Consider the following 54,678-nt stretch of genomic DNA (forward strand, 5'->3'; position numbering starts at 1 on the left):
GCCAGCCGACACTGGGATCGGCGACCTCGACGGTGAGGCCGGCCGTCTCCGCACTGCGGGCCTGACCGGCCAGTTTCTTGCCCCAGTCCAGCTGGAGGGTGCTCAGCAGGGTGGCGGCCGCCTCGGCGCCGCGCACCGCCGGGGTGTCCGGCACGACGCACTCGACGGCACCGGTGGCCCGGCCGGTCAGTGCGGCGGCCAGCACCTTCGACTCGTCGGCCCACTTCTCGTACGCCTCCGGGTAGGCCGACCGCTGCACCTTCTGGGCGGCGTCGGTGACCCGCATCGCCTCCCAGTCCTTGACCTTCTTGAGAGCCGCGTAGAACCGGCCGGCCGCATAGCGCGGGTCCTTGATCTGCTCGACCGTGCCCCACCCCTGGCTCGGCCGCTGCTGGAAGAGGCCGACCGAGTCGCGGTCGCCACTGTCCAGATTCTCCAGTTTCGACTCCTGGAAGGCGGTGGCGAGCGCGACGACGATCGCCTGCTCGGGCATGTTGCGCCGGACCCCGACCGCGGCGATGGTCGCCGCGTTGGCCATCTGGGCGGTGTCCAGGGTCACCTGACCGTCGGCGCGGACCGTGCACTCGGGACCGAGTTGTGGCAGCCTGAGGGTGCCGGCCAGGCTGTTGATCAGCACGACCACGCCGGCCACCGCGGCGACGGACAGCAGGGCGATCACGCCCACGATCGGCTTCGCGCGCACTCACACCTCCTCTGACGCCGGACGCCAAGCCTAGACAACGAGCGCTTGCGGCCCGGCGTCACTGTGGGCCCGGGCACCCGACCGGGGCGATCAGCGGATCCAGCTCGGATCCCGTTTCTCGCGTGCGGCGGCCACCCCCTCGCGACCCTCGGCCGACTTGAAGTAACCGGCCGAGCGGTGCGCGAGATCGGCCAGGTCGGCACGGATCGAGTCGGCTCGCGTACGCCGCAGGAGTTGTTTGGTGCCGGCGAGCGCGAGCGGACCGCCCCGGACGAGCGACGCGCAGTAACGCTGCACCGCGCTGTCCAGTTCATCCTCCGCGACGGCCGCGGTGACCAGGCCGATCTCGGCCGCGCGGGCGCCGTCGAAGACGTCGCCGGTCAGGTAGAGGTCGGCGGCGGCCCGGGGCGACAGCCGCGGCAGCACGGTGGAGCTGATCACCGCGGGGATCACGCCGAGCCGCACCTCGGTGAAGGCGAAGGTGGCCGCGTGGACGCAGACCGCGATGTCGGCGGCGCCGATCAGGCCGAGGCCACCGGCGCGGGCCGGCCCGGCGATCCGCGCGATCACGGGTTGGGGGAACTCCCAGAGCACGGCCAGCACGTCGGCGAGCATCTCGGCGGGCAGCCGGTCGCCGGGACCGGCCGCGGCGGTCTCCTTCAGGTCGACGCCGGAGGAGAAGACCGGGCCCTCATGAGTGAGAACCACCACACGGCTGTCCGGGTCGGCGGCCGACGCGGCGAGCGCGTCCAGCAGCTGCCCGAGCAGCGCGGTGGAGAGCGCGTTGCGGTTGGCGGGGTTGTCGATTGTCATCGTGGTCACGCCGGCGGCGGTGACGGTACGGACCAGATCCATCCCGGAACTCTAAGACGTGCACACTTGACGGATGGCCGGCGCACTCCCCGATGGCGAACCCGTACCCACCGACGGGTCCCTTCCCGACGAAGCCACCCGTGAGGTCGGCAAGAACGGGTTCGCCGTCTACGTGCACGTCCCGTTCTGCGCCAGCCGCTGCGGGTACTGCGACTTCAACACCTACACGGCGAGCGAGCTGGGTGGCGGGGCGAGCCGCGACGAGTACGCGGAGACCGTCCTGGCCGAGCTGGCCCTCGCGGCCCGGGTGATCGAGCCCGGCCCGGTGGACACCGTGTTCGTCGGCGGCGGCACACCCACCCTGCTCAGCGCCGGCGACCTCGGCCGGATCCTGGAGGGCATCGACCGCACGTGGGGGCTGGCCCCCGGCGCCGAGGTGACCACCGAGGCCAACCCGGAGTCGGTCGACCCGTCCTACCTTCGGCAGCTCCGGAGCGCCGGTTTCACCCGGATCTCGCTCGGCATGCAGTCGGCGGCCACGAACGTGCTGCGGGTCCTCGACCGCAAGCACACCGCCGGGCGTGCCCCGCAGGCCGCGATCGAGGCACGCGAGGCCGGTTTCGAGCACGTCAACCTGGATCTGATCTACGGGACACCGGGGGAGGGCCCGGACGACTTCGAGCGGTCCCTCCGGGCCGTCGTCGAGGCCGGTGTGGATCATGTGAGTGCCTACGCGCTGATCGTCGAGGACGGCACCCGGATGGCCGGGCGGATGCGGCGCGGCGAGCTGCCCTACCCGTCGGACGACGTGGCCGCCGACCGCTACCTCGCCGCCGAGGCGGCGCTGAGCGGGGCCGGGTTCCAGTGGTACGAGGTGTCCAACTGGGCCAGGCCGGGCGGGGAGTGCCGGCACAACCTGCTCTACTGGACCGGCGCCGACTGGTGGGGTCTCGGGCCGGGCGCGCACAGCCACGTCGGCGGGGTGCGCTGGTGGAACGTCAAACACCCGTCGGCGTACGCGAAACGCCTGGCCGAAGGGACGTCGCCGGGACAGGCGCGGGAGTTGCTGACCGACGCCGACCGGCACATGGAGGACGTGATGCTCCGGGTGCGGCTGCGCGACGGCATCCCGCTGGACCGGGTGGACGCCACCGGCGCCGCTCAGGCGCTGGCCGGCGGGCTGCTCGATCCGGGGGCCTACGCGGAGGGACGGCTCGTGCTCACCCTGCGGGGCCGGCTGCTGGCCGACGCCGTGGTCCGGGACGTGCTGTAAAGGCCGGTATGACGTGTCCGGCCCCGATATCCGAGCCCGGGACGTACTTTCGATCATCGCGTTGTGACCGCCCGCGACGTAGACTGGCACTCTGTTAACGGGAGTGCCAGCAGGGGGAGGGGTCACAGTGAGTCTGGATGACCGCAAGCTCGAGGTGCTCCGGGCGATCGTCGAGGACTACGTCGAGACCCAGGAGCCGGTGGGCAGCAAGGCCCTGGTCGACCGGCACAGGCTCGGCGTCTCTCCGGCCACCGTCCGCAACGACATGGCGGTGCTGGAGGAGGAGGGCTACATCCGGCAGCCGCACACCAGTGCCGGCCGGGTGCCCACCGACGCCGGTTACCGGCTCTTCGTCGACCGGCTCACCAAGATCAAGCCGCTGAGCCCGGCCGAGCGCCGCGCCATCGAGCGCTTCATGGTGGGCGCGGTCGACCTCGACGATGTGGTGCACCGCACCGTCCGCCTCCTCGCGCAGCTCACCCGCCAGGTCGCCGTCGTGCAGTATCCGAGCCTGTCCCGCTCCGCCGTCCGCCACCTGGAGCTGGTGCCGATCTCCACCACCCGGCTGATGCTGGTGATGATCACCGACACCGGCCGGGTCGAGCAGCGTCTCGTGGAGATGCCCGGCCCGCTGGCCGACGGTGAGGTGTGGGAGCTGCGGCTGCGCGTCAACGAGAAACTGGCCGGTCAGCGCCTCGCCGACACCCCGCCCCTGGTGCAGAAACTCGTCGAGGACTGTGCCGCCGAGCGGCGCGCGGCGATGACGTGCCTGGCGTCGGTTCTGCTGGAGACTCTGGTCGAGCGCAGTGAGGAGCGCCTCGCACTGGCCGGTACGGCCAACTTGACACGTGGGGGTGTGCTGGACTTCCAGGGCACGCTGCGGCCCGTCCTCGAGGCTCTCGAGGAGGAGGTCATCCTTCTGAAGCTCATCGGCGATCTGGAGCCCCGGACCACCCGGGTCCTGATCGGCGACGAGAACCAGATCGACAACCTGCGGTCGGCGTCCGTGGTGAGCAGCGGTTACGGACCGGGTACCACGATCGTTGGGGGGCTCGGTGTGCTAGGGCCCACCCGGATGGACTACCCCGGCACTATCGCTACCGTTCGTGCAGTGGCACGCTACGTTGGCGACCTGTTGGCACAGAATTGACGGATTCGCGCAGACATTGAGGACTCCAAACCCCGTGGCCAAGGACTATTACGGAATTCTCGGTGTGAGCCGGGAGGCAACCGACGACGAGATCAAGCGCGCCTACCGCAAACTGGCACGGCAGTACCACCCGGACGTCAATCCGGACCCGGAGGCGCACGAGAAGTTCAAAGAGATCAACGCGGCGTACGAGGTCCTCTCCGACGACCAGAAGCGGCAGATCGTCGACCTCGGTGGCGACCCGCTCGCGCCGGGTGGCGGCATGCCCGGTGGAGCCGGTGGCGCCGGCCCGTTCGTCGGCTTCCAGGACATCATGGACGCGTTCTTCGGCACGGCGGCCGGCGGCGGCTCCCGTGGCCCGCGCCCGCGCACGCGCCCCGGCGCCGACGCGATCCTGCGGCTCGAGCTCGATCTGGTCGAGACCGCCTTCGGCGTGGAAGCACCGATCACCGTCGACACCGCGGTCCTCTGCACCCAGTGCTCCGGTGCCGGCACCGCGCCCGGCACCCACCTGTCGACCTGTGAGGTCTGCTCCGGTCGCGGCGAGGTCCAGTCGGTGCAGCGCACCTTCCTCGGCCAGGTCGTCTCGTCCCGGCCCTGCCAGAACTGTCAGGGTCACGGCACGGTCATCCCGAACCCGTGCCCGACCTGCGCCGGTGACGGCCGGATAAGGACACGCCGCTCGCTCACCGTCAAGATCCCGGCGGGCGTCGAGGACGGCATGCGGATCCGCCTGGCCCAGCAGGGCGAGGTCGGCCCCGGTGGTGGCACCGCCGGCGACCTGTATGTGGAGATCCACGAGCGGCCGCACGACGTCTACTCCCGCAAGGGCGACGACCTGCACTGCCGGGTCACCCTGCCGATGACGGCGGCGGCCCTCGGCACCCGGATGACCATCAAGACCCTCGACGGCGAAGAGAACATCGAGGTCAAACCGGGCACCCAGCCGGCCAGTACGCTGCGCATCCGGGGCAAGGGCGTCCCGCACCTGCGCGGTCAGGGCCGCGGTGAGCTCTTCGTGCATCTCGACGTCAAGACGCCGACCAAGCTCACCGCCGACCAGGAGCGGATGCTCCGCGACTTCGCGAAGACCCGCGGCGAGGACGTCGCCGAGCTGAGCAAGCAGGGCGGCTTCTTCAGCCGGATGCGAGACGCCTTCAACGGCCACTAGGGGTACGTGTGAAGCCGCCCCCTCGCCCGTCCAGGCAGGGGGCGGCTCCGCGTCCCGGCCCAGCGGCTCGTCTGCAGCGGGGCCGGTGAGCCGGCGGGTGGCGTTCGGTAGCGTTCCGGGCATGTCCGCGCCGCTGTTCCTGGTCGAGAGCCTGCCCACCGGATCGTCGTTCACGCTCGACGGGCCGGAGGGACATCATGCCGCCACCGTGCAGCGGCTGCGTGCCGGTGAGTCGCTGATCCTCGCCGACGGGCGTGGCGGCACCGCCCGCGCCGAGGTGACCGCGGTCGGGCGGGGCAGCGTCGACCTGACGATCCTCAGCGTCGCGGAGGAGCCGGCCGCCGATCCCCGTCTCGTCGTGGTGCAGGGCATCGCCAAGGGCGACCGGGGCGAGTTGGCCGTGCAGGCGATGACCGAGGTCGGCGTGGACGAGATCGTGCCGTGGGCGGCGTCGCGGTCGGTGGCCCAGTGGCGTGGTGACCGTGGGTTCAAGGCCCGCGACAAGTGGTCGGCGACCGCACGGGAGGCCGCCAAGCAGGCCCGGCGGTCGTGGCTGCCGGTCGTCGGCGGCGACCCGGACTGCTCGACCAGGCAGGTCGCGGACCGGCTGGCGGCTGCCGCGGCGGCGTTCGTGCTGCACGAGGAGGCCACCGAGCGGCTGACCGCGGCCGAGTTGCCGGCGTCCGGGGACGTGGTGCTGGTGGTCGGGCCGGAGGGCGGCATCAGCGATGCCGAATCGGAGGTGTTCCGTGGGGCCGGCGCGATCCCGGTGCGCCTCGGGCACGCGGTGCTGCGCACCTCGACCGCCGGCGTCGCGGCCCTCGCCGTCCTCGCCGCCCGTCTCGGCCGCTGGTGAGTTTCGGCTGGCTCTCACCGCTGCCTCCGGCGCGCTGAGACAGCGGTGGGAGCCAGCCGGGGGTTGGGCCCCGGCCAATAGGCCGGGGCTCGGCTTGAGGAGCGCGGCTGGGGCTCGGTTTGGGGAGTGCGGGCGGAGTTCGGCTTGAGGAGTGCGGGCGGGGTCCGGCTTGGGGAGTGCGGGCGGGGCCGGGTTGAGGAGTGCGGCGGGGTCAGGTGGGGCGGCGGGCCAGGGCGACGAAGGTGTGGACGGCGAAGTCGATCGTGCTGCCGTGAGCTTCGATGGCGGCGATGGTGTCGTCGATCACGGTCTCCCGGCGGGTGTCGTCGAGCATTCGGTACAGGGAGATCGAGTGCAGGTGGGCGCGGTACTCGGCGGGGCTGTAGGAGCGGAACCCGCGGTAGCGCAGCGTGCGCAGGTCGGTGAACAGCTCCTCGATACCGGCCAGGTCCGGCCACTCCTCGGCGAACGGGCGCGGGCGGTCGGGCACGTCGTCGACGTGCAGGGAGTGTGGTGACTGCTCACCGGTCAGGCCGTGCCGGGCGTCCACCGCGGCCAGGGCGGTGTACAGGTCACGGTCGGGGAGCAGGAAGACGTTCCAGAACGGGGCGAGCAGGCCCCCCGGGGTGAGAGCGGCGAGGGCCAGCGCGTTGCGGCGGGTGCGGTCGACCCAGTGCCAGGCCTGGCCACTGATCAGCAGGCGGTAGCCACGGTCGGGCGCCCACGCCTCGAACGTGGACTCGATCACCGGGACGCCCGGGACCGAACGGCGCAGCACGGCCGCCATCCGTGGGTCCGGCTCCAGGCACGTCAGGTCGACGTCGTGGGCGGCGAACAGCGCCGTCGCCTTGCCGGTGCCGGCGCCCACCTCCAGGACCGGCCCGGCTCCGGACAGCTCCAGCAGGTCGGTGACCAGCTCGGCCGGGTAGCCGGGACGGACCCGGTGGTACTGCTCGGCCAGCTCCCCGAAGACCTGCCCACGTTCGCGAGTCGTCATGGATGCCAACCTAGACGGGGCGGGACTCTCCGGTCCCGCCCCGAACGGCGGTCAGATCGTGATCTCGACGGAGCGGCGCGGGTCGTCGAGGGCGTGCGCGGCGATCACCGTGTAGGTGCCGGGGATCGTCTGCCAGCCGTCGTTCCACACCTGGAAGGCACGCTCGGGAATCGGGATGGTCACGGTGACGGACTCCCCGGGTTCGGCGTCCACCGTCCCGAAGCCGGCCAGCCAGCGTTCCGGCCGCTCCACCGGCGCCACCGGCGGTACGGCGCCCGGAGCCGGTGACCCGAGGTCCGACGGCAGGTGGTCGGCGCCGGGTGACAGGTAGACCTGCACGACCTCACGTCCCGCGCGCCAGCCGGTGTTCGTGACGGTCACCCGGACCTCGGATCCGGAGTGGGCCAGATGGTCGTACGACCAGTCGGTGTATCCGAGACCGTGACCGAAAGCGAACAGTGGCTCGGCCGCCTGCCGCAACCACCCGCGGTAGCCGATGAAGATGTCCTCGTCGTAACCGAGCGTGCCGTCCGAGGGACGGACCTCGAGAACCGGGCAGTCCTTCTCACTGCGCGGCCAGGTGGTCGGCAGCCGGCCACCCGGCTCCGCGACGCCGAGCAGCACATCGGCCAGCGCGGCGCCCGCCTCCTGGCCCGGGAACCAGGTGAGCAGCACCGCCGCCACCTCGTCCGACCAGGGCAGCAGCACCGGCGACCCGGCGTTGACCACGACGATCGTCCGCGGGTTCGCCGCCGCGACCCGGGCCACCAGCTCGTCCTGCCGGCCGGGCAGGGCCAGCGACGTACGGTCGAAGCCCTCGGACTCGACCTGCTCGGTGGTGCCCACCACGACCACCGCCACATCCGACCGGGCGGCCAGCTCGACCGCCTCGGCGATCAGCCCGTCGTCGTCCGGACCGGGGGCGCGGTGACCCAGCGTGGTGGAGACCGAGTGTGCCGCGCCCGCCTCGAAGGTCTGCCGGAGCAGCACCGGGACCGGCACACCGGCTTCCAGCGTGACCGGGAAGCGCTGCTCCCGCGGGTGCAGCAGCAGGTCGGCGCGGCCGGTGCCGGGCGGGTGCAGCGAGCCCTCGTAGAGCTTCTCTCCACCGACGATCAGCTCGAACGCACCGAACCCGGAGACCGCGAGGACGTGCTCGCCACCGGTCTCGGGGGTGATTTCGGTGCGCAGCTCCAGGGTGGTGATCCCGGCCACGTCGAGCCCGGCGGGCGGGTCGCCGATCCAGCGGATCGTCGCCGTCTCGACCGGGACCTCGTGATCCAGGACGACGAACCGGAACGGGGCCCAGTCCGGACCCTGCGCGGCCGGCAGGAACGGGCGCGGGTCGGCGCCGACCGCGTACGCCACGTCGACGCCGGGCAGGTCGTGGCGCAGGCCGTCGAGCGGCGAGATCACGTGCCGGGGGGTGACCTGGGCACTGCCGCCGCCGAGCACCCGGGCGTCGGTGGCCAGCGCGCCGATCACCGCGACCCGGGTCAGGTCGGCCGGGTCCAGCGGGAGGGCGGAGTCGACGTTGCGGGCCAGGACGAACGAGCCCACGGCCACGTCGTGCGCCACGTCGTCGCCGTCCTCGTCGAGGGGTACCGCCGGCAGGCCGTCCTCCTCCAGAGCGCCGGTCCGGGCGGCGAGGAGCAGCACCCGGCGTACCTTGTCGTCGATGACGTCCTCCGGGACCGCGCCGGACCGGACCGCCTCGACCAGCGCCGGGCCCCACGGGTTGTCCATCGCCGGCATGGCGATGTCGAGGCCGCCGAGCGCGGACGCCACCGTGTCGCGGGCCGCCCGCCAGTCGGAGACGACCACCCCGTCGAAGCCCCACTCACGCTTGAGGATCTCGTCCTGGATACGCCCGTTCGCGGCCATCGGCGCCCCGTTGACCCCGTTGTACGCGCTCATCACGCCCCACCCGCCGGCCGCGGCGACCCGCTCGAACGGGGCCAGGTACAGCTCGCGCAGCGCCCGTTCCGGGATCCGTACGTCCACGGTCATCCGCTCGGTCTCGAAGTCGTTGCCGACCAGGTGTTTCACCGTGGTGCCGACGTGGTGCTCCTGGACCCCCTCGACGAAGCCGACGGCGATCTCACCGGTCAGCAGCGGGTCCTCGGAATAGCACTCGAAGTGCCGGCCGCCCAGCGGGGTGCGGTGCAGGTTGACGGTCGGGCCGAGCAGCAGGTGCACGCCCTTGCGCCGGGACTCCTGGCCGAGCAGCCGGCCGGCCCGGCGGGCCAGGGCCACGTCCCAGGTCGCGGCGAGCGCGGTGGGGCTGGGCAGCGCGACCGACGGGTCGTCGGGGGTGTACCCGGTGCCGCGGACGCCGACCGGGCCGTCCGACATGACCAGCGAGCGCAGGCCGATCCGGGGGATCGCCGGCAGCGACCAGAAGTCCTGTCCGGTCAGCAGGGAGACCTTCTCCTCCAGGGTGAGTTGGCGGAGTAGGCCGTCGAGGTCGGGCATGAGAGCGCTCCCAGTGGTGTGTCGGAGGGTCCGACGACCATCTAAGCCCACCCCGGGACCATAAGATCCGTCAGGTGGAAAACTCCTGCCTGTTCTGCCGGATCGTGGCCGGCGAGATCCCCGCGACCATCGTGCACCGCACCGCGTCCACGGTCGCCTTCCGGGACATCGACCCCAAAGCGCCCACCCACGTCCTGGTGATCCCGGTCACCCACCACGCGAACGTGATCGAACTCGCCGCCGATCCGGCCGCGGCCGCCGACGTGCTGGCCGCCGCCGCGAAGGTCGCCGAGCTCGAGGGCCTGGACGAGGGCTTCCGGGTCATCTTCAACACCGGCGCGCACGGCGGCCAGGAGGTCTTCCACGTCCACGCGCACGTCGTCGGCGGCGCGCCGCTCGGCCCGATGCTGGCCCGGCAGTGAGCACACCCACCGCACGGTACGAACGGGCCGCCCGCCGGGCGCAGGCCGACGGCCGGATCCCGGCGCTCTCGGTCGCGCTGCACCGTGCCGACCGGGAGCCGTGGGTCTTCACCGTCGGCGACTCCGGCAACCCGGAGCACCCGCTCGGGCCGGACACCCGGTTCCGGATCGGCTCGGTCACCAAGACCCTCACCGCGGTGCTGGTCATGCAGGCCCGCGACGACGGTCTGCTCGACCTCGACCGGCCGGTCGCCGACCACCTCGACATACCGGCGCACGGGGACGCCACGATCCGGCGGCTGCTGTCGCACACCGCCGGTTTCCAGCGTGAGCCGTACGGCGACGTCTGGGACAGCCTGCTCGCCCCGGACGCCGGACGGATGCTCGCCGAACTGGACCGCGCCGAGCGGGTGCTGCCCAACGCCCGCCGCTTCCACTACTCCAACCTCGGCCTCGCCGTCCTCGGTCAGCTCGTCGCGAAACTGCGTGGCGGCACCTGGGCGGAGATCGTCGAGGAGCGGATCCTCGCCCCGCTCGGCCTGGCCGCCACCACGGTCGCCCGGCCCGACCGGGCCGCAATCGGATACCTGGTCGACGCGTACTCCGACGCCGCCCGGCCGGAACCCCCGGTCGACGTGGCCGGCCTCGCGCCCGCGGCCCAGATCTGGAGTACCGCCGGTGACATGGCGCGGTGGGCGGCGTTCCTGGCCGGCCCGGAGATCGTCGACCCGGCCGGGCGGGTGCTCGCCGCCACCACGCTCGACGAGATGCGCTGGCCGCTGACCACCACCGACGAGAACCTGTGGGCGCTCGGTTTCGGTCTCGGGCTGATGTTGGCCCCGGAGGGCAGACGGGTCATGCACGTCGGCCACGACGGGGCGATGCCGGGCTTCCTGGCCGGCGTGTACGGGCGTCGCGGCGGCGACGGCAACCCCGGTGCGCTCGGCTGCGCGGTGCTCGGCTCGTCCGGGACCGCCGGGCAGGTCAACGACCTGGTGCACGAACTGTTGCGCCTCACGGTCGAGTGGGACCCGGCGGAGATCCGGCCGTGGCGCCCGGCCCCGCCCGCGCCGGCCGCCTACCGCCCGGTGCTGGGGCGCTGGTGGAGCGAGGGGATGGAGTTCGTCTTCTCCTGGCACGACGGGCAGTTGCAGGCGCGCCTGGCCGAGGCGCCGGCGAGCCGCCCGCCGGCGATCTTCGAGCCGCTGCCGGACGAGGTGGACGTGCTGCGGACGGTCTCCGGGCGGGAGGCCGGCGAACTGTTGCGGCTGACCCGCGACGACCGCGGCGGGTTGGTTCGGATGCACTGGGCGACATACCGGTTCACCAGGGCGCAGGAGGCCTTCGACGGGGGCCGGGCGTCGGACGGGCCCGAGTAGCTCTTGCCCGGGCCGTCTCGGACGGCCGGCAATTCCGGATTGCGGGCCGTCTCGGACAGCGGGCCGTCTCGGAGGGCGGGCCGTCTTGGGCGGCGGGGCGCCTCGAACAGCGGACCGGCGATAATGGCATCGGCGTGCGGGCGGGCGAGCGGATAGGATGGCACGATCCTTGAGCGAGCCGCCCGACCCGGACGGCGATGAAGAAGAGAGCAGGTGGCGGAGGCCCTTCGGGCCACCCTATGACCGGTACGCCGAACGAATCCAGCACTGGCTCGACCAGCCCGGTGCGGGCGCAGACCAAGATCTCGGTGAATGATCCGAAGATCATGGTGAACCTGCTCGGCGCCAAGGACGAGATCCTCCGGCTCATCGAGCGCACCCTCGACAGTGACGTGCACGTCCGCGGCAACGAGATCACCATCACCGGCGATCCGGCCGAGAACGCGACCGCGGAGCGTCTCTTCTCCGAGCTGATCGAGCTCATCGAGAAGGGCGAGACGCTCAGCGTCGACGCCGTCCGCCGCACCCTCCGGATGCTTCAGGAGAACACCTCCGAGCGGCCGGCCGAGGTGCTCACCCTCAACATCCTGTCCCGGCGCGGGCGCACCATCCGGCCCAAGACGCTGGGGCAGAAACACTACGTCGACGCCATCGACAAGAACACGATCGTCTTCGGCATCGGCCCCGCCGGTACCGGTAAGACGTATCTGGCGATGGCCAAGGCCGTGCAGGCGCTTCAGGCCAAGCAGATCAACCGGATCATCCTGACCCGGCCGGCCGTCGAGGCGGGGGAGCGACTCGGCTTCCTGCCCGGCACGCTGACCGAGAAGATCGACCCGTATCTGCGGCCGCTCTACGACGCGCTGCACGACATGCTCGACCCGGAGACCATCCCGCGCCTCATGGCGGCCGGGACGATCGAGGTCGCGCCGCTGGCGTACATGCGTGGCCGTACTCTCAACGACGCCTTCATCATCCTGGACGAGGCACAGAACACCACGCCCGAGCAGATGAAGATGTTCCTGACCCGTCTCGGGTTCGGGGCGAAGATCGTGGTCACCGGCGACGTCACCCAGGTCGACCTGCCCGGCGGTACCACCAGCGGCCTCCGGATCGTGCGGGACATCCTGCGCGACGTCGAGGACGTCCACTTCGCGGAGCTGTCCAGCTCCGACGTGGTGCGGCACCGCCTGGTCGCCGAGATCGTCGACGCGTACGCCCGGTTCGACGCCGTGCAGGAGCAACAGGCAGCACAATCCGTCCACGCCGTGCCGGGCCGGGCCGCCAGCAGTGGCCGGGCCCCGGGCCGCCGGCGCTGATACGCAAGGGGTAATCGCACCACTATGTCCATCGAGATCGCCAACGAGTCGGGAGTCGAGGTCGACACCGACGCGATTCTCGCGGTTGCCCGGCACGCCCTCGACGAGATGGGGGTCAACCCGCTCGCCGAGTTGTCGATCCTGCTCGTCGACATCGATTACATGGCCGAGCTGAACCATCGGTGGATGGGCAGTGACGGCCCGACCGATGTGCTCGCGTTCCCGATGGACGAGGGCAGCGTCGACCACGGCCCGGGCGAGTCCGGGGCCGGTGAGCCGGCGCTGCTCGGCGACATCGTGCTGTCGCCGGAGGTGGCCGCCAAGCAGGCGACCGTCGCCGGTCACGCCGCCGCCGACGAGCTGCACCTGCTCACCGTGCACGGCGCGCTGCACCTGCTCGGCTACGACCATGCCGAGCCGGAGGAGGAGCGGGAGATGTTCGCTCTACAGAACAAGCTTCTGCACAGCTGGCGTGCCGGACGCAAAGCCGGCTGATCATGGACCCCGCCTCGGTCGGCCTCCCGGATCTGCAACTGATCATCCTCGCGGTCCTGCTGGTGCTGCTCGCCGGCCTGGCCTCGATGACGGATGCCGCGCTGGCGACCGTCTCCCACGCCCGGGCCACCGAACTGGACCGGGAGGGGAAACGGGGTGCCGCCGCGCTGGCCGCGGTCGCCTCCGACGTGGTGCGCTACGTCAACCTGCTGCTCCTGCTGCGGCTGCTCTGCGAGCTGACCGCCACCACGCTGGTGGCGCTGGTGGCGGTCGACACGTGGGGCGTCGGATGGCAGGCCGCCCTGGTGTCGGCGGGCGCGATGACGCTGGTCAGCTTCGTCGTGGTGGGGGTGGCCCCGCGGACCCTGGGGCGCCAGCACGCGTACGCGGTGGGCCGCGCGACCGCCCCGCTGGTGCGCTGGCTGGGCAAGGTCCTCAACCCGCTGGCCAAGCTGCTGATCCTGATCGGTAACGCGGTCACCCCGGGCAAGGGGTTCCCGGAGGGCCCGTTCGGTAGCCAGGTGGAACTGCGTGAGCTGGTCGACCTGGCCGAGCAGCGGGGCGTGGTGGAGCACGGCGAACGCGAGATGATCCACTCGGTGTTCACTCTCGGTGACACGATCGCCCGCGAGGTGATGGTGCCGCGCACCGAGATGGTGTGGATCGAGGCGCCGAAGACCCTGCAGCAGGCGCTCTACCTCTTCCTGCGGTCCGGGTTCTCCCGGATCCCGGTGATCGGCGAGAGCGTCGACGACGTGCTGGGGGTGCTCTACCTCAAGGACGTGATCCGGCGCACGCAGAACGGCGACCCGGCCGCCACCGGGCAGGCCGTGGCCGACGCGATGCGCCCGGCGAACTTCGTGCCCGAGTCGAAACCGGTCGACGACCTGCTCTCCGAGATGCAGGCCGCCCGCAATCACCTGGTCATCGTGGTCGACGAGTACGGTGGCACCGCCGGCCTGGTCACCATCGAGGACATCCTCGAGGAGATCGTCGGCGAGATCACCGACGAGTACGACGTCGAACGCCCGCCCATCGAGCACCTCGACGACGGGGCCGTCCGGGTCGCCGCGCGCCTCCCGATCGAGGACCTCGGCGACGTGTTCGGTGTCGAGCTGCCCGCCGAAGAGGTCGAGACGGTCAGTGGCCTGCTCGCGCAGACCCTGGGCCGAGTGCCGATCCCCGGTGCGAAAGCCGAGGTCAGGGGCCTGCACCTGACCGCCGAGGGCACCACCGGCCGACGGAACCGGATCGACTCGGTGCTGGTGCGCCGGATCGGCCCGGAGCCGGGGGCCGAGCAGGACGATGAGAACGTTGCCGAGAACGAGGAAAGACAACCTGCCGATGCCTGATCAGATCGTTGCCGACGATGCGCTGAGCGCCGAGGACACCAAACTGGTGACCCTTGCGCGCCATTCCCGTACCCGGGTGGGTGCGGCCGAGGGCGCGGCGGTGCGCGACCAGGACGGCCGCACCTACGCGGCCGCTTCGGTGAATCTCACCAGCCTCACGCTGACTGCGCTGCAACTCGCCGTGGCGCAGGCGGTGTCCGCCGGGGCCACGAAGCTGGAGGCCGCCGCGGTCGTCACCGAGGCCGCCGAGCTGGAGAGCGCCGGCCTCGCGGCGGTCCGTGACCTCGCGGCCGACGCGCCGGTGCACCTGGCCGGCCCGGACGGCTCGCTGTCCGGCACGGTCGTCCTGTGATGGCCGGGGAGAAGCGGGAGCGGCGTCCGGCTGCGGGTTCGCAGCGTCCGGCTTCGGGTTCGCAGCGGTCGGCGGCGAGCTCGCAGCATTCGGGTGCGGGTTCGCCGCGGCCGGCTGCGGGGGAGACGCGGCCCGCCCAGGGTGAGCGGCGTCTCACCGCCGGGGAGCGCAATGAGCTGCGGCGGCAGGAGCGGCGGGCGGCCCGGCGGGCCGAGGAGCAGGGCGGCGAGCAGCGTGGGCGCAAACCCGGCGGGTCCGCCGGGGGCAGCGCTCCGGGCCTCTCCGGTACGCGTAAAGCCGGCTCTGCCGACGGTCCGGGTGCGAAGGCGCCCCGTGCGGGCGGTGCTGCGGCCGGCCGTGGTGGCGGTGCCGGTCAGGGTTCGAAGTCGTTCCGTGGGGGCGGTGCCGTGGCCGGCCGGAGCGCTGGTGCCGCGGCTGGTCAGAGCACGAAGGCGCCCCGTGGAGACGGTGCTCCGGCCGGGCCTACGGGTAAGGCCGGGATCGCCGCCGGCTCCCGGGGACCGGCTGCTGTTCCTGGTGACGGCGACGTGCGTACCGGCAAAGGGTTCGCAAGGAAGAAGCACCGGCACAAGGCCGCGAGTGCCGTCGCACCGCAAGACGACGTCTACCGTGCGGGTTTCGCCTGTTTCGTCGGTCGGCCGAATGCCGGCAAGTCGACCCTGACCAACGCCATCGTCGGGCAGAAGATCGCGATCACCTCGAACAAGCCGCAGACCACCCGGCACGTGATCCGCGGCATCCTGCACCGGCCGGACGCGCAGCTCGTGCTGGTCGACACGCCGGGTCTGCACCGCCCCCGGACCCTGCTCGGCGAGCGTCTGAACGACCTGGTCCGTGAGGTGTGGAGCGAGGTCGACGTGATCGGCGTGTGCTTCCCGGCGGACGAGCCGATCGGGCGCGGCGACCGGTTCATCTCGTCGGAGGTCAGTGCGCTCAAGGCCAAGGTCATCGCCGTGGTGACCAAGGTGGACCTGGTCGACCCGCAGACTCTGGCGCAGCGGCTGCTCGCCGTCGCCGAGCTGTACGACTTCGCGGAGATCATCCCGGTCAGCGCGGTCTCCGGGCACCAGGTGGAGAACCTGACCGATGCGATGATCCGGCACATGCCGGAGTCGCCGCAGCTCTACCCGGACGATGTGCTCACCGACGAGCCCGAGCAGGTGCTGATCGGCGAGCTGATCCGGGAGGCGGCGCTGGAGGGCGTCCGTGACGAGCTGCCGCACTCGATCGCCGTGCTCGTCGAGGAGATGCTGGTGGAGGGCAACCTCACCCGGATCTTCGCGGACATCTACGTCGAGCGCGACAGTCAGAAGTCGATCGTGATCGGATCCCGCGGCACCCGGCTCAAAGAGGTCGGCACGAAGGCCCGCGCGGAGATCGAACAGCTGCTCGGCCGGCGGATCTACCTGGACCTCCACGTTCGAGTGGCGAAGGAATGGCAGCGGGATCCCAAACAGCTGCGTAAGCTCGGTTTCTGATCGAAACGTGGACATTTGCTGACTATGGTGAACTTCACCATAGTTTGCACAGGTTACCGGGGCACGGGTAACACCTTGGGCCATGCGAAACCGGTACCTGGACCTGCTGCGTGCCGTGGCCACCGTCCGGGTTGTGATCTATCACGTCACGGGGTGGGCCGCGTTCACCGTGGTTCTCCCCGCGATGTCGGTCATGTTCGCACTGGCGGGGTCGCTCATGGCGGCCTCGCTGGACCGGTTCGGGGTGTGGGCGGTCGAGCGCCGGATCCGCCGCCTGCTGCCGTCGCTGTGGGTGCTCGCCGCGATCGCGGTCGCCGCGATGCTGGCCACCGGCACCTCCACCTGGAACACGATGCTCCTGCTCTGGGGCTTCCCGATCGACACGCCGGAGGCGACCGGCTGGTGGGTCCAGGGCCTCAGCCACACCTGGTATCTGCGTGACTTCCTCTGGATGGTGCTGCTCTCCCCGCTGGTGCTGCCGGTCTACCGCCGGTTCCCGCTGGCGACGATCGTCACGCCGTACCTCGTCCTGATCGTGATCACGGTGGCCGGGCTGACCGTGCCGCCGGTGGCGCAGAGCCTCGCCCTCTACGGCGGGGCGTGGCTGCTCGGTTTCGCCCACCACGACGGCCACCTGGAACGGCTCGGCCGCCGGCGGCTGCTCGGTATCGCCGCGGCCGTCGCCGTCGCGGCCGTCGCCTGGATCGCCGCCCACCCCGGCCCACGCGGGTGGGACCTCAACGACATCCCGCTCGGCAACGCCCTCTGGTCGGCCGCGTTCATCCTGATCGCGCTCGGCTGCGTCCGGCCGGTGATCGGCGGGAACCGGGTCCTGACCGTGCTCAACGCACGCGCTCTCACGATCTATCTGTGGCACGTGCCGGTGGTCGTGGCGGTCACCCACTTCGGTGAGCGGCACGGTCTGCCGATCGTCGGCTGGGTCGGCATCAGCTGGCGCCTCACCGTCGTCGCCGTCCTCCTGGCCTGCCTGATCGTCGCCGTCGGCTGGATCGAGGACGTGGCCGCCGGCCGGCCCCCGGTGCTGCTGCCCGGCCGGCGGATCCCCGTCCCCGTCTCACCGGCACCGGCCGGTCGGCGCGAGCCGGAACCGGCCGTCAGCCTCCGCTGACTCGCAGGTCACCGCTGCCGGCCCGCAACTCCAGCACCTTGTCCGACGTCGGGTTGTCGGTGATCCCGAAGATCTCCTGCTCGCCCGAGCCGGTCACGGCGCGCACCCGATAGTCCCCGGCGGGCACCATCAGGTTGACGTCACCGCTGCTCACCGTGGCGGTCACCGACGCCGCCGCGGACAGCTTGAGATCGATGTCGCCGTTGGTCGTCCGGGCGGTCACCGGGCCGGCCACGTCCAGCACGGAGAGATCGCCGGAGTGCGACTCGACACTCACCTCGGTGCCGCCGATCACGTTGAGATCACCCGAGGTCGTCCGCACCTTGACCGGGCCGGTGCCGTTCTCCACCATCACGCCGCCGGACGTCAGTCTCAGATCCACCGGGCCGGTCCCGCGCAGCATCACGTCGCCGGAGCGCAGCTCGCCCTTGACCGCCGCACCGGGCGGTGCGGTGATCACGAAGTCGACCCGGCAGTCACGGCCGCACTCGCTGTCCAGCGTCAGCACGCCACCGGCCAGCTGGTAGGAGCCGCCCGGATCGGTGCCACCGTAGATCACCCGGCGGATGTGGGTCTCGGTTGCCGAGGCGTCCGTCTCCACCGTGACGTTGCCGGCGTCACCGCTCAGCACGATCTCAGTGATCTTGGTCTTCTCGACGTCGTCGAAGGTCATCCGAGCGCCCACCACGCCGTCACAGCCGGCCAGGGCGCCGACCGAGACGGCGGCGAGGATCAGGGCAACTCTGCGGGTCATGCACTGACGCTATTTCTGCTTTTTTCGTTTAGCCATCGGTCCCGTCCCCTAGACGACCCTGAGATCCGGGTCAGGGTCTGTCGTAGGCAGGGGGCAGAATGGCGGGGTGCCCGCCGGATACCGCCGCCAGCTCTACCGCGACGACGCGGTGGTCCTGCGTGTGCAGAAACTCGGCGAGAGCGACCGGATCGTCACCCTGCTGACCCGCCGTCACGGCCGGTTGCGCGCCGTCGCCCGGGGCGTGCGCCGCACCTCGTCCCGGTTCGGCGCCCGGCTCGAACCGTTCGGGCACATCGACCTGCAACTGGCCGGCTCCCCCGAGGGCCTGGGCAGCTCGCTGCACTCGGTCAGCCAGGTCGAGGCGGTCACCCTCTACGGTAAGAACCTGCTCACCGACTACCCGCGCTACACCGCCGCCAGCGCGATCTGCGAGACCGCCGAGCGGCTCACCCCGGTCGAGCGGGAGCCCGCGCTGCGGCTCTTCCAGCTCACCCTCGGCGCGCTCAAGGCCCTCTCCACCGCTGAGCACTCGGGCAGCCTGGTGCTCGACGCCTACCTGCTGCGCGCGATGGCGGTCGCCGGGTGGGCCCCGGCGATCGTCGAGTGCGCGGTCTGCGGCACTCCCGGACGGCACGCGGCGTTCTCGGTGCCGGCCGGAGGCGCAGTCTGCCCCGACTGCCGGCCACCCGGCTCCGCACACCCCAGCCCGGACACTCTCGGCCTGATGTCCGCCCTCACCTCCGGCGACTGGACGATCGCGGACGCGTCCGCGCCGTCGGTGCGCCGCGAGTGCAGCGGACTGGTCGCGGCCCACCTGCAATGGCACATGGAGCGGGCGCTGCGCTCGCTCCCGCTTGTCGATCGACGGGAGTTGAACCCTTGAGCCCGCGTCCGCCCACCCCTCACATCTCCGGTGCCCGGCCACCCCGGCTGCCGTCGGCGGCCCTGCCGAAACACGTGGCCATCGTCATGGACGGCAACGGCCGCTGGGCCAAGGAGCGCGGGCTGTCCCGGACCAAGGGGCACGAGCAGGGGGAGCACTCGCTCTTCGACACCATCGAGGGCGCCATCGAGATCGGTATCCCGTACCTGTCGGCCTACGCGTTCTCCACCGAGAACTGGAAGCGCTCGCCCGAGGAGGTGCGCTTCCTGATGGGCTTCAACCGCGACGTCATCCGCCGCCGCCGCGACCAGCTCGTCGACCTCGGCGTGCGGGTCGTCTGGTCCGGGCGGGCCGGGCGGCTGTGGAAGAGCGTCATCTCCGAGTTGCAGACCGCCGAGGAGATGAGCCGGCACAACACCAAGCTGACGCTGCAGTTCTGCGTCAACTACGGCGGTCAGGCCGAGATCGCCGATGCGACCGCGGCCATCGCACGGGACGTCGTGGCCGGCAAGCTCAAGGCCGACAGGATCACCGAGAAGACCATCGCGAAATACCTGTACCACCCGGAGATCCCCGAGGTGGACATGTTCCTGCGGCCGTCCGGCGAGCAGCGTACGTCGAACTTCCTGCTCTGGCAGTCGGCGTACGCGGAGATGGTCTACCTGGACACGCTCTGGCCCGACTTCGACCGCCGCCACCTGTGGTATGCGTGTGAGCTGTTCGCCCAGCGTGACCGGCGTTTCGGCGGTGCCCTGCCGAACCCGGTCAGCCCCACGTGACCGGTGTCCGGCACCTCTGGATCGCCCGGCACGCCGAGGCCACCGCTGACCAGTCCGGGCTGAGCGCGGCCGGCGAGCGGCAGGCCGCCCTCCTCGGTGAACGGCTCAGCGGGGTGCCTCTCGCGACGATCAGTCACAGCCCGCTGCCACGGGCGGTGCGGACCGCCGCGATCGTGTCGGCTCACCTGCCGGGGGTGCCGGTCCAGGTCGCCGAGGAGCTCGACGACCGCTTCCCGACCGACGAGCCGGCCGCCTCCGCCGCGATGATCACCCGCTTCACCGGCCCGTCGGTGGCGGAGACCCATGAGCTGGTGATCACGCACGCGTTCCAGGTGGCGTGGTTCCTCCGGGACGCGCTGGAGACACCGGAGTCACGATGGCGCGACGTCATCCCGGCCAACACCGGGCTCACCGTGATCCGGTATTTCCCCGGCGGGCGTACCCGGGTGATCGTCTTCAACGACCTGTCCCACCTGCCCGGGCAACTCCGGTGGACCGGCTCGCCACCGGAACTCAGGTTGTAAGGGTCTTCACGCTTCTGATCGCAGCGTCCAGGTCGCTCAGGTCCGGTAGCACCACATGCGCGCCCGCGGCGGCCAGGTCCGGTGCCGCGGTCGCGCCCGTCGCGACCGCGATCGCCACCGCGTCGTTCGCCAGCGCCGCCGTCACATCGTGCACCGTGTCGCCGATCACCACCGGCGCGAAATCCTCGCGGTACTTGGCGCGGGCCCGCTCCATGCAGCGGCGCACCAGCGTGGCCCGCACGCTGTCGTCGGTGCCGTAACCGCCGATCTCCGCGTCGAACGAGCCGTCCAGGCCGAACGCCGCCACCTTGATCGCGGCCACCTCCGGCACGTTGCCCGTCACCAGCGTCTGCACCACCTGCGGGTCGTCACCCAGGCGGGCCAGCACCGCACGGACCCCCGGCATCAACTGCCCCTGCACCGTGAACTCGTGCCTGATCTCGTGCACCGCCTCGACATAACGGGCGAAGAACCGCTCGTGCGTGCAGTCGGTCACCCCGTGCGAGGCGAACACCTCGGTGCAGATGTCCGTGTCGGTGCGCCCGCCGAAGACCGGCGTGTCCCGCCAGGCCACCCCGGTCAGCTCGGTGAACGCGGCCCGCCAGGCCTTGGCGGCGACCCCGCCGCCGCGCAGCAGGGTGTAGTCGATGTCCCACATCACCAGCCGTCTCACTGGCCGAGCACCCGCTCGATGTGCTCGACCTTGGCGGTCAGCGCGCCGGTGACACCCGGCCGGACATCCGCCTTCAACGAGAGACTGACCCGAGGCGAGACCTTCGCGACGGCGTCGACGGCCTGTCTGACCACGGCCATCACCTCGTCCCACTCGCCCTCGATCGTGGTGAACATGGCATCGGTCCGGTTCGGGAGCCCGGAGGCCCGGACCACGCGGACCGCCTCGGCGACGGCGTCCCCGACGGACTCACCGGCCCCGATGGGCGTGACGGAGAAGGCAACCAGCATGCCCCCATCCTCCCAGCCGGTTGCCGCTTGAGTCGATCAATACTGGCGACTAGTCTGGATAGGCGACCAGATGGCGTCCGACTAGTTGTTTAAGCTGAGGGAGTTGATTGCCGCATGGGAGACCTGATGACCAAGAACCTGGTCGATCTCGATGACGAGGCGTTGGCTGACGCGGCGGAGTGGTTCGGGACGAGTACCCCGGGCGACACCGTCAACGCAGCTCTGCGCGACGCTGCTGTTCGTGCCCAGCGAGCCCGAGCGCTGGCCGAAATGGTGGAGATCGCCAGGACCGGCCAATTCGACGAGTTGCTTGACAAGCGGCATCGTCCGTGAGTGGAGCGGAATACCTGATCGACACCAGCGCGCTGATCCGGTTGTTCCGTAGTCCCGACGTCCTTGAACAGTGGGGGCGGACTGTGACGGACGGGTTGATCGCAACCTGTGCCATCACGGAGATCGAGTTGCTCTACACGGCTCGTTCGCACAGCGATCGGCAACATCAGGAGAAGCTGATCCGGCGGATGTTCAGCTGGGTCGTCATGCCCGATGGCGTTTTCGAACAGGCCTCTCAGCTGCAGACGGCGCTGTCCGAGAAAGGGGCGCATAGATCCGCGGGGCCGGTCGACCTTCTGACCGCTGTCACGGCTGAACGGCATCGTCTGACATTGCTGCACTACGACCGGGACTTCGTGCGAGTCGCTGAAGTGACCGGTCAGCCGGTGCGGTGGATCGCGGAGCCGGGAACGGTTGACTGAGGCATTCCCACTGTCTGAAAACTATCAGTGATTGACGTTTGTCGGTATCGGGTGGGTGGATGAGTGCGTTCGGGGGAGGGGCTGCGTAGGTTCGCCGAGTGGTAGCGGAGCGAATCGATGCGTCGGTGGCGGGGCAGTGGCGGCTCGGGGATCGGGTTGTCAACCGGATGGGGTTCGGGTCGATGCGGCTCACCGTTCGGAGGGATCGGGAGCTTGCGGTTCGAGTGTTGCGGCGGGCCGTTGAACTCGGGGTCGATCACATCGACACGGCGGCTTTCTACTTTTCGCCGGGCGGGATCCTCGACGGGGAAGCGGGGGAGGTTCGGTATGCGGCGGAGTTGATTCGGGACGGGCTTCGGCCGTACCCGGAAGGGCTTTTCATCGCGACGAAAGTTGGACCGGATCGGCTGCCGGACGGCAGTTGGGGTGAAGCGGTCACCGCCGGGCGCCTGCGCCGGCAGGTGGAGGAGAATCTGCGCCGGCTCGGTGTGGAGACGCTTGACCTGGTCAATCTGCGAATCGTTCGGCCGGCCGAACCGGAAGAGGTCGCCGAACGGTTCAAGGCGCTGGCCGCGATGCGTTCCGAAGGGCTGATCCGGAACCTCGGACTCTCCAATGTGCGGTGGGAACACGTCGAGGCCGCGCGGGGCATCGCTCCCGTCGTGTGCGTGCAGAACGCCTTCGCCGTGGACCTTCGCCGGCATCTCGAACTGCTGCGGAAATGCGGCGAGCAGAAGATCGCCTTCGTGCCCTTCTTCACGATCGCCGGCGCCGACCGTGAGGGCGGCCCGGTGCCCAGAGCGGCGCGGGAAGCCGGATCAGAACGGGAGGCCCGACCGGAACAGGAGACCGGAACGGTTCAGGGGACCCGGCCGGAACAGGAGCGCGGAACGGTTCAGGAGACCGGAACGGTCCGGGAGGCGGCGACGGTTCCGGAGGCCGCAACGGTTCCTGAAGCCGCGACGGTGCGGGGAACCGGTTCGGAGGTGGGGCCCGGGGCGGAGTGGCGGATCGCTGCGGCCCGTGGGGTCACCGGTCATCAGGTGCGGCTGGCCTGGACGTTGCAGCAGGGCGCGCACGTGCTCGCGATCCCGGGCACCGGCGACGTCGCTCACCTGGAGGAGAACGTCGCCGCCGGGGCGTTGCGGCTCACCGCTGAGGAGATGGCCGAAATGGATCAGCGACGGTAACGGAGCATGCCCGACACATCGGCGGCGAGATCGATGCTGGCCTCGATCTCGGCCTTGCGGATCGACACGCTTTCGACGTTGAAGCCGTAGGGCAGGCCGAGGTGCTCGCAGAAGTCGATCAGATCGCGGGCGATCGCCACACACTGCCGATAGGACTCGGCCAAGGGGTCGTCCGCGTGCCGGATCGAATTCTCCAACCAGCGGGGGACGTCGACACCCAGCCACCGGACGAACTCCAGCGTCTTCGGCGACCCGCACAACGACAGAGTGAAGATCACCGTCCGAGCTGCGGCGTCGCGGGCCCGGCACTCATAGAAATAGTCGCTGAGCAGGTTCTTCATGTCGTTGACGTGATAGACGACCTGGCTCACGAAGAACGACGCGCCCCGTTCCTGCTTGGCGAGCATGCGCAGATGCTCGTCGGGGCGCTCGCCGATCGCGACAGCGCCGAGCGGCAGGTCCGGTCGCACCTCGGCGCGCAACTCCTGGGCCCGGCGCAGCCCGGTGCGGACCGCCTTACCGCCCGACGACGCGCCGACGAAAACGCTCAGAACCCGCGAGTCGGCGCCGGCCATCCAGTCGCGTAGCTCCTCCTCCGAATACTTGCCGACACACCGGTAGATGATCACCGGCTGTCGCCACCCGGTCAGGTGCTCGGCGTAGAAGCGGCCCGGATCGAGGGTCGGCAGATACGGGAACGGCCGATCCTCCGGGTTCCGATCGGATTCGTCGTCGATGTCATACAAGATCAGGCCATCGAGGTCGAGGGCGGCGAGCCGGTCCAGCGTGACCTCGGCGATCTCCTTGATCCGCTCCTCGGTGGCGCTGCGCCGTGGCGGTGTGATGCTGAACACCAGCACGCCGCTGCGCGCCTCCGCCAGAAGCTGCGGCAGGGGGTGACGAGACATGCGACAACCCTAGGGGCCCGGCGATGCGGGCCGGTCACCGCACACACCCCATCCCGAAGAGCGAACCTCAGCGGTACGGCCACCAGCCCCCATCCACACAAAAAGCATCGAGCCTGTTCCCGGTGCTCCCACATGGCCGACAGCAGTGGCCGACAAGCGGTGGCCGGCGGTGGTGGCTGACAAGCGGTGGCCGGCGGTGGTGGCTGACAAGCGGTGGCCGGCAGCCGGCGGCCGGCAGTCGTAACCGGTGGGTGGTCGGCAGCAGCGGCCGGCTGGTCGTCAGGGCTGTGCGGGTGTTCGGCGGCGGCACTGGCGACCAGCCGGTGCGGGCTTCAGGTCAGTGGTCGGCGCAGCAGGGCGTGGGGGTGCGTGTCTCGAACGGGACCAGCTTTCCGCCCGCAGCAGGGGTGGTGACCAGTATCAGTTCGCCGTCGCGGAACTGCGGGCGGACGAAGTCGCCGGTCTCGACGATGGTGTCCGGGGCGGCCGGGCCGCTGCCGAGAATCTCGACCCGGGCTATCGAGCTGCGCTGGAGGATCTCGCTGACCGTGAGCGGGCCGATCAGGCGTTCGACGCCGGGAAAGCGGACCGCCCGCCCGAATCGCCCGGCCGCGGCAGTGGCGGCGGCGACGGTGAGCTCCGGGACCGTCGAGAACGAATGAGCGGTGAGCAGGCTGATCGCGACGTGCGGAAACGGCTCGCTCACCAGGTGCGTGCAGGCGAGCACCGGCGCCGGCACCAGCGCCTGGATCCAGTGATCCGCCTCGGCGAGCGTGGCGTGCCCCAGGCTGACCCCGACGATCCGCGCAGTCCCCGCGGGGGCGGACCCGTGCCGAGGGGCGTCCCGGTAGAACGACGGGGACGGCTGGGACGGGACCGGCCGGGTGGCCGGTGTGCGGGGAGGTGCGGGCCGGGTGGCCCCGGCCGCCTCAGCGGCCGGGGCTCCGGTTGTCGGGTAGGGAGTCATCGGGGCAGGACCCAGATGGGGTTGGTGTAGAACCACAGGTCGCCCCACGGGTCGGCGGAGCCGACGACGTCGAGCTGCGGACCGTACGGGTCGACCGCGGTGCCGAGCAGACCGGGCTGGGTGCGGTTGCCGTCGGTGCCGCGGACCCGCAGGTAGAACGGCTTGTCCAGGCGGCCCAGGTCGTAGGTGAACGAGATCCGCCCGCTGGTCCGGGTGACCTCGAAGGACTTGACCACCCGGGTGTTCGGGGTGGTGAAGGTGTCCTTGTCGGTGACCGGGCCGGTGACCGTGCCGACGATCACGTCGACGCGCTTGAGGGCGGCCACGAAGCCGGCCCAGTTCGGGATGTCCTGGAGGTCGATGTCGAGGACCAGTTCGGTGGAGGTGCCGCGCTTGACCCGGAGGACACCGCCGAGCGGGGTTCCGGTGTGGCCGCGACGGTCGCCGGTCACGCGGACCCGGGCGTCGAGGCCCTTGATGAGGCGTCCGTGGTCGACCCAGACCCGGCCGGCGCGCAGGCCGTCCATGACCGCCTTGTAGGAGAACGACGACGCGCCCACGTTGGTCCGGCCGTAGTAGCCGGGCCAGAAGTCGCCGGCCTGCGTGTTGATCGTGCCGGTGTAGACGGGGTCGTTGTACTTACCGTTGGCGTCGAAGTCGCTGCCGGGCCCGCGGCCGGTCTGGTCGAGGTAGTTGACGTGGCTGTCCGAGTTGACGGTGATCCACCACGCCTTGCCCTCGGCGAGGAGGCTGTCCCAGAGGCCGCCGACGGTGGCGGTCATCCAGTCGAAGCCGCCCCACGTGCGGTAACTCTCCAGCGGGTAGCCGGCGAACGACGCGGCCGACGGGTTGTTGTCGTAGTAGCCACGGGCGCCGCCGCGGCCGTTCGGGGCGGGGATGCCGGCGGCCTGGTGGCCGGGCGCGCCTTCGAAGCCGACGGCGACCGTGGGGTCGGCGTCGCGCCAGTTGCGGATCTCGTGCGGGGAGTCGATGCCGCGCCGGGCCGGGTGGTTGGCGAAGAACAGCGCACCGTCGATCTTGCGTTTGCGGACCTGCTCACCGAGGAACTGGATGCCGGCGATGGCCAGGGCCTCGTTCTGCGCCGCGGTGTTGGTCGAGGGCAGCATCGAGCCGTCGTACGCGTTCTCGAATCTCTTGAGCACGTCGACCTCGTTGCGGCCCGGGTGCACGAAGACGGTGGCGTGCTCGGCGGCCGGGATGTTCCACTCCAGACCCTGGAAGGTCAGGAGCTCGGGAAGTGCGGAGCGGGTCTTGACGATGTCCGGGTTGACCTTGTCCACACCGATCTTGGCGTGGGTGGCGCTGCCGTGGTCGGTGATGACCAGCCAGTCCAGGCCGTACGCGTGGCCCTTCTGCGCCTGGTCGAGGACCCGGTACTGGGCGTCCGAGCTGTACTGGGTGTGGATGTGATGATCACCCGCCAGGAACCTGAACCCGCCCTTGGCGGTGCCGCCGCCCACGGGGTCGTGGGTGTGCGGGAGCCCGGCGGCCTCGGCGGCGCCCGGCTGGGCGAGGACCGAGGCGGCCGCACCGGCGCCGAGGAGTCCCGCGCCGAGCAGGAAGCGGCGGCGCGACGCGTCGGACGGCGCCAGCTCGGCGGCGGGAATGGAGAGATCGAGAGCCTCGGGGAGGTCGCCCCCGGCGGCTGTGGCGTGCGAATGGTCGTGAAGATGATCGTGGCCGTGACCCATGGCGGTCACCCTCGTCCGAACAGGACAACATCCGTTGTCGGTGCAGTGACCTGAAGGCGAAGAATGTTCAGCTGGTCGCCACCGCTGTCTCAGCAGAGTTCAGGCAGCGGTGAGAGCCAGCCGGGGTTGACGGTGAGCTCAGGCGGCGGTGAGAGCCAGCCGGGTTGACGGTGAGTTCAGGCAGCGGTGGGAGGCAGCCGGGTTGGCGGTGGGGTCAGACGACCGGGTGGAAGAAGCCGAGGGCCATCGACGCGGCCAGGATCAGGAGTGCGGCGAGCAGCGACAGGACGAGCAGGGCGGTGTCGGCGGGGGTGAAATGCTGCCGCCGGGCGTACGTCCGGGGGGTTCCGGAGTCGAAGCCGCGCGCGTCCATCGCCACCGCCAGCCGCACTCCGCGCCGCAACGCTCCGACCAGCAGCGCGAACGCCGTCGACGCGAAGAGCCGCACCGTGGCCACCGGGTTGCGGCCGGCGTCGACACCGCGGGCGCGGCGGGCCAGGCTGAGCGACCGCCACTCGTCGCCGAGCAGTGGTACCAGCCGGAACGCGGCGAGGGCCCCGATCGCGAAGCGGGCCGGCGCCTTCGCGTTCTGTACCAGCGCGTCGGCCAGGTCGGTCGGGTCGGTGGTGGCGAACACCACGATGCCGGGCAGTGCCACCGCGAAGATCCGCAGGACGAGGGCGCCGGCGGTGGACAGCACCCCGGTGGTGACGTCGACCGGGCCGAGCGACACCAGCAGTTCACCACCGCGATCGGCGGCGAACAGCACCATCGTGATCAGGACGCCGACGGCGGCGAGCAGCAGCGGCGCGGCACGCCGGGCGACGACGCCGAGCCGTACCCCGAAGAACGGCAGCACGAGCATCTCGACGGCGAGCGCGACGGCCGGCGTGAACGGGTCCATCGTGGCGATCAACGGCAGTGAGAAGAGCAGCGCGGCGCCGGCCTTGGCGACCGGGTTGCGGCGGGCGAGTGGTGCCGACGGGTCGGCGACCGGCGCGAACGAGAGGGTCACGGCCGTGTCCGCCGGGGCAGCGGGTCCGGTTCCGGCGCGCCGAGGGGCACGGTCCGATCCGCGAGGGTACGCACGAACGCGTCATCATGGGTGACGGCGATGATCCCGTGCCCGTCGTCACGTAACCCGGCGAGCAGGTCGACGAGTTCCCGCCAGGTGCGCCGGTCCTGGCCGAAGGTGGGTTCGTCGAGCACGAGCAGCCGGGGTGCGGTGGCCAGGGCCGTCGCCACGCTCAACCGCCGTGCCTCCCCACCGGACAGGGTGTACGGGTTGGCCTCCGCGAGGTGGGTCAGCCGGAGCCGTTCGAGCAGCTCACCGACGATCCGCTCGACGTCGGCGGGGGAGCGGCCCAGTCGTCGTGGCCCGAGGGCCAGCTCGTCGACGACCCGGGACGTGACGAACTGGTGCTCCGGGTTCTGGAAGACCGAACCGATCCGGCCGGCCAGTGTCGCGGCCCGCCACCGGTGCGGCGGACGTTTGTCACCGAACGCCTCGACCCGGCCGGACGTGGGCGCGAGCAGCCCGCCCAGCAGCAGTGCCAGGGTCGACTTGCCGGCGCCGTTCGGCCCGGTCACGGCCAGGACCTCGCCGCCTCCGGCTTCGATGGTGACGGGGCCGAGACGTCCGCTCACCTCGGCACGCGTGGCGCGTACCAGATCGGGGGTCGCCTTTGACGTGGCCTTGAGCGGTGCGGCAGGGAAACCCGGCACCCAGACGCCCTCGTCAGCGAGTTTGTCGCCGTAGGCGGCGAAGATCAGCTCGGGCGTGCCGTCGGCGCGGACGCCGCCGCCCGGCTCCAGGACCACCACCCGGTCGACGAGCGGAAGTGCCTCGGCGACCCGGTGTTCCACGATGATCAGCGTGGTCTCCGGGCCGGTGGCCCGGGCCACCGCGTCGCGGATGAGCGCGGCGCCCGGCGGGTCCAGGTTGGCGGTCGGCTCGTCGAGCAGCAGCAGACCGGGGCGCAGAGCGAGGACGCCGGCCAGGGCGAGACGCTGCGCCTCGCCGCCGGAGAGGGCGGCGGTCGGGCGGTTGATGGAGTACGGGAAACCGACGCGATCCAGCACGTCGGACACCCGTGGCCAGATCTCACCGGCCGGTACGCCCCGGTTCTCCGGCCCGAACGCCACGTCGTCGCCGCTGCGGGCCATCACGATCTGGGTCTGCGGGTCCTGGAAGAGGATGCCGACGCGTTCGCGGGCCTTGCGCGGGTCGAGCCCGTCGATGCGGATCGTGCCCTCGGACTCGCCGGAGTCGGAGGGCAGCAGCCCGGCGAGTGCGGCGAGCAGCGTGCTCTTGCCGGCCCCCGAGGGACCGAGCAGGAGCACCCGCTCGCCGTGCCGGACCTCCAGGTCCAGCCCGCGGACCGCCCAGGCGCGGCGACCGGCGTGCCGCCACCCGAAGTCACGGAGCTGAACGTCACTCATGTATCAGACGGTTGCCCGCTCGCGGCCCGCTTCGAACCGGTCCAGCACGCCGGTCGGAGCGAGCGCCCGGACCAGCGCCCACGAGCCGATCCCGGCCAGCAGTGCGCCGCTGATCACGGTGATCACCGCGTACGGGATGCGGTACGACCACAGATCCGTCCCGGCGGTGTACCGGACGAAGTCGTAGATCGCCGCGCCGACCCCGGTGAGGGCGCCGGCCAGGATCGCGGCCGGCAGCTTGAAGTTGCGGTAGAGCAGCACCGCGAAGATCAGCTCCGCGCCGAGCCCCTGGATCAGGCCCTGGAGGATGACCGGGGCGCCCCATTGGCTGCCGAGCAGCGCGGAGACGACGGCGGCCACCGTCTCGGTGTAGAGCGAGGCGCCCGGCTTGCGGATGATGAGGCCACCGAGGACGGCCGGGATCAGCCAGACGCCGTAGATCACGGTCTGCGCCGGCGGGAAGAAGGCGAAGGCGCCCTCGGTGACCGACCAGACCGTGTTCCAGGCCCAGAAGATCACGCCGAACGCGACGGCGATGACCGAGGCGATGACGATGTCTATCGTCCGCCAGCGACGAGAATTGATGTCTTTCATTGGAATGCCTCCCAGTGGGTACCGGGAGGAGACGCACGCCGTGTTCCCCGGGCGGCGATGCCCAGGGCACGACGCGGCTGGAGAGACCGAGCTTCCTGCGCTGGCATTACCCAGATCAGGTACTAGGGTCTGCGGGTTCACCCCGCACTCTCAGCGCTGTGCGCTCCCCTGTCGGATCGAAGCCTTCCCGTGACCCGTCGGCGAACACATCGCCTGAGCGATGCATATCGTCTCCGCCGTCGCGAAAAAGCTTCGTTGGATGTGCTTCGATGACCGTAACACCTGGTAGCGGCGCGAAACAGGAGGGGATGACGTGATCGAGGTCAAAGCCCGGGGACTGACGTTCGACGTGCACGAGGGCGGGCCGGAGGACGGCGAACCGGTCCTGCTGCTGCACGGCTTTCCGCAGGATTCACGGGAGTTCGACCTGATCCTGCCCCGCCTGCACGCGGCCGGTCTCCGGACGTACGCGATGGACCAGCGTGGATGCTCGCCCGGCGCCCGCCCGGCCGACGTCGCCGCCTACACGATGACGTCGGTGACCGCGGACGCGATCGCCGTCCTCGACGCGCTCGGCATCGACAGCGCGCACGTCGTCGGCCACGACTGGGGTGCGCAGGTGGGCTGGCAGCTGGCCGCCCGGCATCCGGACCGGGTGCGGACGCTCACCGCGATCTCCGTTCCGCATCCGCGGGCACTGATGCTCGCGATCCGGGTCCGGCCCAGCCAGAAGGCCCGGCTCGCCTACTTCGAGGTGTTCCGGCGACCGTTCGCCGAGAGACTGCTGCTCGCCCAGCACGCTCTCGCACTGCGGCTGATGCTGCGGCCGGTCGGCATGCGCGCCGAGCAGTACGTCGCGGCGATGCGCGAACCGGGCCGGCTCACCGGCGGCCTCAACTGGTACCGCGCCTTCGACACCGGACAGATCGCGCATCTCGGCGTGGTCACGGTGCCGACCACCTACGTGTGGAGCGACCGGGACGGGGTGGTCGGGCTGACCGCGGCGCTGCGCACCCGGGACTGGGTACGGGCCGACTATCAGCTGGTGGCGATGCGGGGTGTCAGCCATTGGGTACCGGAACAGGCGCCGCGTGAGCTGGCCGACGCGGTGCTGGCACGAATCGGCGTTTGATCAAGGGGGTCGACGGGGAACTCCGCCCGTCATGGCGGTCGATACACACACTTCCCGAGAGACCGAGACGCAGCGATGGAACCGCAACTTCGCGGATCTGCTCCAGGAACTGCGGGTCGCGCAGACCGGCGTGCAGATCCTCTTCGCGTTCCTGCTGACTCTGCCGTTCAGTAGCGGCTTCCCGAACGTCACCGCGTTCCAGAAGGACGTGTACACGGTTGCGCTGATCAGTGCGGCGTTCGCCACCGCAATGATCATCTCGCCGGTGGCGTTCCACCGCGCGCTGTTCCGTCAGGGCCGCAAACCCGAGCTGGTCAAGTACGCGCACAAGATGGCCACCGGTGGCCTGGCCTTCATGCTGATCGCGATGACCAGCAGCGTCCTGCTGATCACCGACTACCTGCTGGACTGGCAGTGGGCGATCCCGCTGACCGCCATCACCGGCGGCTGGTTCCTCACCTACTGGGTCATCCTGCCGTTCGCCCACCGCGAGTGGGGCGAGGACGACGAGGACGAGCAGAGCGACTGACTCCGGCTGGTCGTCAGCGTTGCCTCAACGCCGTTGAGACAGCGCTGACGACCAGCTGTGTCTAACGCTGCTTCAGGCCCAGCCGGCGCAGTTCCAGGCCGGCCAGGGCCTCGACCGCGGCCGAGTCGCCGGACCGCCAGCTCTGCGCGATGTCCGGGCCCAGCTTGGCCAGTTCGGTCAGCGGCTGCGACGCCAGCGCCCGCAGCGCCAGCAGATCCTGACCGGCCGGATGGTTCCGGACCGCCGCGGCCACCCCGGCCCGGCGCACCCAGCGCAACCGCGACGGCAGCCAGACGAACAGCACCAGGGCCAGCGGCACCGCCAGCGCGAGAGCGGGCAGGATCAGCGCCAGCTGCTCCACGAAATCCTGCTGCTGCCGGCCGGCGTCGGCGATCGAGCGGGCGGCGTCGGCGGCACCGGTGAACGGTGCGGTCAGCTCGTCACCGACGATCGGCACACGGCCCACCTTGCCGCCCGCATCGGCGAGGTTGTCGGCGATGCCGCCGCCGGCACTCTCCAGCTTCTGACCGGGGACGGCGAGTTTCTCCACCACGTCGTGGATCCACAGGGCGACCCTGATCCACAGGTAGACCCAGATGACGACGAGGATGTCGATGACGAGTTGGCGAAGGGCGACGGGAACGCGGTCCGCATAGAGCTTCACCTCGGAAGCGTCGCACTCAGCCCTTCGCGGCGCACTCCGGGCATGTCCCGAAGATCTCCAGCGTGTGCGAGACGTCGACGAAGCCGTGCTCACCGGCCATCTTGTCGGCCCACGACTCGACCGCCGGGCCGAGCACCTCGACGGTCCGCCCGCACGACCGGCACACCAGATGGTGATGGTGGCCCTGGCTGCACCGGCGGTAGAGGTGCTCCCCGCCCGGCGGCCGCATGACGTCGATCTCCCCGGCGTCGGCCAGACCCTGCAACGTCCGGTACACCGTGGTCAGCCCGACCCGCTCACCCCGGTCCCGCAGCATCGCATGCAGGTCCTGGGCGCTGTGGAAGCCCTCGGTCTCGGCGAGGACGGCGCTGACCGCGCTGCGCTGCTTGGTGTTGCGGATCTGACTCTCGGGGTTCACAGTCGGCTCTCCCTGGCGTGGCTCACGGCGTCGGCGACGATGTGGGCCACGTGTTCGTCCACCAGGGAGTATGCGATCTCCCGGCCCCGCCGCACACCCCGCACCACGCCCGCCCCGCGCAGCACGCGCAGGTGCTGTGACACCAGCGGCTGCGGGGCGCCGAGTTTCTCCACGAGGTCGTGCACACAGCGCTCGCCCACGCCCAGCTCGACCACGATGGCGACACGGATCGGCGCGGAGAGGGCGCGCAGCAGGGCCCCCGCCGATTCGTACGCTTCGTAACCGGTGGTCGTCGTCATCGTTGCGCCAACGGTACAGGCAGGCCGTGGTCAGCCATGCAACACGACATCCGGGGGCTCGGACGCCACCGGCTGCGGCGCGGGCCGGCGCAGCCGATGCCGGATCGACGCGCCGATCGCCGCCGCCGCGAACGCCGCCAGGGCCAGCAGCACCGTGGTCGCGCCCGGCGCGGTGTTCGCCTCCGCCGAGACCAGCACACCCGCCCCGGCCGCGCTCACCCCGATCGCGAGGGCCGCCGTCATCGTGCTGACGAAACCGCGGGTGAGCTGCTGCGCGGCGGCCACCGGGACGACCATCAGAGCGGAGACGAGCAACAATCCGACGGTACGCATGGCGATCGTCACCGTCACCGCGGTCGTCACCGCCAGCAGAATGTTGAGGGTCCGCACCGGCAGGCCGCTGACCTTCGCATACTCCTCGTCGTTACAGAGCGCGAAGAGAGCCGGCCGGAAGAACAGCATCACCGTCAGGACCGCCGCACCCAACCCGCCGATCACCACCAGGTCGCTCTCCGAAGTGGTCAGCGGGGAGCCGAAGAGATACTGCATGAGACTGCTGTTGCCGCTGCCGTCGGAGAGGCCGACCAGCAGCACACCGCCGGCGATCCCGCCGTAGAACAGCATGGCCAGGGCCAGGTCGCCGGAGGTGCGGCCGCGTTCCCGGATCAGCTCCACACCGACCGCGCCCAGAGCCGACACGACGACCGCCGTGTACACCGGGTCGTTGCCGGTGAGCAGGCCCAGGCCCACGCCGGTGAGCGCGACGTGCCCGATCCCGTCGCCGATCAGCGACAGGCGGCGCTGCACCAGGTAGATGCCGAGCGCCGGGGCGGCCAGCCCGATGATCATCGCGGCGATCAGGGCCCGCTGCATGAACGGCTGCGTGAGCAGATCCATCAGTACGCCTTCGTCCCCTCGGTCGGCGCCCACTCGCAGATGCCGGCCTTCAGCTGCTCGGCATGCGGGTGCAGGTGCTCGTGGTCCGGCTCGGCGTGATGCCCGGCCGGCTCGGGTGGGGTCCCCTCGTACGCGATCCGCCCGTCGTGCACCACCACGGCCCGCCCGATCAGCGGCCGCAGCGGTCCCAGCTCGTGCAGGACCAGCAGGACCGTCCCGCCGTCACCGGCGAATCGGGTCAGCGCCGCGGCGAACGCCTCCTGGCTGGCCGCGTCCACCCCCGCGTTCGGCTCGTCCAGCACCAGCAGATCGGGTCGGCCGGCCAGTGCCCGGGCGATCAGGGTGCGCTGCTGCTGGCCGCCGGAGAGCGTCGTCACCGGGTCACCGATCCGGTCCAGCAGGCCGACGGCGGTCAGCGCGTCCCGTACCGCCGCCTTGTCGGCCGCGCCCGGGAAACGGAAGACGCCGCGCCGGGCCAGCAGGCCCGATGCGACGACCTCGCCGACCGTGGCCGGCACGCCGCTGCCGGCGCCCAGCCGCTGCGGCACATACCCGATCCGCTCCCAGCGCCGGAACCGCTGCTGCGGCGTCCCGAACAGGTGGATCTCCCCCCGGCGCGACGGGACCAGGCCCAGGATCGTCCGGATCAGGGTGGACTTCCCGGAGCCGTTGGCGCCGAGGATCGCGACGACATCGCCGGCGGTCACACTCAGCGACACGTCGTGCAAAACCTCGCGGCCGTCATATCCGGCCGCGAGGTGACTGACCTCGACAACGCTCATGGCGTCACTTCCGTCTCGCGCTCGCTCACGAACACTCCAGGCCCAGTTTCAATGCGGTCAGGTTGGCGCGCATCACCGAGAAGTAGTCTGCCGAGTCGTCGGTGAGGCCCTCGATCGGGTCCAGCACGGCGGTCTGTGCGCCGACCTCCTTGGCGATGGTCTCCGCCACCTTGGGGCTGACCAGCGTCTCGAAGAAGATCGTGGTGGTGCCGTGCTCCCGGGCCTCGGCGGCCACGTCGGCGAGGCGCTGCGGCGACGGCTCGGTCTCCGGGTCGATGCCGGTGATGCCGATCTGCGTCAGCTCGTAGCGGTTCGCCAGGTATCCGAACGCGGTGTGGCTGGTCACCAGCTCACGGCGGGCGCAGCCGGCCAGGCCGGTGGTGAACTCCCCGTCGAGGGCGGTCAGCTCGGTGCGCAGGGCGGCGGCGCGGGCGGTGAAGTCGGCGGCGTGCGCCGGGTCGGCCTTGCCGAGGCGCTCGGCCAGCTTGTCGGCGATGCCCGCGAGGCGGGTCGGGTCGAGCCAGACGTGCGGGTCGGTGCCGCCGTGCTCCTCCTCGGCCTGCGCGCCGCCCTCCTCGGCGTGGTCGTCGGCCTCCTGCGCGCTGATCATCTCGACCGCGGTGGTGGCGTCGAAGGCGCGGTCGCCGCCGTTCTGCTTGACCGCGTCGTCGACGGCGGGCTGGAAGCCGCCCAGGTAGACGATCACCCCGGCGTCGGCGACCTCACCGACCTGGCGGGCGGTCAGCTCGACGTCGTGGGGCTCGGCGCCCGGCTTGGTCAGGGTGGAGACGGTCACCGCGTCCCCGCCGACCCGCTCGCTGACGAACTGGAGCGGGTAGAAGGCGGTGACGACGGAGAGCTTGCCGTCCGCGCCGGCGGAGTCCCCTCCGCAGCCGGTGAGAGCGGGCAGCAGGAGCAGTGCGGGGAGCAGACGGCGCATCATGTCAGCAACTCTGGTCGATAATGACAATGATTGTCAAAGCCGCATGCTTTCACAGGCTCTTCGACACCGCCGCCACCACCAGCAGGGTGAGCAGCACCACCCGCACCACCCGGGTGACCGGGGTCTGCACCGGCCAGGTCGCCGCCGTCAGGGTGGCCAGGCCCGCGGCCAGCAGGCCGAGCAGCAGTGCGCCGACGATGCCCGGCAGGAACAGGCCGGCCAGCAGCAGGGCCAGCGTCCCGGCGAACGCCGCGGTCGGATTCACCCGCGCCAGCCGGTGCAGGAATGTGCGCGTCAACTGTCGCTCCCGTCGCGTGTGCGTACCCTCGTCACATGTTGGTGCTCAACCGCTTCACGGTTCCCACGGAAACGCAGGACGGCTTCCGGGATCAGGCGCACGCCGCCCTCGCCGCCCTCGCGCGCACCCCCGGATACCGCTCCGGCCGGCTCGCCCAGGCCATCGAGGACCCGACCGGCTGGACCCTGGTCACCGAGTGGGAATCGGTCGGAGCCTACCGGCGCGCCCTCGGTGCCTACGACGTCAAGCTGTACGCCACACCGTTGCTCGCGCACTCCCTCGACGAGCCGTCGGCGTTCGAGACGCTGGCCTCCGCCGATCCGGGGGCCGACGTGGTGGTGACGGCGAGCGACCGGGCCGCCGATCCCTGGCGGTGAACACTAGGCTGGGAACATGAGTCTTCCTCCGCCCCCGCCGCCGCCGGGCCCGGGCGTGCACCCGCCGTTCCCGGCTCCCCCGGTCGAGGGGCGGGGCAAGCGGGTCGGGATGAGCGTGGGCATCGTCGCCGGCATCGTGGTGCTGGTCTGTGGCGTCGGCGCGGTGGCCGGCATCGGCCTGGCCACGTCCGTCACCAACGCGCTCGACGAGCAGGCCGACGTGGTGGTCAGCAACTACCTCGACGACCTGCGGGAGCGCGATTTCGACGGCGCCTACGAGCAGCTCTGCCAGGACGCGCAGGACGCCGAGTCGCTCACCGACTTCACCGCCCGGATGTCCGACACCGAGCCGTTCGACTCGTACCGGGTGGGTGATCTGTCCATGGGAGTGCGGCTGACCGTGCCGGTGGAGATCGTCTATCCCGACGGGGATTCGACGCGCTTGCAGGCAGATCTCGCGCAGAACAGGTCGACGGGCAAGTTCGAGGTCTGCGACCTCGGGGAGTAACCTCGCTTTTCGTCCTGTAACTCTTGATTTCCCCGCCGACACCCAGCCGGCGTAGGAGGAAACCCGCACATGCCTGCCGACCGTATCGACAGCGTCGTCAGCCTGGCCAAGCGCCGGGGCTTCGTCTTCCCCTCCAGCGAGATCTACGGAGGAACCCGTTCGGCCTGGGACTACGGTCCGCTCGGCGTGGAGCTGAAGGAGAACGTCCGCCGGCAGTGGTGGAAGACCATGGTCCAGCAGCGCGACGACATCGTCGGCCTGGATTCGGCGGTCATCCTGTCCCGTGACGTGTGGGCCGCCTCCGGGCACCTCGACGCGTTCGTCGACCCGCTGACCGAGTGCCAGTCCTGCCACAAGCGCTTCCGGGCCGACCACCTGGAGGAGGCCTTCGAGGCCAAGCACGGCAAGCTGCCCGGCTCGCTCCAGGAGCTGAACTGCCCGAACTGCGGCAACAAGGGCACCTTCACCGAGCCCAAGATGTTCAACGGCCTGATGAAGACCTACCTCGGCCCGACCGAGAGCGCCGACGGTCTGCACTACCTGCGCCCGGAGACCGCCCAGGGCATCTTCGTCAACTACAACAACGTGGCGACCGCGGCCCGCAAGAAGCCGCCGTTCGGCATCGCGCAGGTCGGCAAGAGCTTCCGCAACGAGATCACCCCGGGCAACTTCATCTTCCGTACGCGTGAGTTCGAGCAGATGGAGATGGAGTTCTTCGTCCCGCCGGGCTCCGACGAGGAATGGCACGAGTACTGGCTCCAGGAGCGCTGGAACTGGTACCGCGACCTCGGCCTCTCGGAGAGCAACCTGCGGTTCTTCGAGCACCCGCAGGAGAAGCTCTCGCACTACTCGAAGCGGACCGTCGACATCGAGTACCGCTTCCAGTTCGGCGGCACCGAGTTCGCCGAACTCGAGGGCGTCGCCAACCGCACCGACTTCGACCTCACCACGCACTCGAAGCACTCCGGTGTGGACCTGTCCTTCTTCGACCAGGAGAAGGGCGAGCGCTGGGTGCCCTACGTCATCGAGCCGGCGGCCGGCCTCACCCGGGCGGTGCTGGCGTTCCTGCTCGAGGCGTACGACGAGGACGAGGCCCCGAACACCAAGGGCGGCGTCGACAAGCGCACGGTCATGCGGTTCGACCCGCGCCTCGCGCCGGTCAAGGTCGCCGTCCTGCCGCTGTCGCGCAACCCGGAGCTGTCGCCGAAGGCCCGGGAACTCTCCGCGAACCTGCGCAAGCGCTGGATCGTCGAGTTCGACGACTCGCAGGCGATCGGCCGCCGCTACCGCCGCCAGGACGAGATCGGCACGCCGTTCTGCGTCACGGTCGACTTCGACACCCTCACCGACAACGCGGTGACCGTCCGCGACCGCGACACCATGAAGCAGGAGCGCGTCTCCCTCGACCAGATCGAGGACTACCTGATCAAGCGCCTGCCCGGCTGCTGATCCGGATGTGACACGGACCGCCGGGTGCCCGTACGGGAACCCGGCGGTCTTCATGAGGATCTATGGTCCGCGCGGAACTCCTGCGGACCGTCGCCGCCTGCCTTCCCCGACGCCGGACGGCGGTCAGAATGCGAAACCGCCGGGGCGGTGGTTGCGGTCGGCGATCAGTCCGGCGAGCACCGCCACGGCGATCTCCGGTGGGGTACGGCTACCGATGTTCAGACCGACCGGACGGCGCACCCGGCTGATCTGGTCGTCGGGCACGCCCAGTTCGCGCAGCGCCGCCACGTGCGGGCCCTCCGCGCGCGGGTTGCCGAGGATGCCGATCCACCGCGACCGGCCGGACAGTGCCTCCTTGAGCAGGGCGCCGATCTCCGGCCGGTGATGGTCGGTCAGCAGGATGTCGGTGTTCTCGTCCGGTGCCGCCGCGACCAGGTCGCTGACGAAGGTGTCACCGTGCGGCCGCGGTGTCCCGGCCAGGCGGGTCGGGTCGGGCTCCACCAGCACGGTGCGGAAGCCCAGCTCCACCCCGAAGCGGAACAGCATCTCCGACACCGGCGACTCGAAGACGGCGATCAGCCGCCGCGGGCTCAGCTCGTCACTCACCCCACCGACTCTGTCAGAAGATGGCACGCACTGCACCTGTCCAGGTGTCGTCTGCAAACTAGTTATGAGGCTATAGTCATGGGCGAACCGCAGCTCAAAGCTCAACGTCGGCCCGTTGAGCGATTACCCTTCACCCCTGGAGGCCTCGTTGCCCACCCTGGAAGAGCGCGTTACCCGTCTGGAGAAGGACATGGACGAGCAGAAGAAGCTCCGTGCCGCTCAGGACCTTGATCAGTCCGACTTCGGCCAGAAGCTTCGTGTCCAGCACGGCCTCATCCAAGCGATCCAAAAGACCCAGTCGGAGCACACCGCAACCCTCGCGCAGCACGGCCAGCGACTCGACCGCCTGGAAGGAAAGGTCGACCGCTTGGAAGGGAAGGTCGACCGCTTGGAAGGGAAGGTCGACCGCCTGGAAGGGAAGGTCGACAGCATCGCAGGCGGCGTGGAACGGATCGTCGGGATGCTGGACACGCTGATCGAGCGGGACGGCGAGCGGTAGCGGACCGGGCGATTCGGGGTCGCCGGGCTGGGCGTGTCACCCTAGAGCGCGTGACTGCACCGCTCATGCTCGGCGACCATGCCGTTAATCCGCCCGTCGTGCTCGCGCCGATGGCCGGGATCACCAACGTGGCGTTCCGGCGGCTCTGCCGGGAGCAGGGCGGCGGGGTCTACGTCTGCGAGATGATCACCACGCGGGCGCTGGTGGAGCGGATCCCCAAGACGCTCAAGATGATCGCGTTCGCGGAGGACGAGGGCTTTCGCAGCCTCCAGCTCTACGGCGTGGACCCGGACGTGACCGCGGCCGCTGTGCGGATGGTCGGCGAGGACGACCTGGCCGATCACATCGATCTCAACTTCGGGTGCCCGGTGCCGAAGGTCACCCGCCGCGGCGGTGGCTCGGCCCTGCCGTGGCGGCGCCGGCTGTTCGGGCGGATCGTGAGCCAGGCGGTGGCGGCGGCGAAACCGTTCGGCATCCCGGTGACGATCAAGATGCGCAAGGGCATCGACGACGACCATCTGACGTACGTGGAGGCAGGCCTCGCCGCGCAGGAGGCCGGCGTGACCGCGGTGGCCCTGCACGCCCGCACCGCCGAGCAGCGCTACTCGGGCAAGGCCGACTGGGATGCGATCGCCACCCTGAAGCAGGCCCTCGACGTGCCGGTGCTCGGCAACGGTGACATCTGGGAGGGGTCGGACGCGCTGCGCATGGTCGAGCACACCGGCTGCGACGGTGTCGTGGTGGGCCGGGGCTGCCTGGGCCGTCCGTGGCTCTTCGCGGACCTGGAGGCCGCCTTCACGCAGGGCGCCGGCTACCGGCCGGTGCTGCCGGCCCTGGGTGAGGTCTCCAAGATCATCGCCCGGCACGCGCAGTTGCTGGTCGAGGCGCTGGAGGACGAGCGGCACGGGTGCGCCGACTTCCGCAAGCACGTCGCCTGGTATCTGAAGGGCTTCCCGGTCGGCGGCGACCTGCGCCGCAGACTGGCGATGATCTCCTCACTGGCCGAGCTGGACGACCTGCTCGCCGAACTCGACCCGGCCCTGCCCTTCCCGGCGGAGGCGCTGGGGCAGCCCCGGGGCCGCGTCAACGCCCCGGGCAAGGTGTCGCTCCCGCACGGCTGGCTGGACAGCCGCGACGACGAGACGGTCCCGGAAGGCGCCGAAACCGACGAATCCGGCGGCTGACCGGAAGGCGCCGAAACCGACGAATCCGGCGGCTGACCGGAAGGCGCCGAAACCGACGAATCCGGCGGCTGAGCGGGCTGGAGCCGGCCGGGGCGGCGGTGTGCGGGCGGAACGGGCAGGATGCGGGGATGCCCGAGCGTTTCGTGGAGCCGTTCCCGTTCTGGCCGGCCGACTTCGAGCCCGGCGACCGGCACCCGCTGGCACCGTCGGTGGCGTGGGATCCGGCCTCCGACGAGCAGACCCTGCGGCAGGCACTGTCCTTCGGTGACATCGAGTGCTGGGCGACGCTGACACGGCTGCTCCGCGACCAGGGCCGCACGGCGGAGATCCGGGAGCTCGGTGAGCGACTGGCGACGACCGCCTCGCAGAAGCAGCTGGCCAGGTTCGTCGAGTTGAGCGCGTCGAACTTCGACGCCGAGTCGGGTGCCCGCTTCCAGTTCGAGCTGATCAGCAGGTTCCCCGCGGACGCGACGGCCCTGGAGCGCTGCGCGCGGCTGCTGGCCGAGAGCGGCCGGTACGACCAGGCGATGGACGTGCAGCGGGAGGCGCTGCGCCGGGGCACCGACCGGCGCTACTTCATGATCAATCCGCGGCAGACGATGCGCGCACTGACCGCGGCGACCCGCTTCGACGACGCCGAGGAGCTGATGCGGGCGTACGCCGACGACATGTTCGCGGCCTCACCCCTGGCCCTGTTGCTCCAGGTGCGCGGTCGCACCGCCGAGGGCGAGGAACTGCTGCGCCGCCATCCGTCGGCGAACCACCTGTACCTGCGGTTCACGCTGGTCACCCTGCTGGAGCGGGACGGCCGGCACACCGGGGCGGCCGCGGCCCGACCTGCCGGCGGCTGGCCCCACCAGATGCGGGACGCGGCGGACCGGAGACTGCCGGCCGACGGCCCGCACGAGGCGATCTGGTCGGTGACCGACTACCTGGGCCGGGCATTCGCCGTCTGAGGCCGAGATCGTGCCGGGCTGGTTCCCACCGCTGTCTCGCGACGCCGGAGACAGCGGTGGGAACCAGCCGCCTGTCAGACGGTGAGCTTCCACTGCTGGCAGGTGTTGCCCAGGGACGCCCACTGCCGGACCGCGACACCGTCGGCGATGCCGCAGTCGGTGACGTCGAGGATCAGCCCGTTGCCGCGGTTGGCGATCAGGTAGCCGCCGTTGACCGGGGTGAGGCTTAGCATGCCGATCTTGTAGTCAGGTGTGTTGCAGGAGCTGGCCGAGAACGTCAGGAACGTCTTGCCGTTGCGCTGGAGGATGTACGGCCCTTCCTCGGTGTTGCCGCCCTGCTTCTCCCAGTCGTGGGTGGGGTACGAGATCCTCGTGCCGTGGGCGGACACCGTCCACGGGTTGCTCATCGGCGCGATGCGGTGCTGGTGGCGCCGGGCAGGGCGGCCACCGACTTGGCCTTCTTGACCACGACCTGGTTGTTCCAGGTCGTCGCGGCCAGGTAGTAGTAGCCGTTGTCGAAGCCCATCCACGGGTCGGCGCCGTACGGTGCGGCCGCCACCGGATTGGTGAACCCGACCGCCGCGTCGCTGCTCAACGGGTTGAAGGCGACGGTCACGTAGGCCGCGGCGGTCATCAGGAGCGTGACGAGCGCGGCTCTGAGGGGACGGATGCGCATCTCAGTACACCGTCGGCCAGCCGGACGAACTCCAGCTCAGCAGGTTGATGCCGAGCCGCGCGTCACCGGCAGGGGTGTAGTAGTGGTAGACCAGCACGTCCTGTGCCCCGTCCTGGAAGACGGCCGGATGGCCGGGACCGTGGACGGCGTCGTGGGAGGCCAGGATCTCGGTGCCGCCGCCGGCGGTCATCAGTGTGCCGGCGCGGTCCTTGTACGGCCCGGTGATGCTCGTCGACCGGCCGACCACGGTCCGGTACGTGCTGGACGCGCCCTTGCAGCAGAGGTCGAACGCGGCGAACAGGTAGTAGTAGCCGTTGCGGTGGTAGATGTGCGGCGCCTCGACCGACTTGCTGTTCACGAACCGCTCGGCGAGGTGGTGGATCGCCGAGTCGGCGCGCTTACCGGTCGACGGGTTCAGCTTGATCATTTTGATCCCGCTCCAGAACGAGCCGAAGCTGAGCCACCATTCGCCGTTCGGGGTGACCGTCAGGTTCGGGTCGATCGCGTTGAAACCGCTGCTCGTGGTGCTCTCCACGACCTTGCCCTGGTTGGTCCAGGTGCCCGCCGCGCCGGTGGTGCTGGCGGCCAGGAAGATCGCCGACCGGCTGGAGCCGAACGTGGAGGCCGAGTAGTACATCAGGTACCGACCGTTGCGGTACGAGATGTCCGGCGCCCACAGGTTGGTGTCGCCGCCGGTGTAGGTGTCGGCCCACGGGGTGCCGTTCGGGAAGGCCTTGCCGGCGTCGGTGAACCTCGTCCGGTCGGCCGAGGTCTTGAGCCCGATGCCCGGCGCCGTGTAGGCCAGGATGTAGTCGCCGGCCGGCTTCTTCACGATCGTCGGGTCGTGCGCGAACGTCGAGCCGGTGACGACGCCCGGATTCGGGTAGGTCGCGGCGTCGGCCCGCGTCAGGCCGTACGCGCCGGCTGTCACGGCCAGCAGACCGGTCACCCCGGCCAGCAGGAACTTGCGGAGACGGGATCGCATGGGGATGCGCCTTTCGATGGGGGAGACGCAGGTATGTGTCGGGGTGGCCCGGAAAGGTTGCGTGCCACCGGCGGGAAATCGACGGCTCTCCGGTAGAGGTGCGTCCCGGCCTGGGTGGACGGACATTTCACGGCTGAACGGAGAGCAGGGCGGTGAGCAGCAGCGGCACGGCCATCAGCGCGCACAGCAGCGGCAGCGCGACCGGTAGCCCGAACGCGGCGTAGAGGATGAGGGCCACCACCTCGGCGCCGAACCCGGCCACCGACAGGGCGGTCGCCCGGGCCGGGCCGGTGATCGCGTTCTGGAGCCGGGCCTCGGCGTGCACCATCGCGAACTGGAGCAGGCCGAACGCCGCCGACACCGGCACCATCCCGGCCGGGTGCGGCACCGGCGAACCCGCCGCCAGCAGCACCGCGGCCAGGGCCAGAGCACCCACGAGGGGCCGCGGCGAATCCGGTGCGAGACGTCCCGCGAGCCCGCTTCCGGCGGCCATCGCGAGGGCGGTCAGAGCGAACAGCAGGGGTACGGCCGGAGTCGGCGCCCCCATCTCGCGGGCCAGCAGCGGCAGGTACTCGTCGAGGGCGGAGAACCCGGGCACGGCCATGGCGACGGCCAGAACCCGGAGCACACGGGCGCTGCCGGTGACCGACCGCAGGCCCGCGCGGAGCACCGCGAGGTACCCGCCCGCCTCATCGGTGTCCCCGGCGGTCGTGTCGTCCGTACCGCCGGGGGGTTTCTCGGGCAGGAGAAGGGCGAGCAGGCCGCCCGCGGTGACCGTCGCGATGCTGATCATGCCGACCAGGAGGTAGCCGCCGGCCTGGAACGCCGGGCCGGCCAGCAGGGTGGCCGCGAGCATTGCGAGCAGGCCCACCATGCGTGCGCGGCCGATCAGCCGGGTGTACGCCGTGCCGTCGCCGAGCCGGTCGTAGACCAGCGCCTCCAGTGATCCGGACGCGAACGCGCCGCCGAGGCCCCACAGCACGAAACCGGCGGCGAAGCCGGCGTAGTCGGGGCGGATCAGCCAGACGGCCCAGCCGGCCGCGGAGATGACCTCACCGAGCGCGTAGAGCCGCTTGCGGGACCAGACGTCGGCGAGCGCGCCGGCCGGGATCTCGCACAGGAAGGAGACCACCGACCAGATCGCGAACAGCGACGAGATCTCGCCGGTGGTGAGCCCGGCGTCGGCGAAGAGCAGTGCGTAGACCGGGTAGAGGAGCACGCTGTCCTGCAGCGCGTGCACCGCATGGAGGTGTCAGCGTCATATCGGGTGCATGACCCCATCCTGCCCGGGCCCGGCCCGCTGTCAACGCAATTCGGCCTCGTCGGCGGCGGCCCGCCCGGACTCCCAGCCCTCCAGGCTGTCGACCCGGCTGCCACGGACCCGGACCGTGCGCGGGAACGCCTTGTCCAGCGCCTCGTGCACCTTGATTTCGCGGTTGCGCAGGACCGGCAGCAGATGGTCGTGGCCGGTCAGCTCCCGTGCGACGGTCTGCCGCAGCCGCTCCCCGATCCGCACACCGTAGGCGACCAGGAAGGAGCGGCGGAACGCCTTCAACCGGGCCTTCCGTACGTTCTTCTCGTCCCGGACCATCGCCCGGTTGGCCTGCACCAGCAGCGACGTGTAGATCAACTCGACCGCGTCGATGTCGGTGTCGAACCCGAAGACGGTGCTGAAGCCGAGCTCCTGCGACCAGACCGTGCGGCAGGTGTTGGCACTCGCCACCGCGTCGAGCAGGCCCGCCTTCTCGCTCTCGTAGGGGTGGTCGACACCGATCCGCCGGGCGAACGGCACCACGTCGACGGCCGCGACGGTGACCTCCTCGATCCGGTACCGGGTGATCAGCTCCTGCGCCTTCGCGCTGTAGGTCTCCGCCTCGGCCGGGAACTCGGTCGACTCCGCCTTCGCCAGCAGCGCCCGCACCCGGTCGAGGATCCGCTGGTCACCGTGGTGCGGCACGGTGGTGAGCGGGGTGCCCGGCGGCGGGATCAGGATCTCGATGCGCGGCATCCGCCGCAACTCGGCGAGCAGATCCAGCGACGCGTCCAGCACGGCGATCCGGTCCGGCTTCCGGCCTTCAGCGGTACGCAGGCCGTCCGCCTGGTCCCGCCAGCGCTCGTCGACCGGCTCGCGGCCACGCAGATAGTCCCGGGCGGCCTCGGCGACCAGCCGGCCCTGGAGCGGGTTGCCCCGCCGGGCCACCGCCCGGTGCAGTTCGGCCGGCTGCCAGCCGTTGCTGAAGAGCCGCTCGAACTCGGCGCTCAGGGCCGCGCTCAGGGCCGCGTCGGTCTCGGCGGCGGGTGCGCCGGTCAGGGCGTCCAGCGCGTCCTCGTAGTTCAGAGCGCCGGAGCGCACCCCGTCAATGATCTCCCGGGCGCTCATGGACGAGATGGTAGTTGCCGGGGCCCTGGTCACCGGCCGGGCCCCCTCGGGAGGGAAACGTTGTCCACCGGAACCGGCGGGGGCGGGGAGGGCGGTGCGGGCCCTCCCCGCCAGGGGTGGCGTTCACGCCTTTCGGCTCAGACGTCGAGATCGTTCTCGATACGGCGCAGCTGATGCCGGGACATCGCGAGGTTCGCCCGGTCCCGCCGCAGCGCCACGTAGAGGAAGAGGCCCTTCCCCGACCGGCTCGTCAGCGGCCGGATCATGTGGTACTGGGTATCCAGCGTGATCAGGATGTCCTCGATCTTCTCGGACAGGTTCAGCATCTCCATCGCCCGCAGCTTGGCCCGGACCACGTCGGTGTTGCCGGCCGCGGCGACCGTCAGGTCGAGCTCCTTGCCGCCGCCGAGGGTGCCCAGGGCCATGCCACTGGTGTGGTCCACGAGCGCGACGCCGATGCAGCCGTCGATCTCCATGATTTCCTTGAGTGCGGTGTCCATGTCGGGCATGGGAATCGTTCCTCCGTTGTGGTGGGTGGTGTCAGCCGGTCGCCTGGCGGCGACGGGCCATGTTCGGCAGGGTTGCCATCGGGGTCCGCCGGGCGAGCGGGGTCGGTGGGCCGGCCTGCGCGGGGATCTCCGGGCGCAGCTGAGGCGCCGTCTCCAGGGCGAGGATCCGGATCAGCCGGCGTACGCACCGGCGTGCTTCCAGGTGGACCATGGCGAGGTTCGCGTCACCCGAGGTCACCACGGTGAGCAGCGCGTTCGGTCCGGCGGTGTACGAGGTGATGTAACCGCCGTCGCACTCCACCACGGACTCCCGCAACTCACCGTGACTGACCGCGTGCGCGAACCGCCGGGCCAGGGCGAGATGGGCCGCCGCCAGCGCGGCGAGGGTGTCCGGCTCGAGGCCGTGCGAGTCGTGCGCCACGACCAGCCCGTCGGCGGTGGCGAGGACGCTGCCGGCCAGTTCCGGCAACCTGCTGCGCAGGCGCCCGAGTTCCTCGAGTACCGCCGGATCCACCGTCATTCCTCTTCCTCGCTGTTTCGGCTGGTCGGGGGTGCGCGCGTCACCGCAGTGCCCTGAGTGCGGTACGGATGCGCTTGAGCAGGACCTCGTCGGCCCCCTGGTGCACCGGCGGGCTCTCACCCGCCATCTCCTTGGGCAGCTTGGCGCCGGGTTTTCGGCGGGCCAGCCGCGGCGGCCGGATCGGGCCGGAGTTGTGCTCACCCGGCGGCGCCGGTGGTGGGTCACCGTGCGGTGGCGGGTCGGCGTTCGGCCGCTGGTCACGGTTCGGCCGCTGGTCGCCGTGCGGCGGCGGGTGCCGCGCCACCGGTTCCGGACCCGAGATCACCGGTACGGGGGCCGCCGACCGGGCCAGCGGGACCGACACCCCGCGCGGCTGCGGAAGCCGGACGAACTCCGGGGAGTCCGGCGCCCGCGTCTCGGGCGGCTCGATCAGCCCCGCGGCGGCCATCCGGCGCAGCTCCTGGATGATCGCGTACCCCGCCCGCCCGAGCAGCTGCGCCAGGTCGGCCGGCGTGCGCTGCCCGTCCGCCTGGACCAGCAGCTCCCACTGCGGTGCCGTGATGGTGACCCGTTCCCGGGGCGGCCTGGCCACCGGGATCACCGGCGCCACGTCGATCAGCGGGTTCGGGAAGATGTCGTCGAGCAGCCGGACCCGGCGGCTGACCTCCCGGTCCACCGCGGCCGCGTCGATGTGCACGACCGGGCCCAGCCAGTGCCGGGCACCGGGCCGGAACTCGGCCGGTGCGGACCGGTCGGCGAGCACGAAGTACGCCGCGTCATAGGTGGCGCCGAGCACGCACAACTCCAGCTCACCCTGGGTGAGATGGCCCTGTTCGACGAGCAGGCGGCCCACCCGCGCCCCCGATGCGCCCAGGTCGAGCGCGCTCTGCCACGTCCGGCCCGCCAGCCGCCCGGACGAGGTGAGCAGCTCACCCACCCCCGGAGCGGACGACGACTCGGCGTAGATGACCCGGCCCTCGAAGACGTAGACCGCACCACCCGGATGGCCCCCGACCGTCAGCGCTCCGGTCTGCCGCTCGCCGGCGACCCGCGTGAGCAGGTCGCCGGGCGCTGCGGTCCTCGTGCGGGCCACCGAACGCTCCTTCATGGTCAGTGGTGGTGTCATCGCTGGGCGACCAACTCGTCGGCCAGGCGCTGCATCGTGCGCCGGGCCACGGCGAGGTTGCCGCGCACCCGGTCCAGCCACACGTAGAGCACCAGACGGCTGTCGAACTCGGTCTGGACCAGCCGCAGAAGGTGATAGCCCCCGGCGGTGGTGATGATCAGGTCTTCGAGCAGGTCGTGCGGTACTGCCGAGACGAACAGCGAGCGGCTGTTCGCGGCCTGGACCACCTCGGCCGTGCCGGCGGCCGCGGCCTCGTGGTCCTCATTGGGCGCTGCACCGGTCGTGGCGACCGGGAAGCCCGTCGTGTAGTCGACGATGCTGGCCCCGACGGCGCCGGGGATCGTCATGGCCTCCTGTAGACAGTGGTCGACGCCGGGCACTTCACTCCTCAGCGCTGGGGGTCGGAGTTCGGACGCTTCCCGTCCGCCACCGTGGGCCATCCTCCGGTGACCGTGAGACCACAAGTCGCACGTGCTGTGCGTCATGCCCCCGTCACCGCGAGCCGGATACGGCGTTGTCCCCAGCCGATCCGCCGGTCGTCGGCGTAACCTGATCGCCACGTCTCGATCAGGGAGGTCTCGTGCCCAGTCGGTGGGAACAGGTCGTGGTGGACGCCGCGGACCCGGCGCGGCTCGCCCGATGGTGGGCCGAGGCGCTCGGCTACGTGATCGTCAACGAGGCACCCGACGAGGTGGAGATCCGCCGCGCCCCCGACCAGATGCCCGGGCTGCTGTTCACCCCGGTCGCCGACGTCAAAGGGGCCAAGAACCGGCTGCACATCGACCTGCGCCCGGACGATCAGGAGGCCGAGGTGGAACGGCTGGTCGGGATGGGTGCCCGGTCCGTCGACATCGGCCAGGGCGACGTGCCGTGGGTCGTGCTCGCCGACCCGGAGGGCAACGAGTTCTGCGTACTCTCCGGTACTAGTACCTGAACTGGTCGATCAGCCCACGGATGTCCTCGGCCGCCGTACTGACCAGGCTCGCCGAGTGCCGGGTGGTGTTCGCGCCCTCCGCGGTGGACGCGCTCGACGAGGTGATGTGCGACACCGTGCCGCTGATACCCGACGCCGCCGCCTGCACCGCGCCCACATTGCGGGCCAGCAGATCGGTGGTGGCCGACTGCTGCTCGACGGCGGCGGCGATCGTACGCTGACCGTCGTCGATCCGGGCGATGACCGCGGTGATCGCCTCGATCGCCTTCGCCGTGCTCGTCGTCATCTCCTGGATCGCGCTGATCTTCGCGGTGATCTCACCGGTCGCCCGCGCGGTCTCCCCGGCCAGTTCCTTGACCTCGGTCGCCACCACCGCGAACCCCTTGCCGGCCTGCCCGGCCCGCGCCGCCTCGATGCTCGCGTTCAGCGCCAGCAGGTTCGTCTGCTCGGCGATGTTCGTGATCATCTGCACGATGTCGCCGACCTCCTGGCTGGCGTCGCTCAACCGTCCCACCGCCTCCGCGGTCCGGTTCGCGCTCGTGGTCGCCTCGTGCGTGGTCGACGCCGCCGTCGCGGTCTGCCGGGCGATCTCCCGGATCGACGCGGACAACTCGTCCGTGGCCGCCATCATGTCGCCTACCGAACCGGCCACGTGCACCGCCGACGTGTCCGCGTTCCGGGCCTCCGCCGACGTCCGTTCCGCCGAGCCGTCCAACTCTCCGGCCAGCTTCTGCAGATCCACGCTGGCCGCGCTGAGACGGCCCACCCGCTCCGCGGTCGCCCGCACCGTGCCCTGGATCTCCGTCATCGCGTCGTTCAGCGCCTGCGCCATGTCACCGAACTCGTCCCGGTTCACGATCGGCGCCCGTACCGTCAGATCCCGCCCGGCGAGCGTCCGCAACGTCTCCCGCATGCCGCGCATCGGCCGCCGCACCGCCCGCACCGTCAGCACACAGACGACCAGCGTGAGCAGGTTCGCGATGCCCGCCGCCCACTGGATGAACGTCGTACTGTCCGACCCGGCCTCCCGGCCGCGCGCGCTGGCCGCGTTGACCGCCGCCAGCACATCGTCGTCCAGCCCGCCCAGACTCTCCTCCAGCGCCCCGAACTGGTCCAGGAACGCCGTCAGCGACTGCCTCGCCGCGACCCGGTCGGTCGCCGCGGCCGCCACCGCCGCCTTCGCCAGGTCGCCGTACTCGACGATCTCCGGGCGGGTCTCGGAGTACCGCTGCCGTAACGACGCCGGCGCCAGCTCGGCCGCCGCGTCGAACTTGTCCACCATCGTCTGCGCGTGCTCCGCCACGGCGTCGACCTCGTACAACTCCCGCTGCTGCGCCGTGGTCGAGTACATCGCCGCCATCACGTCGGCCCGCAGCGCGTCGTGCATCATGTCGGCGTTCCACTGGTTGCTCATCGCCGAGCTGACAGTGGCGATCTCCTCGTTCGCGGCACTCTGGTCCTCGGAGTTGCGGATCGCGAACCCCGTCACCAGCGCCACCGAGAACAGCCCGGTGGCACCCAGTGCCACAAGGCGGCCGACGATGGAGATCCCCACGGTTGCCCCATCGGCAACCTGGACATCCGGCTTAGTCTGGGGATCATGACGGCCGCCGACGCCCAGAGATGGGCAGCCGAGCCCGCCAAGGACAGCGGGTACGGACGTACCCCCTACCAGCGCGACCGGGCCCGGGTACTGCACTCCGCCGGGTTCCGCCGCCTGGCCGCCAAGACCCAGGTGCACACCGCCGGATCCGACGACTTCCTGCGGACCCGGCTCACCCACTCGCTGGAGGTCGCCCAGATCTCCCGCGAGATGGGCGCCCGCCTCGGCTGCGACCCCGACATCGTCGACGTCGCCGGCCTCGCCCACGACCTCGGCCACCCGCCGTTCGGGCACAACGGCGAAGCCGCCCTCGACCTGGTCGCCGAACCGTGCGGCGGCTTCGAGGGCAACGCGCAGACCCTGCGGGTGATCACCCGCCTGGAGGCGAAGGTCCCCGGCGCCGGCCTCAACCTGACCCGCGCCACCCTCGACGCCTGCTCCAAATACCCCTGGTTCCGCAGACCCGGCTACCGCAAGTTCGGCGTCTACGCCGACGACCGGCCGGTCTTCACCTGGCTCCGCGACGGCCGCGACGACGAACGCCGCTGCCTGGAGGCGCAGGTGATGGACTGGGCCGACGACGTCGCCTACTCGGTGCACGACGTCGAGGACGGCGTGCACGGCGGCTACATCGGGCTGCGGGACCTGATCGACGACGCGGGCGAACGGGCCGCCCTCTGCGCCGACGTGGCCGCCACCTACTCCGACGAGAGTCTCGACGCCCTGAGCGCCGCACTCGACCTGCTGCTGTCCGACCCGGCCGTCAGCGGGGTCGCCGGATACGACGGCGGCTACGACTCCCTGATCGCCCTCAAACGGATGACCAGTGTGCTCACCGGCCGGTTCGTCGCCTCCGCGGTCGGCGCCACCCAGAGCCGCTACGGCACCGAGCCGCTGCGCCGCTACGCCGCCGACCTGATCGTTCCGCGTACCGTCCGCAACCAGTGCGCGCTGCTCAAGGGCATGGCGCTGCGCTACGTGATGCGATCCCGGGCGGCCGAGCGGTGGTACCAGCAGCAGCGGACCATCCTCGTGGAGCTGGTGGAGGCGCTGACCCGTACCCCGGAGAGGCTGGATCCGCTCTTCCGGCCGCTGCACGCGGCGGCCCCCGACGACGCCGCCGCGCTACGGGTGGTGATCGACCAGGTCGCGTCCCTGACCGACCACGCCGCGGTGGCCTGGCATTCCTCGATCACCGGGACACGGCGGGACCCTGCTGGCGGGTGACCGGCCGGGCGAGGCAGGATGTATGCCGTGGCGGGCAGGGTCAAGGACGAGGACATCGCACTGGTCCGCGACCGGACCTCGATCGTGGACGTGATCAGCGAGACGGTCACACTGCGGTCGGCGGGCGGCGGCAATCTGAAGGGGCTGTGCCCCTTCCATGACGAGAAGACACCATCCTTCAACGTCTCACCAGCCCGGAATGTGTATTTCTGCCTGGCGGGCGAGACGCGGGTCATCACCGATCAGGGCATCCGGGAGATCCGTGATCTCGCGGGCGGGCGGCATCGCGTCATCACGACCCACGGACGCTTCGTGGAGGCGCCGTTCCGGTCGTTCGGCGAACAGCCGCTACTGCACCTGAAGCTGTCGCGGAACGGGCAGAAGAAGACGGTCCGGGCCACCGGCAACCACCGGTGGTTCATTCGAGGGCGTACGGGTGACAAGCGCATCGAGCGCACCACCGCCGACCTCCGGCCGGGCGATCGGCTGGCTCACGTGTTCCCGCGCGCGCTGGCGACCCGTGACGGCGGGCACACCCTCTCCCCGTCGCCGTTCGGCATCTCCCGCGGCATCGTCTTCGGTGACGGCACGTTGCTCGATCGTGGCAGCATCGCGATCCTGTACGGCAACAAGGACAAGGAACTACTGAAGTGGTTCCCGCTCAACGACACCTATGTCAGCGACGGCCGGATCACGGTCACGGACATGCCGGCGTATTTCAAGACCGACCTGCCGCCGCTCACCGAGTCGCTCTCGTATCTGTTCGGCTGGTTGGCCGGCTACTTCGCGGCCGACGGTGACGTGGCGGCCGACGGCTGCATCGCACTGGATTCCGCACACCGTGAGCACCTGGAGTACGTCCGCGACGTGTGCACCCGGATCGGGATCGGGACGTACGGCATCAGGGAGTACGTGCCAACCGGATTCCCGGACGCGCAGCGGCCGAACGGGGAGAAGGGCTGCACCACCCCGATCTACCGGCTCACTCTCATGGGCGGGGACATCCCCGAGGACTTCTTCCTGATCGGCGCGCACCGGGACCGCTTCGTGGCGGCCGGTAAGAAGCACGAGCGCCGGGGCTGGGTCGTCGAGGCGATCGAGGACCACGGCGAGGTCGAGGAGGTCTTCTGCCCGGTCGTCGACGGCACACATGCCTTCGTCCTCGAAGACAACATCCTCACCGGCAACTGCCATGGCTGTGGCCAGGGTGGGGACGCGATCAAGTTCCTGATGGACGCGGAGCACCTGTCGTTCATCGAGTCGCTCGAGCGGCTGGCCGGCAAGGCCGGGCTCCAGCTGCGCTACGACACCGAGACCGGTGCCGCGCCGGCGCCGCGGCCGCAGGCCGGGCAGAAGCAGCGGCTGATCGCGGCGCACGCCGCGGCCGTCGACTTCTACCGTGACCAGCTCGGCTCGCCGGGCGCGCGCAAGGCCCGCGAGTTCCTCGCCGAGCGTGGCTTCGGGCGCGATGCCGCGGAGAAGTACTGGTGCGGGTTCGCCCCGGACAGCTGGGACGCACTGAGCAAGCATCTGCGGCTGAAGGGCTTCACGGCGGAGGAGCTGACCGCCGCCGGGCTGTCCAAAGCGGCCCGTTCGGGGTCGCTGATCGACCGGTTCCGGCGCCGGCTGCTCTGGCCGATCCGGGATCTGAGCGGTGACGTGATCGGGTTCGGCGCGCGGAAGCTGTTCGACGACGACGACGGCCCCAAATACCTGAACACGCCGGAGTCGCCGATCTACAAGAAGTCGCACGTGCTCTACGGCATCGACCACGCGAAACGGGAGATCGCCAAGCGCGGGCGGGCGGTCATCGTCGAGGGGTATACCGACGTGATGGCCTGTCACGAGGCGGGCGAGCCGACCGCGGTGGCGACGTGCGGCACGGCGTTCGGCGTCGACCACATCCAGGTGCTGCGGCGGCTGCTGATGGACAGCGACAGCTTCACCGGCGAGATCATCTACACCTTCGACGGCGACGCGGCCGGGCAGAAGGCGGCGCTGCGGGCCTTCGAGGAGGATCAGCGCTTCGTGGGGCGTACCTTCATCGCCGTCTCCCCGGACAACATGGACCCCTGTGAGCTGCGGCTGGCCCGCGGTGATCTGGCGGTCCGCGACATGATCGCGGGCCGTGAGCCGCTCGTCGACTTCGCGCTGCGGCAGACCATCGCGCGGTTCGATCTCGACACGGTGGAGGGCCGGGTCGAGGCGATGCGGCGTGCCGCGCCGCTGGTCGCCAAGATCAAGGACAGGGAGAAGCGGCCGGAGTACGCGCGGAAGCTCGCCGGCGACCTCGGGATGGACCTCGACCCCGTGCAGCGGGCGGTGAACAATGCGCTGCGTGGCGAGGCCGCCGAGCAGCAGCGCGTCCCCCGGCCGCAGGCGGTCGCGGATTCGCCGCAGCGGCGGGTCGAGCGGGAGGCGCTGAAGCTGGCGCTCCAGGAGCCGGTGCTGGCCGGGCCGATGTTCGACGCGGTCGGCCCGGAGAACTACGGCGACCAGGTGCTCCAGTCGGTGCGTGAGGCGGTCGCCCAGGCGGGCGGGGTGTCCTCGGCGACCGGCGGTGTGGTGTGGATCGAGAAGGTCCGCGACGCGTGCACCGACATGGGCGGGCAGATGCTGGTCGGGGAGCTGGCGGTGGAGCCGCTCTACGTCGACGGGGCGGTCGATCCGCGCTATGTGCAGATCACTCTGGCCCGGTTGCAGGGCGGCGCGCTGGCCACCCGCATCCGGGACCTGAAGTCCAGGGTCCAGCGGCTGAACCCGGTGGCCCACAAGGATCAGTACCTGGCTCTGGCCGGGGAGCTCTTCTCACTCGAACAGCAGGCTCGGGCCCTGCGCGAGCAGGCGGCAGGTGAACTGTGAGGCTTTTCCGACGACGTCCCTCGTTGCCGGCCGGATCCCGGCCCCCGCTCGTGGCGGAGGAGCGGGTGGTGGCCTGGTGCCGGGTCGCCGAGTCGCCGGAGGACGTGGTGGTCGCCACCAACTACGGGATCTGGCTGCCGTCGGCGGTGGAGCGGCTGGGCTGGCACGAGATCCACAAGGCGGCCTGGTCCGGGCGGGAGCTGCGGATCACGCCGGCCGAGGTGGCCGTCGAGCGGGACGGCTACACCGTGCTGGTGGACGGGCCGGCGGTGTCGTTCCTGCTGCTGGAGCCGGGGGAGTTGCCCGATGAGGTGCGGGCGCGGGTGACCCGGTCGGTGGGGTACACGTCGCATCACACGCTGCCGGAGGGCTCGGTCCGGGTGGTGGGCCGGCGGGTCAGCGGGCGCAACGGGCTGAGCTGGGCGGTCCGCTACGACTCGGGTACGCCGGTGGAGTCCG

61 protein-coding genes, 1 pseudogene and 1 riboswitch (2 of these 63 running past the window's edge) are annotated in these 54,678 nt (G+C 70.8%); of the genes and pseudogenes, 31 read left to right on the top strand and 31 right to left on the bottom strand.

Annotated elements, in window-relative coordinates; all coding sequences use genetic code 11:
- Together BC793_RS10075 and BC793_RS10080 are read right to left on the bottom strand one after the other, a co-directional pair.
- Positions 1-703 carry the 5' portion of a hypothetical protein gene (locus BC793_RS10075; protein ID WP_109591613.1) on the bottom strand. 158 nt of this gene lie to the left of the window's left edge, so the window shows 703 of its 861 coding nt (coding positions 1-703); the start codon lies at positions 701-703; its stop codon lies off the left edge, out of view.
- Between the two features lie 90 nt (positions 704-793).
- Positions 794-1,558, bottom strand: coding sequence for an enoyl-CoA hydratase-related protein (locus BC793_RS10080; protein WP_109591615.1), 765 nt, complete (start codon positions 1,556-1,558; stop codon positions 794-796).
- 31 nt (positions 1,559-1,589) lie between these two features.
- Between BC793_RS10080 and hemW the strand changes: the two genes are divergently transcribed.
- The 4 genes from hemW to BC793_RS10100 all read left to right on the top strand — a co-directional run bounded on the left by hemW (position 1,590) and on the right by BC793_RS10100 (position 5,966).
- The gene (gene hemW / locus BC793_RS10085) at positions 1,590-2,789 is read left to right on the top strand and encodes a radical SAM family heme chaperone HemW (RefSeq protein ID WP_109591617.1); all 1,200 of its coding nucleotides are present in this window, start codon (positions 1,590-1,592) and stop codon (positions 2,787-2,789) included.
- A gap of 127 nt (positions 2,790-2,916) precedes the next feature.
- Positions 2,917-3,939, top strand: coding sequence for a heat-inducible transcriptional repressor HrcA (gene hrcA, locus BC793_RS10090; RefSeq protein WP_109591619.1), 1,023 nt, complete (start codon positions 2,917-2,919; stop codon positions 3,937-3,939).
- A 34-nt stretch (positions 3,940-3,973) separates the two neighbouring features.
- Complete coding sequence (gene dnaJ, locus BC793_RS10095) at positions 3,974-5,110, top strand: molecular chaperone DnaJ (protein WP_109591621.1); 1,137 nt, start codon at positions 3,974-3,976, stop codon at positions 5,108-5,110.
- 121 nt (positions 5,111-5,231) lie between these two features.
- Positions 5,232-5,966 (top strand): 16S rRNA (uracil(1498)-N(3))-methyltransferase, encoded by a 735-nt coding sequence (locus BC793_RS10100; RefSeq protein WP_109591623.1) that lies wholly within the window; start codon positions 5,232-5,234, stop codon positions 5,964-5,966.
- A 211-nt stretch (positions 5,967-6,177) separates the two neighbouring features.
- Here the strand turns inward: BC793_RS10100 and BC793_RS10105 are convergent, their stop codons facing one another.
- Both BC793_RS10105 and BC793_RS10110 read right to left on the bottom strand, forming a co-directional pair.
- Positions 6,178-6,963 (bottom strand): class I SAM-dependent methyltransferase, encoded by a 786-nt coding sequence (locus BC793_RS10105; protein ID WP_109591625.1) that lies wholly within the window; start codon positions 6,961-6,963, stop codon positions 6,178-6,180.
- Positions 6,964-7,014: 51 nt separating this feature from the next.
- Positions 7,015-9,438, bottom strand: coding sequence for a beta-glucosidase (locus BC793_RS10110; RefSeq protein ID WP_109591627.1), 2,424 nt, complete (start codon positions 9,436-9,438; stop codon positions 7,015-7,017).
- Between the two features lie 74 nt (positions 9,439-9,512).
- On the opposite strand from BC793_RS10110, the gene BC793_RS10115 reads away from it, so the two are divergent.
- From BC793_RS10115 to BC793_RS10155, 8 genes are all read left to right on the top strand, one after another.
- Positions 9,513-9,860 (top strand): HIT domain-containing protein, encoded by a 348-nt coding sequence (locus BC793_RS10115; protein ID WP_109591628.1) that lies wholly within the window; start codon positions 9,513-9,515, stop codon positions 9,858-9,860.
- Positions 9,857-11,239 carry a serine hydrolase domain-containing protein gene (locus tag BC793_RS10120; RefSeq protein WP_109591630.1) on the top strand — a complete coding sequence of 461 codons (1,383 nt, stop codon included), beginning with the start codon at positions 9,857-9,859 and terminating at the stop codon, positions 11,237-11,239. The genes BC793_RS10115 and BC793_RS10120 overlap by 4 nt, the downstream gene beginning before the upstream one ends.
- 239 nt (positions 11,240-11,478) lie before the next feature.
- Positions 11,479-12,558 carry a PhoH family protein gene (locus BC793_RS10125; RefSeq protein WP_203896104.1) on the top strand — a complete coding sequence of 360 codons (1,080 nt, stop codon included), beginning with the start codon at positions 11,479-11,481 and terminating at the stop codon, positions 12,556-12,558.
- Positions 12,559-12,582: 24 nt separating this feature from the next.
- Positions 12,583-13,053 (top strand): rRNA maturation RNase YbeY, encoded by a 471-nt coding sequence (ybeY, locus tag BC793_RS10130; protein WP_109591632.1) that lies wholly within the window; start codon positions 12,583-12,585, stop codon positions 13,051-13,053.
- Positions 13,054-13,055: 2 nt separating this feature from the next.
- The gene (locus tag BC793_RS10135) at positions 13,056-14,405 is read left to right on the top strand and encodes a hemolysin family protein (protein WP_109591634.1); all 1,350 of its coding nucleotides are present in this window, start codon (positions 13,056-13,058) and stop codon (positions 14,403-14,405) included.
- A complete protein-coding gene (locus BC793_RS10140) occupies positions 14,398-14,757 on the top strand; it encodes a cytidine/deoxycytidylate deaminase family protein (RefSeq protein WP_109591636.1) in 360 nt (119 codons plus the stop codon). The genes BC793_RS10135 and BC793_RS10140 overlap by 8 nt, the downstream gene beginning before the upstream one ends.
- Before the next feature lie 548 nt (positions 14,758-15,305).
- Positions 15,306-16,256 (top strand): GTPase Era, encoded by a 951-nt coding sequence (gene era / locus BC793_RS10150; protein ID WP_109591640.1) that lies wholly within the window; start codon positions 15,306-15,308, stop codon positions 16,254-16,256.
- Between the two features lie 82 nt (positions 16,257-16,338).
- Positions 16,339-17,385, top strand: a complete 1,047-nt coding sequence (locus BC793_RS10155; RefSeq protein WP_109591642.1) for an acyltransferase family protein — start codon at positions 16,339-16,341, stop codon at positions 17,383-17,385.
- Here BC793_RS10155 and BC793_RS10160 read toward each other — a convergent pair.
- Positions 17,372-18,139 (bottom strand): DUF4097 family beta strand repeat-containing protein, encoded by a 768-nt coding sequence (locus BC793_RS10160; protein ID WP_109591644.1) that lies wholly within the window; start codon positions 18,137-18,139, stop codon positions 17,372-17,374. The genes BC793_RS10155 and BC793_RS10160 overlap by 14 nt on opposite strands.
- A gap of 106 nt (positions 18,140-18,245) precedes the next feature.
- On the opposite strand from BC793_RS10160, the gene recO reads away from it, so the two are divergent.
- From recO to BC793_RS10175, 3 genes are read left to right on the top strand one after another with little or no spacing between them, the layout of a single operon-like run.
- The gene (recO, locus tag BC793_RS10165; RefSeq protein ID WP_109591646.1) at positions 18,246-19,022 is read left to right on the top strand and encodes a DNA repair protein RecO; all 777 of its coding nucleotides are present in this window, start codon (positions 18,246-18,248) and stop codon (positions 19,020-19,022) included.
- Complete coding sequence (locus BC793_RS10170) at positions 19,019-19,801, top strand: isoprenyl transferase (protein WP_109591648.1); 783 nt, start codon at positions 19,019-19,021, stop codon at positions 19,799-19,801. Before recO ends, BC793_RS10170 begins: the two co-directional genes overlap by 4 nt.
- Positions 19,798-20,325, top strand: a complete 528-nt coding sequence (locus BC793_RS10175; protein WP_109591650.1) for a histidine phosphatase family protein — start codon at positions 19,798-19,800, stop codon at positions 20,323-20,325. The genes BC793_RS10170 and BC793_RS10175 overlap by 4 nt, the downstream gene beginning before the upstream one ends.
- On the opposite strand, the gene BC793_RS10180 is transcribed toward BC793_RS10175, so the two are convergent.
- Entirely contained in the window at positions 20,315-20,998 is a 684-nt protein-coding gene (locus BC793_RS10180) for an HAD family hydrolase (protein ID WP_239169839.1), read from the bottom strand. The genes BC793_RS10175 and BC793_RS10180 overlap by 11 nt on opposite strands.
- Positions 20,995-21,288 carry an MTH1187 family thiamine-binding protein gene (locus tag BC793_RS10185; RefSeq protein ID WP_109591651.1) on the bottom strand — a complete coding sequence of 98 codons (294 nt, stop codon included), beginning with the start codon at positions 21,286-21,288 and terminating at the stop codon, positions 20,995-20,997. Before BC793_RS10185 ends, BC793_RS10180 begins: the two co-directional genes overlap by 4 nt.
- 126 nt (positions 21,289-21,414) lie before the next feature.
- Between BC793_RS10185 and BC793_RS10190 the strand changes: the two genes are divergently transcribed.
- The 3 genes from BC793_RS10190 (at position 21,415) to BC793_RS10200 (ending at position 23,233) form a co-directional block, all read left to right on the top strand.
- Positions 21,415-21,621 (top strand): DUF2191 domain-containing protein, encoded by a 207-nt coding sequence (locus BC793_RS10190; RefSeq protein WP_109592393.1) that lies wholly within the window; start codon positions 21,415-21,417, stop codon positions 21,619-21,621.
- Positions 21,618-22,043 carry a PIN domain nuclease gene (locus BC793_RS10195; RefSeq protein ID WP_109591653.1) on the top strand — a complete coding sequence of 142 codons (426 nt, stop codon included), beginning with the start codon at positions 21,618-21,620 and terminating at the stop codon, positions 22,041-22,043. Before BC793_RS10190 ends, BC793_RS10195 begins: the two co-directional genes overlap by 4 nt.
- A 182-nt stretch (positions 22,044-22,225) precedes the next feature.
- Positions 22,226-23,233, top strand: a complete 1,008-nt coding sequence (locus BC793_RS10200; protein ID WP_158319216.1) for an aldo/keto reductase — start codon at positions 22,226-22,228, stop codon at positions 23,231-23,233.
- Here the strand turns inward: BC793_RS10200 and BC793_RS10205 are convergent.
- The 6 genes from BC793_RS10205 to BC793_RS10230 all read right to left on the bottom strand — a co-directional run bounded on the left by BC793_RS10205 (position 23,221) and on the right by BC793_RS10230 (position 29,856).
- The gene (locus BC793_RS10205; RefSeq protein ID WP_109591657.1) at positions 23,221-24,141 is read right to left on the bottom strand and encodes a methylenetetrahydrofolate reductase; all 921 of its coding nucleotides are present in this window, start codon (positions 24,139-24,141) and stop codon (positions 23,221-23,223) included. The two genes, BC793_RS10200 and BC793_RS10205, sit on opposite strands and share 13 nt — an antisense overlap.
- Positions 24,142-24,478: 337 nt before the next feature.
- The gene (locus tag BC793_RS10210; RefSeq protein ID WP_239169841.1) at positions 24,479-25,108 is read right to left on the bottom strand and encodes a hypothetical protein; all 630 of its coding nucleotides are present in this window, start codon (positions 25,106-25,108) and stop codon (positions 24,479-24,481) included.
- A complete protein-coding gene (locus tag BC793_RS10215; protein ID WP_109592397.1) occupies positions 25,105-26,820 on the bottom strand; it encodes a PHP domain-containing protein in 1,716 nt (571 codons plus the stop codon). Before BC793_RS10215 ends, BC793_RS10210 begins: the two co-directional genes overlap by 4 nt.
- Before the next feature lie 214 nt (positions 26,821-27,034).
- A complete protein-coding gene (locus tag BC793_RS10220) occupies positions 27,035-27,835 on the bottom strand; it encodes an energy-coupling factor transporter transmembrane component T family protein (RefSeq protein WP_109591659.1) in 801 nt (266 codons plus the stop codon).
- The gene (locus BC793_RS10225) at positions 27,832-29,262 is read right to left on the bottom strand and encodes an ABC transporter ATP-binding protein (protein WP_109591661.1); all 1,431 of its coding nucleotides are present in this window, start codon (positions 29,260-29,262) and stop codon (positions 27,832-27,834) included. Before BC793_RS10225 ends, BC793_RS10220 begins: the two co-directional genes overlap by 4 nt.
- Before the next feature lie 3 nt (positions 29,263-29,265).
- Positions 29,266-29,856: an ECF transporter S component gene (locus BC793_RS10230; RefSeq protein ID WP_109591663.1), complete on the bottom strand. Its 591-nt coding sequence runs from the start codon at positions 29,854-29,856 to the stop codon at positions 29,266-29,268.
- A gap of 74 nt (positions 29,857-29,930) precedes the next feature.
- Positions 29,931-30,036, bottom strand: a riboswitch (TPP riboswitch).
- 136 nt (positions 30,037-30,172) lie between these two features.
- On the opposite strand from BC793_RS10230, the gene BC793_RS10235 reads away from it, so the two are divergent.
- On the top strand, positions 30,173-30,988 hold the full coding sequence (locus tag BC793_RS10235; RefSeq protein WP_109592399.1) for an alpha/beta fold hydrolase: 816 nt from the start codon (positions 30,173-30,175) through the stop codon (positions 30,986-30,988).
- Positions 30,989-31,019: 31 nt separating this feature from the next.
- Positions 31,020-31,517 carry a DUF6328 family protein gene (locus BC793_RS10240; protein WP_109591665.1) on the top strand — a complete coding sequence of 166 codons (498 nt, stop codon included), beginning with the start codon at positions 31,020-31,022 and terminating at the stop codon, positions 31,515-31,517.
- A 61-nt stretch (positions 31,518-31,578) separates the two neighbouring features.
- Here the strand turns inward: BC793_RS10240 and BC793_RS10245 are convergent, their stop codons facing one another.
- Genes BC793_RS10245 through BC793_RS10275 form a run of 7 tightly spaced genes read right to left on the bottom strand, consistent with a single transcriptional unit; the run spans position 31,579 to position 35,818 of the window.
- Complete coding sequence (locus tag BC793_RS10245) at positions 31,579-32,181, bottom strand: hypothetical protein (RefSeq protein WP_109591667.1); 603 nt, start codon at positions 32,179-32,181, stop codon at positions 31,579-31,581.
- Positions 32,182-32,197: 16 nt separating this feature from the next.
- Positions 32,198-32,599 (bottom strand): Fur family transcriptional regulator, encoded by a 402-nt coding sequence (locus BC793_RS10250; protein ID WP_109591669.1) that lies wholly within the window; start codon positions 32,597-32,599, stop codon positions 32,198-32,200.
- Positions 32,596-32,898 (bottom strand): ArsR/SmtB family transcription factor, encoded by a 303-nt coding sequence (locus BC793_RS10255; protein WP_109591671.1) that lies wholly within the window; start codon positions 32,896-32,898, stop codon positions 32,596-32,598. The genes BC793_RS10250 and BC793_RS10255 overlap by 4 nt, the downstream gene beginning before the upstream one ends.
- Before the next feature lie 30 nt (positions 32,899-32,928).
- On the bottom strand, positions 32,929-33,795 hold the full coding sequence (locus BC793_RS10260) for a metal ABC transporter permease (protein WP_109591673.1): 867 nt from the start codon (positions 33,793-33,795) through the stop codon (positions 32,929-32,931).
- Complete coding sequence (locus tag BC793_RS10265) at positions 33,795-34,577, bottom strand: metal ABC transporter ATP-binding protein (protein ID WP_109591675.1); 783 nt, start codon at positions 34,575-34,577, stop codon at positions 33,795-33,797. The genes BC793_RS10260 and BC793_RS10265 overlap by 1 nt, the downstream gene beginning before the upstream one ends.
- A gap of 25 nt (positions 34,578-34,602) precedes the next feature.
- Positions 34,603-35,520: a metal ABC transporter substrate-binding protein gene (locus BC793_RS10270; protein WP_109591677.1), complete on the bottom strand. Its 918-nt coding sequence runs from the start codon at positions 35,518-35,520 to the stop codon at positions 34,603-34,605.
- A gap of 49 nt (positions 35,521-35,569) precedes the next feature.
- A complete protein-coding gene (locus BC793_RS10275; RefSeq protein WP_109591678.1) occupies positions 35,570-35,818 on the bottom strand; it encodes a DUF6703 family protein in 249 nt (82 codons plus the stop codon).
- Between the two features lie 35 nt (positions 35,819-35,853).
- On the opposite strand from BC793_RS10275, the gene BC793_RS10280 reads away from it, so the two are divergent.
- From BC793_RS10280 to BC793_RS10290, 3 genes are all read left to right on the top strand, one after another.
- Positions 35,854-36,195: an antibiotic biosynthesis monooxygenase family protein gene (locus BC793_RS10280; protein WP_109591681.1), complete on the top strand. Its 342-nt coding sequence runs from the start codon at positions 35,854-35,856 to the stop codon at positions 36,193-36,195.
- A gap of 16 nt (positions 36,196-36,211) precedes the next feature.
- A complete protein-coding gene (locus tag BC793_RS10285; RefSeq protein WP_109591682.1) occupies positions 36,212-36,703 on the top strand; it encodes a hypothetical protein in 492 nt (163 codons plus the stop codon).
- Between the two features lie 69 nt (positions 36,704-36,772).
- Complete coding sequence (locus tag BC793_RS10290) at positions 36,773-38,152, top strand: glycine--tRNA ligase (RefSeq protein ID WP_109591684.1); 1,380 nt, start codon at positions 36,773-36,775, stop codon at positions 38,150-38,152.
- Between the two features lie 123 nt (positions 38,153-38,275).
- Here the strand turns inward: BC793_RS10290 and BC793_RS10295 are convergent, their stop codons facing one another.
- Positions 38,276-38,758: an XdhC family protein gene (locus BC793_RS10295; protein ID WP_203896105.1), complete on the bottom strand. Its 483-nt coding sequence runs from the start codon at positions 38,756-38,758 to the stop codon at positions 38,276-38,278.
- Positions 38,759-38,873: 115 nt separating this feature from the next.
- Here BC793_RS10295 and BC793_RS10300 point away from each other — a divergent pair, with 115 nt between their 5' ends.
- The 3 genes from BC793_RS10300 to BC793_RS10310 all read left to right on the top strand — a co-directional run bounded on the left by BC793_RS10300 (position 38,874) and on the right by BC793_RS10310 (position 41,397).
- On the top strand, positions 38,874-39,257 hold the full coding sequence (locus BC793_RS10300; RefSeq protein WP_109591686.1) for a hypothetical protein: 384 nt from the start codon (positions 38,874-38,876) through the stop codon (positions 39,255-39,257).
- Between the two features lie 65 nt (positions 39,258-39,322).
- Positions 39,323-40,441: a tRNA dihydrouridine synthase DusB gene (gene dusB, locus BC793_RS10305; protein WP_109591688.1), complete on the top strand. Its 1,119-nt coding sequence runs from the start codon at positions 39,323-39,325 to the stop codon at positions 40,439-40,441.
- A 128-nt stretch (positions 40,442-40,569) separates the two neighbouring features.
- Positions 40,570-41,397, top strand: a complete 828-nt coding sequence (locus BC793_RS10310) for a tetratricopeptide repeat protein (protein ID WP_109591690.1) — start codon at positions 40,570-40,572, stop codon at positions 41,395-41,397.
- 74 nt (positions 41,398-41,471) lie between these two features.
- Here BC793_RS10310 and BC793_RS51185 read toward each other — a convergent pair whose 3' ends face one another.
- The 9 genes from BC793_RS51185 to BC793_RS10350 form a co-directional block, all read right to left on the bottom strand.
- The gene (locus BC793_RS51185; RefSeq protein WP_239169842.1) at positions 41,472-41,804 is read right to left on the bottom strand and encodes an RICIN domain-containing protein; all 333 of its coding nucleotides are present in this window, start codon (positions 41,802-41,804) and stop codon (positions 41,472-41,474) included.
- Positions 41,801-42,073 carry a hypothetical protein gene (locus tag BC793_RS51190; protein WP_239169843.1) on the bottom strand — a complete coding sequence of 91 codons (273 nt, stop codon included), beginning with the start codon at positions 42,071-42,073 and terminating at the stop codon, positions 41,801-41,803. Before BC793_RS51190 ends, BC793_RS51185 begins: the two co-directional genes overlap by 4 nt.
- A 1-nt stretch (position 42,074) precedes the next feature.
- Entirely contained in the window at positions 42,075-43,058 is a 984-nt protein-coding gene (locus tag BC793_RS10320; protein ID WP_109591692.1) for an arabinan endo-1,5-alpha-L-arabinosidase, read from the bottom strand.
- Positions 43,059-43,185: 127 nt separating this feature from the next.
- Positions 43,186-44,298, bottom strand: a complete 1,113-nt coding sequence (locus BC793_RS10325) for an MFS transporter (RefSeq protein ID WP_109591694.1) — start codon at positions 44,296-44,298, stop codon at positions 43,186-43,188.
- Positions 44,299-44,361: 63 nt separating this feature from the next.
- The gene (locus BC793_RS10330) at positions 44,362-45,438 is read right to left on the bottom strand and encodes a DUF2786 domain-containing protein (protein WP_109591696.1); all 1,077 of its coding nucleotides are present in this window, start codon (positions 45,436-45,438) and stop codon (positions 44,362-44,364) included.
- Positions 45,439-45,575: 137 nt separating this feature from the next.
- Positions 45,576-45,947, bottom strand: coding sequence for a hypothetical protein (locus BC793_RS10335; RefSeq protein WP_109591698.1), 372 nt, complete (start codon positions 45,945-45,947; stop codon positions 45,576-45,578).
- A gap of 31 nt (positions 45,948-45,978) precedes the next feature.
- Positions 45,979-46,467, bottom strand: a complete 489-nt coding sequence (locus tag BC793_RS10340) for a roadblock/LC7 domain-containing protein (protein WP_109591700.1) — start codon at positions 46,465-46,467, stop codon at positions 45,979-45,981.
- A 40-nt stretch (positions 46,468-46,507) separates the two neighbouring features.
- Positions 46,508-47,560, bottom strand: coding sequence for a DUF4388 domain-containing protein (locus BC793_RS10345; protein ID WP_109592403.1), 1,053 nt, complete (start codon positions 47,558-47,560; stop codon positions 46,508-46,510).
- 29 nt (positions 47,561-47,589) lie between these two features.
- Positions 47,590-47,973, bottom strand: a complete 384-nt coding sequence (locus BC793_RS10350) for a roadblock/LC7 domain-containing protein (protein WP_109591702.1) — start codon at positions 47,971-47,973, stop codon at positions 47,590-47,592.
- Positions 47,974-48,173: 200 nt separating this feature from the next.
- On the opposite strand from BC793_RS10350, the gene BC793_RS10355 reads away from it, so the two are divergent.
- Complete coding sequence (locus BC793_RS10355; protein WP_109591704.1) at positions 48,174-48,527, top strand: VOC family protein; 354 nt, start codon at positions 48,174-48,176, stop codon at positions 48,525-48,527.
- On the opposite strand, the gene BC793_RS10360 is transcribed toward BC793_RS10355, so the two are convergent.
- The gene (locus BC793_RS10360; RefSeq protein WP_239169845.1) at positions 48,517-50,082 is read right to left on the bottom strand and encodes a methyl-accepting chemotaxis protein; all 1,566 of its coding nucleotides are present in this window, start codon (positions 50,080-50,082) and stop codon (positions 48,517-48,519) included. The genes BC793_RS10355 and BC793_RS10360 overlap by 11 nt on opposite strands.
- 45 nt (positions 50,083-50,127) lie before the next feature.
- Here BC793_RS10360 and BC793_RS10365 point away from each other — a divergent pair, with 45 nt between their 5' ends.
- From BC793_RS10365 to BC793_RS10375, 4 genes and pseudogenes are all read left to right on the top strand, one after another.
- Positions 50,128-51,357, top strand: coding sequence for a deoxyguanosinetriphosphate triphosphohydrolase (locus tag BC793_RS10365; protein ID WP_109591706.1), 1,230 nt, complete (start codon positions 50,128-50,130; stop codon positions 51,355-51,357).
- Positions 51,358-51,375: 18 nt separating this feature from the next.
- A pseudogene (locus tag BC793_RS52780) lies at positions 51,376-51,570 on the top strand (CHC2 zinc finger domain-containing protein); the annotation flags it as partial.
- Positions 51,571-52,347: 777 nt separating this feature from the next.
- On the top strand, positions 52,348-54,219 hold the full coding sequence (dnaG, locus tag BC793_RS51195; protein ID WP_373871199.1) for a DNA primase: 1,872 nt from the start codon (positions 52,348-52,350) through the stop codon (positions 54,217-54,219).
- A protein-coding gene (locus BC793_RS10375) for a hypothetical protein (RefSeq protein ID WP_109591708.1) crosses the window boundary here: on the top strand, positions 54,216-54,678 show its 5' portion. 68 nt of this gene lie beyond the right edge of the window; 463 of the gene's 531 nt are visible here — the first part of the coding sequence; the start codon lies at positions 54,216-54,218; the stop codon falls past the right edge of the window. Before dnaG ends, BC793_RS10375 begins: the two co-directional genes overlap by 4 nt.

It is taken from the genome of Actinoplanes xinjiangensis, from assembly GCF_003148685.1.
GTDB classification, from domain to species: Bacteria; Actinomycetota; Actinomycetes; order Mycobacteriales; family Micromonosporaceae; genus Actinoplanes; species Actinoplanes xinjiangensis.

Excerpts from the sequence above, each read along its gene's own strand:
- BC793_RS10080 (WP_109591615.1), bottom strand. The coding sequence starts at position 1,558 with ATGGATCTGGTCCGTACCGTCACCGCCGCCGGCGTGACCACGATGACA.
- hemW (WP_109591617.1), top strand. The coding sequence starts at position 1,590 with ATGGCCGGCGCACTCCCCGATGGCGAACCCGTACCCACCGACGGGTCC.
- BC793_RS10100 (WP_109591623.1), top strand. The coding sequence starts at position 5,232 with ATGTCCGCGCCGCTGTTCCTGGTCGAGAGCCTGCCCACCGGATCGTCG.
- BC793_RS10105 (WP_109591625.1), bottom strand. The coding sequence starts at position 6,963 with ATGACGACTCGCGAACGTGGGCAGGTCTTCGGGGAGCTGGCCGAGCAG.
- BC793_RS10110 (WP_109591627.1), bottom strand. The coding sequence starts at position 9,438 with ATGCCCGACCTCGACGGCCTACTCCGCCAACTCACCCTGGAGGAGAAG.
- BC793_RS10125 (WP_203896104.1), top strand. The coding sequence starts at position 11,479 with ATGACCGGTACGCCGAACGAATCCAGCACTGGCTCGACCAGCCCGGTG.
- ybeY (WP_109591632.1), top strand. The coding sequence starts at position 12,583 with ATGTCCATCGAGATCGCCAACGAGTCGGGAGTCGAGGTCGACACCGAC.
- BC793_RS10135 (WP_109591634.1), top strand. The coding sequence starts at position 13,056 with ATGGACCCCGCCTCGGTCGGCCTCCCGGATCTGCAACTGATCATCCTC.
- BC793_RS10140 (WP_109591636.1), top strand. The coding sequence starts at position 14,398 with ATGCCTGATCAGATCGTTGCCGACGATGCGCTGAGCGCCGAGGACACC.
- BC793_RS10155 (WP_109591642.1), top strand. The coding sequence starts at position 16,339 with ATGCGAAACCGGTACCTGGACCTGCTGCGTGCCGTGGCCACCGTCCGG.
- BC793_RS10160 (WP_109591644.1), bottom strand. The coding sequence starts at position 18,139 with ATGACCCGCAGAGTTGCCCTGATCCTCGCCGCCGTCTCGGTCGGCGCC.
- BC793_RS10185 (WP_109591651.1), bottom strand. The coding sequence starts at position 21,288 with ATGCTGGTTGCCTTCTCCGTCACGCCCATCGGGGCCGGTGAGTCCGTC.
- BC793_RS10190 (WP_109592393.1), top strand. The coding sequence starts at position 21,415 with ATGACCAAGAACCTGGTCGATCTCGATGACGAGGCGTTGGCTGACGCG.
- BC793_RS10200 (WP_158319216.1), top strand. The coding sequence starts at position 22,226 with ATGCGGCTCACCGTTCGGAGGGATCGGGAGCTTGCGGTTCGAGTGTTG.
- BC793_RS10205 (WP_109591657.1), bottom strand. The coding sequence starts at position 24,141 with ATGTCTCGTCACCCCCTGCCGCAGCTTCTGGCGGAGGCGCGCAGCGGC.
- BC793_RS10210 (WP_239169841.1), bottom strand. The coding sequence starts at position 25,108 with ATGACTCCCTACCCGACAACCGGAGCCCCGGCCGCTGAGGCGGCCGGG.
- BC793_RS10215 (WP_109592397.1), bottom strand. The coding sequence starts at position 26,820 with ATGGGTCACGGCCACGATCATCTTCACGACCATTCGCACGCCACAGCC.
- BC793_RS10225 (WP_109591661.1), bottom strand. The coding sequence starts at position 29,262 with ATGAGTGACGTTCAGCTCCGTGACTTCGGGTGGCGGCACGCCGGTCGC.
- BC793_RS10230 (WP_109591663.1), bottom strand. The coding sequence starts at position 29,856 with ATGAAAGACATCAATTCTCGTCGCTGGCGGACGATAGACATCGTCATC.
- BC793_RS10240 (WP_109591665.1), top strand. The coding sequence starts at position 31,020 with ATGGCGGTCGATACACACACTTCCCGAGAGACCGAGACGCAGCGATGG.
- BC793_RS10255 (WP_109591671.1), bottom strand. The coding sequence starts at position 32,898 with ATGACGACGACCACCGGTTACGAAGCGTACGAATCGGCGGGGGCCCTG.
- BC793_RS10260 (WP_109591673.1), bottom strand. The coding sequence starts at position 33,795 with ATGGATCTGCTCACGCAGCCGTTCATGCAGCGGGCCCTGATCGCCGCG.
- BC793_RS10265 (WP_109591675.1), bottom strand. The coding sequence starts at position 34,577 with ATGAGCGTTGTCGAGGTCAGTCACCTCGCGGCCGGATATGACGGCCGC.
- BC793_RS10270 (WP_109591677.1), bottom strand. The coding sequence starts at position 35,520 with ATGATGCGCCGTCTGCTCCCCGCACTGCTCCTGCTGCCCGCTCTCACC.
- BC793_RS10280 (WP_109591681.1), top strand. The coding sequence starts at position 35,854 with ATGTTGGTGCTCAACCGCTTCACGGTTCCCACGGAAACGCAGGACGGC.
- BC793_RS10285 (WP_109591682.1), top strand. The coding sequence starts at position 36,212 with ATGAGTCTTCCTCCGCCCCCGCCGCCGCCGGGCCCGGGCGTGCACCCG.
- BC793_RS10290 (WP_109591684.1), top strand. The coding sequence starts at position 36,773 with ATGCCTGCCGACCGTATCGACAGCGTCGTCAGCCTGGCCAAGCGCCGG.
- dusB (WP_109591688.1), top strand. The coding sequence starts at position 39,323 with ATGCTCGGCGACCATGCCGTTAATCCGCCCGTCGTGCTCGCGCCGATG.
- BC793_RS10310 (WP_109591690.1), top strand. The coding sequence starts at position 40,570 with ATGCCCGAGCGTTTCGTGGAGCCGTTCCCGTTCTGGCCGGCCGACTTC.
- BC793_RS51185 (WP_239169842.1), bottom strand. The coding sequence starts at position 41,804 with ATGAGCAACCCGTGGACGGTGTCCGCCCACGGCACGAGGATCTCGTAC.
- BC793_RS51190 (WP_239169843.1), bottom strand. The coding sequence starts at position 42,073 with ATGCGCATCCGTCCCCTCAGAGCCGCGCTCGTCACGCTCCTGATGACC.
- BC793_RS10320 (WP_109591692.1), bottom strand. The coding sequence starts at position 43,058 with ATGCGATCCCGTCTCCGCAAGTTCCTGCTGGCCGGGGTGACCGGTCTG.
- BC793_RS10330 (WP_109591696.1), bottom strand. The coding sequence starts at position 45,438 with ATGAGCGCCCGGGAGATCATTGACGGGGTGCGCTCCGGCGCTCTGAAC.
- BC793_RS10335 (WP_109591698.1), bottom strand. The coding sequence starts at position 45,947 with ATGCCCGACATGGACACCGCACTCAAGGAAATCATGGAGATCGACGGC.
- BC793_RS10340 (WP_109591700.1), bottom strand. The coding sequence starts at position 46,467 with ATGACGGTGGATCCGGCGGTACTCGAGGAACTCGGGCGCCTGCGCAGC.
- BC793_RS10365 (WP_109591706.1), top strand. The coding sequence starts at position 50,128 with ATGACGGCCGCCGACGCCCAGAGATGGGCAGCCGAGCCCGCCAAGGAC.
- dnaG (WP_373871199.1), top strand. The coding sequence starts at position 52,348 with ATGGGCGGGGACATCCCCGAGGACTTCTTCCTGATCGGCGCGCACCGG.